This is a genomic window from Lacticaseibacillus manihotivorans DSM 13343 = JCM 12514 (assembly GCF_001435035.1).
In the GTDB taxonomy this organism is placed as follows: domain Bacteria; phylum Bacillota; class Bacilli; order Lactobacillales; family Lactobacillaceae; genus Lacticaseibacillus; species Lacticaseibacillus manihotivorans.
This window is the reverse complement of record NZ_AZEU01000100.1, coordinates 1-48,299: the sequence shown is the minus strand read 5'-3', so window position 1 is coordinate 48,299 and position 48,299 is coordinate 1. Positions and strand designations below refer to the sequence as shown.

The following is a 48,299-nucleotide window of genomic DNA, read 5'->3' as shown; positions in this document are numbered from 1 at the left end:
CCGTGTGAATCGTGGGATTGCGCTGCTTTTTTGAAATTCTATGAATAATCCAGGTTGATAAACATGCGCGTCACTTCTTGTTCACTACTCATGGGTTGCCCTCCTGTAAATTTGTAATTGATTACACATATACAGACAACTTTTGAGTGCCGAAATGAAAGCGATTCCCAGCTTTATTTGTTGAAGCTACATTGGGTGAAAAGGAGACAAAAAAATCGACGGTATTATGCATACTCGTCGATTCGTTATTTTTTAGTTCCTTTCGAAATTTTTTATCGGTAGGAGCATTGTACTATAATTGGTATATGTGAAAAGGCGTTATGCAGAATGCTGCCTGAATAACGAGAACAAACCGAAACTTGAGTTTTCAAGTTTTAGGCGCGATTGGTCATTCCCCACTTACTGTTGACGTGTACCTTTCTCTTTTTCACTCGCAAATTGCATGAATATTCACGTCCTGAAATAAAATAGCCTTCAATATACTCTTAGTATGCACGTAGTAAACGTGTGCATAAAGTATATCGAAGGCTATTTTTATAGCGACTTAGTATGGCAGGATTCTGGAGTATGAACAGGGAACAACGTAAGCACAAAGCCAAATGACGTACTGCAATTCAGATCCTTGACAGTTCTTTTCAATCTCAATTCAATCAATTATCTAAGTGCTCACTGACAAGTCAGTTTAGTGATCGGCATGCCAGTATCCCCATCCCGCCCCGTTCGAATATGACCACGCATGAATGAATGCATTGTTTCCAGTACCATACCATTCGACTAACATGTTGTACATGTTATACGTTGTATTCGCATGTACCTGATACGTGTGACCATCAGAAACGTCAGTGTTTCCAGTGCCCCCGGCTAAATAGGAGTGTCCCCATGCATTCGCTGAATACCATGGAACTGTTACTGTATTCGACTTGAGAGCATAGCCACTCTTCGTATTCTTAACTTGATTCCAACTCCAATCAGTTGGATTGTTCCATCGGAATTCGAAGTGTACACGTGTAACATCCTCTGCAAAGACAGTCTGCGTTCCAACCCATCCCATCAATCCAAGCGCAAGCAGTATTGCCGTCAAACCCTTCGAAAATCTTTGCCCCGTTAGCATTAACATCGTCCTCCTATTTCGGCCCGAAAATTATTATCAAGCCTATCGTCAACGACCTTCCCAACAAGGATATAATACAATATGTTTTGACTTTTCACAAAAATTTGTTAAATTAAGCTTATGAAGGGAGACGGCTGTGCCATATGTATATACCGTGCCGGTCATAAAACTGGTCTATATCGTTGGCAAAGGCTTTTGTACATTGATATGCATCAATATTGGTATGCAAGAATCAAACAATTACATTACTTTTGGGGCATGTTAATCGGTGTCAGTTTAGTGTTGGCGCATTTGGCAACGATCCTCCCACGACTGGTCGCACATCTGGACGGTAATCAATACCTATTCACGCCCTACACACAATGGATCAGCTTCAACACCAATCCTTGGACGATCGCATTGTTTCTCAGTTTACCGTTGTTGAGCACGTTGTCTGTCGCTCAGATCATCGGTGAAGACGCACGCAGTGGCTTTATCGCCCATATCGTGCAATACCGGTGCTTGAAGCATTACCTACTGACCAACTTAGGCGTCAGTTTCATTGGTGGGGCGTTGACCATCGTCGTTCCGCTGTTGATCGACTTCATCGGGGTGTGGTGTTTCCTTCCTCATATCACGCCGAATCCGATCCTCAATGCTAACATGCCGCTGCTACCGGACACGACTTACTTCGCCTCACTGTATTACACCAACCCTTTGGCCTTGGTAGGCTTCTACATTTTGCTAGCCGGTGCGGTCGCAGGCATGTTCGGCCTCCTCAGTGCGGTGGTGTCGTTGTTTGTCGACAATCGCTTCATCGCATTGGGCCTTGGGTTCACCTTAACGATGATGCTCAACGTGTTGTCCAACGCAATGCCACATGTTGCTTTTTCTCCTGTGTTGCTTTGCATCGGGTGCAGTCCCGCCTATATCCCTACTTTTTCGGCAACAATCACAGGCTTTGTGATAGCAATTGGCGGTTTATCAGCGCTCGGGTCGATTGCAGGAAGGCGGCGGGTGTATGTATAATTTCGTTCGGCTACGCCGACAACGCAATTACCACGGCTTACAGGTCCTGTTCGTCTTGTTGATCGGCAGTATTGTCTATGCGACAGTGGTGCAAATGCGGGCACCAGATCGACCCGCCGCGGGCATCATTCAAATGGCGCTCATGGCCTTGCAGAGTCCGCACAATCAACTGTATTTCTTCTTGCCTGCGCTCACGATTTTCGTCTTGATCTTATTCCAGCAGCCGACCGCCCAAGAGTTATATCGGTTAGCCAACACCCACCGCTTGAATCGCTTCGTTTTCGCAGGCCTCTTCGAACCCTTGATTGGATTTATGCTCGTCTTCGTCGCTGCCAGCACCCTCGTACTACTCACCAACCCACGATTTTTCGTCTTTGACGGATCTAATATAGTGCTTGGTGGGTTGTTGCTCATTCGCCATTTGCTCGGCCTGTTGTGGATTTGGAGCGTCCTCGCCTACCTCACCATCATGTTTAATAAACTCATTGCCGCGGCTGTGTTTACCGTGATGGTCGGAATCGATTACAGCCTGTGGCAGTGGTGCGGCAATTCAATTTTTTTGACCCATGGCATTGCCTTGGCCAGTCCACATTACGGATTCGATCTGGTCTTAGATAGTTGTCTCTATCTCGGCTATCTGCTGTTGCTTTATCAATTACAACCCCGTTTGATGAAAGCGTGGTTATCATGATCGCGCGCTTGTGGCCACTATTTAGGCGCAACGTCAGGCTGTACAGTGATGCGGTCAAAATCCGAGGCACCATGCTCTTGACGACCACTGTTGTCTTCCTCTTGGCTCGACGGCAATCCTTCACTGATTTGTTCTCCGGAGTGATTCAGTGTGGGGCCTTCACGATGCCGTTGACTTGGCTGTTTCTGGTCATGTCACCACTTATGGTGGTCGGTGATGCCGCCACGCGCCTCTTCAAAGTCGAGTACCCCTTGGTTAGCCACGTCTCCTTGCGTGTCTACTTGGCAACCATCCAAGTCCTCGTGGCTGCAAGCGACTTGGCTTTTTGGGGAGTTTGGTTCGTCTTGGCTTCCGGCTGGCAGGCTCTCGGCTTTAGCCTTACGGTCTTGTTGCTCACTATTGTCATCACCGAGGCATACAGCCTCGCCCAACTTTTCGCCGGTCCGATTGCCGCACTCTTAGGCAGTTTGGGCCTGTTGATCATCACCGTCGCCTGCAACCACTTCCCACTTTTATCGGCGTTGATGGCCAGCCGCTATCCTCAAGTTTCGTGGCCACAGACCCTGCTGGCACTCGTGCTGGTAGCCGTGGCGGCTTTCTTCTCCACGACACAGTTGTATCAACTCGATTTCATGCGCACTGATGCGCGATGAGGTGTCTTATGTCCAATCCATTGATCGAATTACGTCATGTTTCCAAGCAATTTCATCACCGCGTCGTCTTACACGACATCAACTTGACCATCTACGCCCACCGCATCTACGGTTTCAGCGGGCCTAACGGTTCTGGGAAGACCCTGACCTTCAAAACGATTCTGGGATTTGCCAAGGCTTCCAGTGGTCAAGTTCAAGTCAACGGCGCGATTATTCGCAAAGATACACTGTTCGCTCCAGGCATCGGTTTCGCATTGTCTGAGTACAATGTATTGCCCAACAAAAATGGTCGCGAAAATCTCGCGCTGTTAGCACTGCTTGCTGGCAATGATCAGGCGACCAGCATCGATGAATTGCTGACGCTGGTTGGTCTGTCGCCCACTGATCCGCGTAAAGTCAAAGACTATTCACTGGGCATGCGCCAACGCCTGCTTGTCGCCGTTGCACTCATCGGTGACCATCCGATAGTGATCTTCGATGAACCCACCAACGCCTTAGATGAGGACGGACAACAGTTCATGATCACCTTGATCAAAGACTTGCAAGCGCGCGGCAAGACCGTCTTGGTGTCTAGCCACGATGCCGCCTTCCTCAAAGCCGTCAGTGATGAGATCTTCTACTTCAGCGACGGGCAAATCGTCCGCACGGAGGCGTGTCATGCCGACTAAACGTTCGCTGGTAATAATCTGCGCAATCATCGGTGTAAGCGCCGCATTGTGTTGGCATCAGCATCAAGTCACGGTGTTGTATCAAGGCTTTGCTATCCACACCCGCAACGTGGCGTTGCACCAATCGATTGCCTTGAACGACCAACAGACCCTCACCCTCCACCACCAAGGCCTCACCCACGGCCACTTTCGGGCAACTTTAACGCTTCACACTCGCGCTGCCAGCCGCTTATCGCTGGCGCATTGGTATCTGTATGAAGGCCCGAACAATCAGCCCAATCAATTTCTGGATCCGACAATCAACGGGAAAGTCACGCATGACTTAACCCCAGGCACCAACCGGATTACCGTCGCCACCAATATCGCCCCGCATCGGCCAACCTATCAGCTGGCGATTGCCATAAATGATAAGCACGGCCGATATCGAATCTTATACTTTCAAGAGTGATCGACTTTAACCAAAGCCAAAACATGATGCATACCGACATCGATGATTAGAACATCAAAATTATCGACGAAGCGTCTGGGTCACATCGCGCAGCAGTCTATGAGAGGTGAGCTGATGGAATTCGTTGATCCAAACCACCCTTGATCAACCTCGTAGCCATCGTCATGAAAAGTTTCATCAATAAAAGGTCCGAATTTATGGTGATAAAGTCTTCGGGCCTCGCTGTTGTGAATTCTGTTAATATTTGCATTGATTGATAACAAACAACAAACACCTAGACGCAACGCAAAAAGCTGAAAATTCAATCCGCAAACAATCGGGATTGAATTTTCAGCTTATTTTTGTCTATATACCTTTGGTAATAATCCAGTTGTTGCTTTGCTTGGAAAGAATCAGAGTGTATTGCGAGACTTGGCTCATATCGTTGTCAGTGTCGAGGTACTTCACAGACAAGGTAACGGTCAGGCTACTCTTAGTCTGCTTGAAGACAGGATCGAGGAGTTCCACGAACTTGAGGTTCCGTTCGATTGGGTGCGTCCCGTCCTTGACGTAATATTTGAGTTCGTTGCGATCACTTTTCGGGTACAAAGCGAAGAAAGTTTTGAGGAACTTAGTTACGTCGTCTGCGGTGCTGCTGGCTACCGAGTTGTCCGACTGCGTATCTGGCAGTTTGATTCGTGCTGTCGCCGGTTCAGCCGCAATCGTGGGGTTCTTGGTGACCACCATATCGCCGTTGCCATTTTGCATGACGTTGATGGTGTAGGTGCTGGTCACGGACTTCTTGGCTTTGCCCTTGGTGAGATCTTGCGTCACCGTGAATAGCACGCAGAATGTGTCTTTGGCTGTCTTGCTCACGTCCCAGACCTTAACTTCACTAACCTTGGCCGTGGTGGGAATGTCGCCAAGGCATGCGTGTCGATCACCTTGGTCTTAATTACTTGGACTTCATGCACCGTGTGGGTGTCGATGGCGGTCATGTTCTTGTAGACGCCGAAGCTGGTGCTACCGATCAAGACTGCCCAGCAAAGCAGTGTGACCGGACGGCGCAAGCCACGGTGCTTAATTTTAGGTGGCTTTGGCGCGGCTGGCTTCTTTTTGAACCAGCCGTTCTCTTGGGTTTTGTCTTTACTCAAGGTTCGTTCACCTTGTCCTTTCTAATTTCGTAGCAGCGATAAAAGTCATCGTAAATATCGAGAAAACGCACGAACAGGCGTTGCAGCGAGATTCGCTTGTAGCCTTCATAGTCGGTTTCGATATACTGACCGAGTTCACGGTCGTTGTTGAAATATTCTTCGGCCAAGTAGCGTTCGCGGTCGAGGATATACTTGCGGTCTTCTGGGGCGAACACTTTGCCTTTGAGCCATTGATCAACGGCTACTTCATGCGCGACAGCGAGGCGATACTCGCGCCGGTGCCCGTACTTCATTTCCGGCATCCGGTCAACGAAGCGGTCGAGAACGTGGCACAGGTCGTCAGTATTGGGTAGGCGTTGTTTGAAGAACTTGATGCGTTCCCATTCGCCTGACGCAAAGTCTAGTTCCTTATTGCGTAATGCACGGTTGTCACCGAATTTGAGATCGACGTGCGCTTTTTGTAGTGCATCGTCATAGGTGTTGGTGATGAGATCCATCCAGTCAAAATAACCGATACCGTTTTGATCCATTATCTTCACCTACTTCTTCACACGCCCGGCGCCGATCAGGTGGGCTTGCCAGTAACTTGAGTTCAAGTCGGCATAGCCAAGCGGGTCGCCCGCATTGTACATTTTCATGCCGCCGACATAGATTCCAACGTGGGTCACATAGTCGGCGGTATCGTAGGTTGAGTGGAAGAACACGAGGTCGCCGGGCTTGGCGTCTTTGATATTCAGGTGTGCCGTGGCGTCGTATTGTGCTTGTGCGGTGCGGGGGAGTTTGATCCCAGCTTTGCCGTAGCACCAACTGGTCAGCCCGGAACAGTCAAAGCCCGTTGTTGGCGTTGAGCCACCGAAGACATAGCGAGTGCCTTGATATTTGAGCGCCTCATCCATGATCGCTTGCACCGTTTTGTCGTCGAATTTCGCACCACCTGTGACAAGGTATTGCGAGATGACCGACACGTAGTACATGTTCCCATAGGCATAGCGCCAACCATCCTTAGCAACCGCGTTGGTGTAGGTGACTTTCTTACCACCAGATTTTTCTTTAGCAAAAGATGTTGCCAGCTCAAGCGTGTACTTTTTGCCGTGCTTAGCAACGTAGTCAATAAAGCTGCCACCATAGTTGTAGCTTTGAATTGCAGTGTTGAGATCCACGCCCGCAGCTTTCATGCTTTTTAACAGCGAAGCGAAATATTTCACGCCTTGCTTGATGGATGCTTCGGTATCTAGCGTATTGACCGGCAGTCCCAGCGATTCACTAGCTTGCATCACGTCGCCACCCTTGCCGCCAGATTCGACCTGCATGATGGCGAGTATCACCATCATTTGGTCTGAAATGCCGAACTCTTTACAATACTTTTCGACCGTCAGCTTATGCTTGTAAACTTCAGCGGATAAGTTCATCGCGTCGGCTGTGATCGCAGAGGCAGGCTGGTCTTCGTCGTCATCAGAGGCAATGACCGCAAAAAACAGACCGCCGATCAACAGTATCGGGAGTGCGGCAAGCGCTAACCAGCGCCAGAGTTTCATCGCTTCTTATGCCCCTTAGCCTTTTTGATCCGCTGTGGCTTGGGGTTGCGTGGCTTGGCTGGCTTTTCGGAAACGAGGGTCAGTGGCTTCTTGGGTCTATCCGTTGGTGGAGCTGGTTCTTGGTGCGGTTTGATGGTGGGTTCTGCCTGCGGTTTCGTGGCTGGACGTGGAGGCCGAGTTGATGTTGGATTCGTGGCAGCACGCTTAGGTTGCCCACTGGTATCAGCTTGTTCGGGCTTTGGCTTGGGAGGGGTGGCAGTTGTCGGCTTACGGGTTGGCTCAACCGGTGGCTTGGCGGCCGTTGGTTTTGGCTTTTCAGGATCTGACTTAGGCTTGATCGCGAGCTTGCGTTCCTGCATTTGCTTACGCCGTTGCTCAAGCTGCTTGTCACGTTCCTGCTGATTGGCCTCACGCCGCCCCTTGAAGCTGTCCTTCGCGGTTTCGGCGGCCTCCTTAGTCAGTTGCTTACCACGATGCAGACCATATAAAACGTTGGTTGGTGCGTCCTTCACCTGATCAAGGCCGCGCTTGGTCTTGTCCTTGAGCTTGTTGCCGACATCAGATACATCGGCGAGTTTCTCACCCAGTCGTTGGCTGCGTGGCTTCTTAGGTTGTTGCGGCTTGGCAGCGTCCGTAGTTTGCTCGCGTTGCGTACCAGCGGAGAGCTGTGGTGTTTGCGGCATTCCGCGACCTTTACCATAGCCTCGCGACAGGAAACGTTCTGCCATTGCGCCGCCCATTGCACTGCCAACAAACTGCCGAAGCATTCGATTCCCTCGGCGCGAGAAAAGTTGTGCGCCTTGTTGGGCGTCAGAGCTGTGGAGCTGCATCATGCCCATCAGGTCGCCGAGCTTCATCCATATACCTGCGAAGATAGTGACTTGTAGGAAGGCCACGAGGAAGAACGGTGAGGTGGCCGATAATCCGTAGACCATTGCCGATAGTGAGAACGCCATCGTGATCACCAGCGTCACGCCAACTCGCGTCATGATCGTGTTGAAAAGTTTCATGATGTTTTGCTTCATCAGGCCGTTAAATGAGGGCAGCATCGCAAGCAAGAATGACACCGGCAGGAACGTCGCGTAGATGATAAAGAGTATCTGGCTGAACAGCATCATCGCGGTCAGGAAGAAGACAAACAAGGTGATTGCTACGTTGAACAGGACAACGAATGTGGAAGTACCCAGCCGATTGATGGTCATAGTCGGTGAGAGGTTCTCGTTGTCGTTGTCTTCAATTTCAGCCTTCACCACGTCGGTACGGGTTTTGCCTTTGTCGCCAAACGGGTCGGTCTTCATCAACGTGTTCACACGGTCTTTGCCAACGGTATTAGCATCGCTGTCGCCAAACTGCAAAAGTGTCCACGGCTGCTTCACCTGAATTTCAAAAAGGGTGTCACGGATCGCGTCGACGCCTGATTTATCGGTGGCTGTATCAGTCCCCATAATCATCTTGGAGCCAGTGTTGAGTGCGCTGGTGCTGATGTCGCTACTGAACTCGTTGATTTTGCTGACGTAATCTGGTGCGTAGGCGATAAAGCTGGCTGACGTGATGAAGATCACCACGAAGTTGACGATCGCCGAAATGGCTTTCGAGGTTTCGCGCTTGATGATGCCGGTGTAGGCCACGTAGATACCGACGACCAGCGTAATCATCAGGAGCAATCCGGGATAAAAACCGTCAGTGGTGAAGCCATCTTTTGACACCCCGGCCAAGAGCTGCATGTTCTTCCCAATCGCGTCAGACGTATCTTTGATGAAGTCCAGCGAGTAGGCTTGCTGAATCAGATAGCCCGCAGCGTTTGAGAGGTAGACAGAAAGTGTCCACAAGAAGTTGGTGATGGCGTACAGACCATAGCTTACGGACTTGCCGATGCCGTCCCCCCAATTCCAAGGCAACCAGTCCCAACTCGTATCTACAAAGTAGTCGAGCTGGTAGTGCGACAACGGGTACTTGGAATACTCGTTAGAGCCGCCAGACTGATCGTCTACCAGTCCCGCTGCGTGTACCGGCTGACCGCCAGCAAGTACCAACACCAACATGAATGCCGCGACAACACCGAGGAACAGCAGTAGCCGCCGACGGTTAGCTTTCGTCATCAGCAATCACCTCCACGGGTTTCGGTGGCCGAGTGTCGAAGGCGTGGTGTAGGTGCTCAAAGATATAGTCGAAGTGCAGCACGCCGACGTGTCCCCAGATGTCTTGGAACAAACACTCCCCGTTGTCTAGTGAACGGAGCCGGTTCTGATTACCTTCGTCTTCGGCATCAAGGCCAAAGAAGTTCAGCGTGTTCTTGATTTCCGTAATATCGGTACTACGGAAGGCAAACTTCTGGGCTATATTGTTCTTCATCTTTTCGTCGAGTAAGTCGTCCGCATTTTGAGTGACGAGGTAAACCCCGGCATTCATCGAGCGACCTTCACGAATCAGCTTCATCGACAGGGCTTTGCCTTGTGCCACGTTGAGAAATGCCCAGGCTTCGTCCAAGTCCACGATCTTGAACTGGGCGCGGTCTTGGTGAATGAAGTCGATGGCAAAGGTACTGATAATCATGAGCATGGCGACGGACAGCATTTCCGCAGTGATGTATTCTTCCTGCGTCTTGTCGGCGTCCGGCAGCACTAAGTCTGCGATTTGCACGATGTTGATCTTGCGGTCAAGCGCGATTGTCCGACGCGCCGTTCCGTCAGAGAACAGCAATGCCGCAAAGTCGTAGTCCGTAAAGGATTCGATATGATCGGCGATGTTGCGTGCGATTGGCGTGTCTTCGCGGCGTAGTTCATCAATGACTTTCAACAGTCCCGGTTCGGGCGCTTGTGTTACCGCGCGAATCGCTTTGCGCAGCGTCGGGAAGCGGTCGGCATCACGGCTTGAGATCCCCGTGAGGAAAGTCAGGGTATCAACGGCCAGCGATTCCGAATCTTTCAAGTTGGACAAGATGATATAAGGGTCAAGTAGCCCGCGGTTTTGTTCTTCACTGGTCAGGTTGACGATGTTGATTTGATCTTCCATAAAGTCGAGGTTCTCCGCCCAGCCGGTACGTTCTGACTTCGGGTCAAGAATCAATGCCTGCGCCCCGTAAAGAACAGCGTAGTAGACAAGCAAGTTGTTGGAGAAGGACTTCCCACCGCCTAGTGAGCCAAGAAAGGCTGCGGATAAGGCATTGGTGACAGTCCCCTTGATACCTTGCGCGGCAATGTCGGGTTGCAAGTAGACGTTCCTCCCGGTGTCCACGTTGTACCCGATGTAGATACCTTCCTTTTCACCAAGTGATTGCGTCGCACCAAAACCTAGTGAGGCGATGAAGTCGCTGGTCACATATTGGATATAGTCGTTGATATAACGCTTGGAAGCTGGGATAAACTCACTGTGTAGCCCCAGCATGTCGCCGAATGGTCGCACGAGTTTGACGTTGAGGCTGTCGTAGAAGTCGAGTAGCTGATCAGCGCGACGCTTCATTTCGTCTTCACTGCGACCAGCAACGCGAATGACGTAGCTGATCTTGTACATCGCGTCCTTAGTCTGATCGAGGTTGCTTTCAAGCTCATCGACGGAATCCAAGGCATCGCTGACGCCGCGTGTGGTTTCGTTGCCGGACTGGTAGGCGTGTTCGTCCAAGTCCTTAAGTTCCTTCTTCTTGTTTCGGACCTTGGTCAGCGCCTTCTTGTTGGTCACAATCTCAACGTTCAAGCTGGTGTCGATGGGAAAGTCGAACTGGCTTTGCTGGAAGTAGAAGATTTCACTACCGGGAAATTCGAGTTCCCCAACAATATCGGAAAGCGTCAGGTATGTCACGTAACTGGCATCCAGTCCGTGAGTAATTTTGATGGAGCGCTGGTGCTGTTCAATCAGTGACCGAGTTGGCTTGATCAAGTCATAGCGCTTGATGATCGTGTCACGCTTAGACTTCTTGCGGGGCAAGTGGTACTCATAGTCGTCGTAGTCCTGACCCGTCATGCCGTAGAGGTGTTCTAGCAGGTAGCCGAAGTCGTTCTTATCCAGTGGGCGGACCTTGAAGCGGCGCCCAATTTTTTCGGCGAGGAACTTAGCAGACTTGGCGTAGCGTTCCACCTCGGCGTTGTCCATGGTGAAGAAGTCACCGGCGAACGTTGTGTTGAACTCGGCGAAGAAGTCCCGAATGCCCAAGGACATATCCTTGAAGATGGACTTGGCGGTGACCTCTGCATCGTTCAGCAACAGCTTAAAGCCGATGAAGAAGCGGTAGTCCACTTGGTTGTCACCGACGTTCTCGGTCAACGCTTCGGCTTGGCCGTCGATATGCTGGAAGGCAATGTCTTTAAGCGACCCCTTGACCAACTTCTTTGAGCGGTCGAGGGTGTCCCGGACACTGGCTTCTGTGGCAAGTTGCAAGAGGTGTAGTTTGCCGTCGCGGTTCTGGGAAATCAACTGGCGGAAGTTCTCATGGACTTGTTGCTTTTGTTCAGGGCTTAGAAACGAGTAGTTGTACGGAATCAATTCAAAATAGGCAAAGCACTCGCCGTCAGTGTTCCAGACGAGGTTGTCTTCGATATACTTAATTGGAAATTTCATTGTGGCACCTCCAGACGTAGGTCACAGCAGCGGATTGTTTCTCTTTCTGCGACTTCACAGGCTTACCAGCATAGGTGAGCTTCGGGGTGATGGCGTAGTTGATCACCGACCGCAAGAATCCCATCGGCTTCTTGTTGTCGAAGGTCTTCTGGCTCATGAACCACGTTAGCCCGGCAGGAATGCCGACATATTTGAGAAACGCGCCGTCAATGAATGACAGTGGCGGCAAGTCGCCCAGCAGCATGACCGCAAACAAACTGACGATGAACCACGTCATTTGCGTAAACGTAATTGGAAACGGCAGTTGCAGGTCATTGATGGCATACAGCACCTTTTCCACTGACCAAATACTGGTGTAGGATCTGACTTTCTTCATGTGATCTCCTTTCGTAGTAAGATAAAAGGACTGACGCCTTTTGTAGCGCCAGCCCCAGTGACTAGTTCAGATATTCGTAAATGCCGTCGTGAGTGGTGACATAGATACCATCGGCTTCGAGGTCGTTAGCCAGCTTTTCGTAGTCGATGTACGACTGAATCTGTTCAGGTACTTCGCCGCAGAAGTCGCCGTTTTGTACCAACATGATAGCAAGATCTTCCATCGAATCAGCATCATAGTGTACGAAATCATCGATATGCTCGGCCAACTCGATCACGTCATCAAAGCGTGCATCCAGCAGTTCCTCTACAACATCGCCCAGTTCGGAATTGTTGAGTTGGTCCAAGGCGTCACCCAGCGCATTGATATGGTCGATGCTGTCGTATTCGGAAATTGGGAATGGTGCATCGTAATCGTGGATCGCGTATTCTTCGTACTGTTCGTTCAGGCTGATTTGTTCGGCCATGTCGTCCCAGTTGATCGGCAGTTCAAACCATGCGCCGACAGATTCGCCTTCGTTGTACTTACCAAGATTGGCAATCCAAACGCGAAATTTAGCGGCCATATTAAGCCCCCCATGACGCGGTTGAACAGATTCAGCAGTACGTCTTTGACCCCAGCGGTATTGAACACCAGCCCCACTGCGATGATCGCGATGACCAAGAAGCCGATCAGCTTGGAGAACTCACGCTTGAAGCCAAGGTAGACCCCGATAATGGCAATCGCCATCAGCACCAAGCTCTGGGCATTGGAAGTGAACCAGTTAAACAAGTTTTGTCCGAAATTCATAATAATCATCCTTTTGTTTTTAAGTTTTGTGACCAATGCTCCTTTCATGAATGCCGCTATTTTGTCGTGGTCAGCGGCGACCTATGACTAATCAAGAAACGATGCTTCTACCGGTGACCTGAAAACCGGCCACCCAGATTCTTCGGCAGTTTGGTAAAGCAGTCGGCGCAGTTCACTGTAATTGAGGGCGCGACCATCGCGGCCTATCAGAGCCGCCGGGTGTTCTTGTTGCTGGTGTCGCCAAGCGATGTAGTCTTGAGCTGTGAAGCCGAAACTGTTCATATCGCAGATGCGCCGGTACTGCGTGTGTTCGACCACGCCGACTAGCGCGGCCTCGTAGACGTAAACGTTCAGCACGCAGTCTTTGAATGTCTTGCCTCGCAGCGGGTGAGAAGCAAGCACGTCATTGATCAAACATGTCACCCCCTAGTTCCTCGCTACCGATCGTCTGTTGCTCAATCAGCTTGAGGTGCTTGTCGTTCAGCTCGGCGTCCTTGATCATGAGCTGTAAGTCAGTAGTGCCGAAGTAGTTGTCGATTTCCTTGATGACCTTGAGCGTGGGCATGACTTGTTTTTGGAGCCATGCCTTGGTCTTGTTCAGGTCAAAGGGCTGGGGTGCGGTGGTCAGGCGTATCGGTTGACGACCTTTACCGAGGAAGTATGCCCAGCGGTCGTTGAGCGGCCACTTCAAGCGGCTTTTGTCCGGGACTTCATCAACGAACCGCATGTAGCGCGTGATGATACCGAACGCGACTTTTTCGGCGTCACGGGTAATCAGCATGTTCTCAATCGCCTTGACTGCCCGTTCGTTCTTTAATCGAATCTCAAAACGGTTGATGATCGATGTGTCGGCAATGGCGATGCCGCGCTTGGCAGCTTGTTCGGCGGCCTTTTCGTAGATGCAGAAATACACATCGCTTTTCATCGTGCCGACGTATAGCGTGTTGCCCCGGCCAGCCTCGTCGAGATCCACGAGCTTGCCTGATTGCAACCCTTGAAATGACCGCATGACGGAGATGCACTCGTTGTTCAGACACTTATCGACCAGTTCGGGGATATTCAGCAGGCCAATCATGTCGTTGATTGCAATATCAACTCGTTTGAAGATGCCGCCTGCTTCATCGACGCAGAGGAAGTAGTCATACCAAGTTTCGCCGTGGCTTAACAGAATGCCTTCAAACTCGCGGCAACCTTGGCCCTTCATTTCGACCAGCGTGCCGAGGTTGGAGCCAATCGGCGCGACCATGACTTGAATGTTGGAGAAGATATACATGGCCGAATAACCGTAGAAGCCGTGTTCCTCAAATATCAGGTGTTCTGGGGTCAGACCGAGAATTTTGGTGATTACGGCCTTGGCGTCAGTTGTCGGGAACCGCACGCGCATGTAGTCAAACATCAGCGTCAGTTCCGGTTCATCGTTCCAGTTCTTGAGCAACCGGTCGATTTCGGCTTGAAGCGCGGGGCTTGGGTTTGTCTTGCCGTTCTCCACTTGGACGTAATGCATCCGCGTGACACCTAAGCGCCGGGCGACTTGAGCTTGAGTTAGCTTGAGCTGCTTGCGTTTGGTTTTAATCTTTTCATGCCATGAGTACATGGCAACGCTCCTTTCAAAAAATGATGGATTGGGGGTGCCATCCATCATTTTGCTTTTTGCTATTCAAACGCCGTCATATCAACCTTTCCACCCCGTGTTCAGGCACAGACTTTGTATTTAATACCCCCCTGTTAGAGTACTGGGGGTAAGCGGTCGGCTGGCGCCGACCGCTGCCACTCACGCTTGCGGCTTTCGCGTTGCACGCCGCGCGTGGCGGCAGGGTGCAGCCTTGCTGAACAGATTGGGTAGTCATAGTCTTGCTCCTTTCAACGGGTTTGTCTTGATGACGGCGTGAATCTGATTAGTAATGGTGGGCCCAGCTATGGTAAGTGAGCTGCATGCCAGTTTGCATCATGGTAGCCGTGAACCAGAAGTAGACGGGCTTACCTGAGATGGTGCGGTCGCCGACCAGTTCGAGCCAGTGATTGCCGTCTTCCCACGGCTCGATGTAGTCGCAAAGCTCCATCAAGGCGTCTTCAGCGTCATCAAAGGTGGCATTTTTGATCTGGGCGGCGTAGTCCTCCGCAAATTGCATTTTGTTTTGGAATTTTGGTGTGGTCATTCTTCATCACCTTCATCTGCGACGTTGGTGTAAGTCATGGTTAAGCCACCGTCGTCGCCAGTGGTGACGTTGAACCAAAAGCGCTTCGGAAAACGATCGGCGGTCAGTCCGCCGGGAGCACCCATCCAGATTCGTGAATCTGGGTACTCGTGAGCATGCATTGCCATCCATTGCAGCTGGTCATCTGCGTCTTCGTCAGACTGGAAGGGCACGTTCTCGTGAAAGTCGTTGAGGAATTGCGTACGGTTTTCGATTTTGACATCAGTGCTCATGCGGCACCTCCTTTTCTGTTGTGGTTGCGGGAACGGTATTGGCTGCGGCGCCGATTTCGGTAAGGAAGTCATAGCCGCGCGGTACTAGCGGCGTGTAAAATTCAGAGGTGACGCTACCGCCGGTGTCCACATAGCCCCGTCCCTTGATTGGTTTCTGGAAAAAGTCTTTATTGGTTTCGCCGAACATCATGGAATAGCCGAGCTCACTCATGCGCCCAAGAGCAACCCGGAACATGAACTGGTCGCGAATCCCGTCACCGAGATACTTAGCGTCAGGCCGTTGGCAAGCCAACACGAGAAAGAAGCCAGCTTGACGCCCTAGCATAACGATCTGCTTGAGTTTGGACATCACCTGCATGGCATCGCGGCCAAGCATATCCATGAAGGCCACGTATTCATCAAAAATCAGAAAATGGGCGGGTAGTCCAAGATAGGCGTAGTTCTCGCCGGTCTTGTAACCGTCCATTTGTTTCATCTTGTCGTTTCGCGCCATCATGTCCTGATAGAAAGTTTCAAGCGCACCAAGCATAGCCTCCTTCTTCGAGTAGACCCCTGGCATCACGTCGGCCAGATCGGCGAGGTCAGCGTTTTTCGGGTCAAGAATTGTGAGCTGGGCACCGTCTTTCAGCAACGCTTCGATCAACGTCAAAATGAAGTAGGTCTTCCCACCGCCAGTCCCACCAGCGATCAACATGTGCGGTAGCGCATCATAGCGCCAAGCGACAGTTTCCATTAGCTGCATAGAGCCGTGTTCACAGGTCACGTCAGCGATGGTAATACGCTTGCCGATGGTGTCGTAAAGCAACGTGTACTCGACATAGGAATCGTGTAGAATCTTATCGACCAGCTCACAGTAAAGACCAGACTCTAGCTTCTTTTCCAAGTGCAGGAGCTGGTCTTGATAAGAAGACATGACGATTTCAACAGAGACGTGGATCAGTCCGTCCTTGAGCCGGTAGTAGATTTTGGGGAAGTGCGAGATCCTCTCTTTGGTGCGCGTTGAGCCTAAGTCCTTGAAGAAACTCTCACTGTTGGACTGGTCAGTCTGGTACCACTTATTCTCGATGATCATGCGGGCAAGCTTCTGGCGGTGTTCCATCTGCTTGTAGGAATCCGCAAACCAAGTTCGGTAAACCCACAGGCCAGCACTAAAGAGTAGTGCTGTGCATAAACTGTTGATAATCAGCGGCAACCACGACCAAGGCAGCGCCACCACGTCCGGCCAACTAAAGAATTTCCAGTTGATTTGTTTTAGCAGCGGCCAATAGGCGATAGCTGCGCCAGTTACCCACAGGAAAATCACGGCCGTCATAGCGGTGTTGTAGAGCAGGTTGCGTTGACGCGGATAGACCCGCGTACCGCGATAGGTCCAAATGTTCTTAAACATAAACATTTACAAACTGAAAAGCTACGCCGTTGATTATCGGCTCAAGCGAAAAGTAAAAGCGGGCGTCATCTCGGTGATGACGGACATCTTCGGCAGACATTGTGAGAACGAATCCATCTTCACGATATAGCTGACACTCGGCGATTTCATGTAGCAGATACCCCAATGGCCCGCCCTTTGTAAGCTTAGTGCAAGCTTTTTGGAGAATAACAGAGTTGTAGGCATTCAAGAAGACGTCTACATTTTCAAAGCGAATCCCTTGTAACGGACGCCTTGGAGCAACCCACGGTTCGTATTTGACCGTTACTCGATGCCGGTCTTCATGTAGTGAAAATATGAAGACTTCATCATTGCCGTGAGTTGTGAACTCTGTGCCGCGAGTTTGTTTGATAAATGGCTGCCCTGTACGTCGTGCACGCTTGGCGCGACAGAAAAGGCCCGTAATAAGATAGTCTGCTTGTGGAGTGTAACGAGTGGAAGTGCCGTAGTATTGGTTCAGAAATTCATAAAGACCAATAATCTCTAATTGTTGCATCGTACTCTCCTTTTATTCGTCATCTGCTTCGTCAGGAAATTCGGTTTGGCAACCAGCATAAATGACGGTTAGGTTGTGTGTATTGTCAGCATAGATTTCAAAGTTAAAACAGTGAGGTGGCGTTTGCACACCATACATATCAATATTGAAGCCCACTCCAACGTTGTAAGTGTCAAAATCATGTTCTAATGCTTCCGCGGCACCCTCAATAACCGGCTCAAGCAAACTACCGAGAGTTTCCTCGTGCTCGGGTAAGGCTAGTAGCCCGAAGTAGTCCTTGTAATACTGCTTCATGTTGACTAAGCGGATATCGCGTAAAAGCTCGTAATCTGGGTCTTTCATCTATTTCACTCCTAAATATTTGATAGAGGGTTGTCGATCTTCGGTGTCGATATTGAAGCTGAACTCCTTGGATTCGTGATCGCGGGTACATTCGCCGTCTACCCAGATGGAGAACGGCTTATCGGGATTGGCCTGTTCGGCGGCCATCAGTACCATGTCGATCAAAGCGTCCGGGCTGGGGGTCGTGATAATCAGGATCAACCAAAGCTGGATAATCTTCAAAGAAGCCTTCAATTCTAAGTGTTAGTGCCATGTCATCAGTCCTTTCTATTCATCGCTGACACCCAGATACGAGAGCCGCAAGCCATCTTCACCCTCGTATGAAGTGAACGAGAACAGCTTATTCATGCCGTCATTGGTCTGTTCACTGTCGATATGCAGGTGCTGGTAGGATTCAGGGCTTTCTTCCATGAGTTCCACCATGTCTTGAAGGATCTCGTCTGGGTCAAGGCGGTAGTCGTTGTCGATTTCTTCGTTATAGTCGTCAATTAATACTTCACGACCAACTACGGTCAGGGTGGAAGTCATCATCTGTGATCAACTCCTTTCGTTAGTGGTAAGCAACCGCCGCAGCGGGTGGCGCACGTGAGGAGTGGGGCAGTGAGCTATTTCTTGTCATTGTTGTTTGGCTTCTCCTGTGGCTTGACCGGTGCGGTGGCAATCACGAGATCCTTGGCCTTCATGTACCACGAAGTTTCAACGCGGTTGAAGTTCGCGTTCGCCACAGTGTCGATCACTGGGTCAACCAAGGTCACAATCTGGTTGTATTTGAAGTCTTTGACCCCAGCCTCTGCTGGAATTGAAACTTGGATCATCATCCCTTGCTTCATGGATTTCAAATCGTAGGTGCGTTCCTTTACGTCGTCGGTACGGTTGCCGTCTTCGTCTTGGACGAAGCGTTCACGGCGTTGGCCGGAGAATTTCAAGACGCCAAAGGTTTCTTCTAAGTCGATCACGATGCCTTCTGCTAATCGCATGTGGGGGTCCTCTTTTCTTTTATTTGACTGGGATAATATCGTCGGCATTGCAGATGTAGCGCACAAAGGCTTGTTCACCGATCCGGTAGCCAACAGTCGCAATTCGCGGTTTGATGATGGTGACTGGTGCATCAACTTCAATGCTTTCGGCCTTGTCACCTTTCTTTGCCGGAATGGTAATTTCAATGTTGTCGGTGCGCTGCAAGTCGGAGAACAACTCGTAAGTGCGGGAGACAACCTTACGATTGTCGCGATCACCTTCTGACAGTTCGCGCTTGAGCGAACCGAAGTACAGGTGGCCGAACGTCTTTTCAATGTTTGGTGCAACAAATTTGAGTTCCATGTTGTAGCCTTCCTTTCGTATTCAAAAAGCCGGGTAATTGGGCTACTCGGCTGTGGCTTGCTGATAGTATTCGGTTATTTGTTGAAGTAGGTAGTCGTAAAATGATTTGGAGATTGGGTGAACCGTGCGACCATCAGCGTATCGTGGAAACTGGATATACCAGCGATACTGACCTTCGATGAGCTTCACGTTTTTCAAGATGAGTACATGATCCAGTACGATGTCACCTTGGAGCAGCACGTCGCCGTCGGAATCCGGGTACATATTGATAGAAGAAATGCGCATGCTACTTGCCGTCTTTCTTCTTGGCACCACCGATCACAACCATTGCAGCGAGAACGCCGAGCAGCAGTACCACACCGATGACGATGAGCCAGCCGGACGTCGCGTTACCGGTTTGTGGGAGGCCAGGCTTAGGCGTCTGCTTGTCAGTCATGACGGCCTTCACGATTTCACCATCCTTAGTGATCTCGAATGGTACGAGGGCTTCGCTAATTTCGTAGCCCTTGGGTGCATCGTATTCTTGGAAGCTGTACTTACCAGCAGGCAGATTGCCAAAGGAAAATACCCCGTTCTTGTCTGTGCGACCAGATACGACCGTCTTGCCGTTTTCGTCCAGAATGCGGATGCCGGTGTTTGGCAGCCGCTTCCCAGTAGAAACGTCGGTCTTGGTCAGTTCGCCTGTGCCCTTGATCAAGTCGTTGGTCAGTTCAAAGGCAATTGTGGTTTCCTTGGCGTCAGCCTTGGTCTCACCAATCTGCTTGTCCTTACTATCAAAGACCGTCACGCCGTCCTTAGTGGATACGAGCTTGAGAGTTTCCTTCGATAAGACAAGGTTAGTGGTAGAAGGCTTGGATTCACGGAGATAGAAGGTGCCCACGGGCAGGTGCTTAATGGAACTGGTGGAATCCTTACCGACAGTGATCGTCTGAATGATCTTCTTATCAGCGTCGAGCAGTTCAAAGACTGCGCCAGCAGCGTTACCGGTCATCGCGTAGGAGTAACCCTTACCTGAAACCAGCGTGGCAACTTCATTGATCTTCTTGAATGACAGTTCGTTTTCGTGGAGCTTGTTGTCGATCACCTTACCGTCATTGAGGTCAATGTGTTTGATCTTCTCATTGTCGGTGGTGTGGAAATGGAAGCCGTACATAGTCGTGTTCAAGTCGTGCTTCTCACCAGCATTGAGCTCCTTGACGTAGTAGTAGCCGAATGGTAGCTGAATCGCATCGAATGCAGCCTTCCCATCCTTGACAGTGGTTGTTGCGAGCAGTGATTGTGCGGGAACCTCGGTGTCACCGATCTTAGTAGCGGCCATGGAGAACAGCCCAAAGACCTGTCCATTACCAGCGACGTTCTTAATTTCTGGTAGGTTGTTCTTCCAGCCGGTGATGCTTTCTTCTTGCTTGTTGAGTGTGATGTCAAGCTGCTGGAAGTCGTTCTTGGCTTCAAGTGAGGTTGAGGTCACCGTCACTTCTTGACCAGCGTACTTGAGTTCAAATGCAATCGGATCGGTGTTCAAAATGAACCCGTTTGGCGCAGAAACTTCGGTAGCCGTGTACTTGCCAAGATAGAGTTCTGGGGTTTGAATCTGGCCTTGAGCATCAGTAGTGCCAGTGGCAACCACGTCACCCTTGTGGGCACGAATGGTGCCGTCAGCAGTCGTAATGTCTTCGGCAGCACGGAATTCAAACGTCGCACCAGCGAGAGCGGTGTAGTCGTACTTGAACTTGTACTGGTCACCGTATTCAGTTTCAACCTTTTCGACAGCGACTGGGGTAGCCCCGGTCTTGGTCAAGGTGGCGACACCCTTTTGGGAGAGGTCAGCAAATTTGATGACCACGATGCCGTCCTTATGGCTGCCGTCGATGGTGAACTTGGCTGGTTCCTTAGCCAGTACATAGCCTTCTGGAGCTTGAACTTCTTCGAGTTGGTACTTGCCGTAGCCAAGCGCTTCGGCGGTAATCAGCTCGCCAGAGTTGTCGGTCACAAACTTATCAGTCGTACCGGTCTTGTCGGAAGTTGGCTGAATTTCGTACTTGTTGGTTTGCAGGTTCTTGATGCGGAAGATTGCGCCAGCGCGCAGCACGGTCTTCCCGGTTTCGGTATCAACCTTGACTACCCGCAGCTTTTCTTCGATCACCTTGTTTTCGATGCTATAATGTTGGGACTTCTGGGTGCCGTCAACAACAACTGTGAACGGCTTAATGCCGTTATAGCCTGTTGGGGTCTTGGTTTCAGTTACGGTGTAGGTGTCATAAGGTAGATCCGCGAACTTCACGTAGCCTTGGGCATCGGTGAGGCCAGTGCGAACAACTTTACCAGTAGTTTTGCTGGTGACGGTGAACTGGGTGTCCTTGAGCATGACCGGCTTAGTGCCTTTGCCTTGCGTTGACCAGTCGTAGTTCCCGTACTTGAGCAAATCGAGGTCACCGGTGATGACTTGTTCCTTAACCGTCGTGCTGGCAGTTGCAGTGGTGACGTTTTGACCAGCGTAACCCAGCTTGAAGGCGTGCTTTTGTGGGTCAAGCACGTAGCCAGTCGGCGCCTTGACCTCTTGCCAGTAGTAATCGTCCAGCTCCAAGCCAGAAACGGACGCTGTATTGTTGGCAATCGTCACTGACTTCACGAGCTTGTCATCGGCCGCACGATGGAGTTCGTAGACAGCACCGTTAAGGCTGGCAGCGCCTTGTGGCTGCTTACCGGTAACGGCATCTTCCTTGATAATTGTGGCAGTGCCGCGCTGTTCTTGATCAGTCGTATCGACGTGCGCAGTGGTGACCGAAACGGTTTGACCAGCGTACTTCAATTCAAATGGCAGCTTAGCCGAGTTTAGAACGTAGCCAGCAGGGGCTTTTTCTTCAAGCGCGTAGTAGCTACCGAGCTTGAGACTCTGCAAGGTTCCCTTGCCGCTGCCATCGGTCGTGATTGCGCCAACCCGTGTGCCGGTGCTGGTGTAGATTCCATAAACTGCACCGTTCAGGGAGTAGTAGGCGTTGAACATATCGCTACCGAACTCTTTACCAATCTTGGCAAGGGTCACGTTACCGAGCTGTTCCTTGTTACCGAGAACGACTTCGATGGTCTTGTTGGGTTCAATGGTGACTTCCTTGAGTTCGCCCTTATTCACATAGCCGTTCGGTGCAGTCACTTCGGAGACGGTGACTTTGGTGCCAGCTTTCAAGTCATTCAAGGCAGCATAGCCATCAGCACTAGTCGTCACTTCTTTGGTAGTGCCGTTGTACGCGAACTTGAGCTTTGCCCCGGGCAAGGCCTTATTGGTGTCGGCGTCGACTTTCTTGGCTTTCAGATTTCCGTTCAGGTTGACCTTGATCGGCAGGCTGAATTCGCCGTTGCTGGAAAGCTTGAAGTTGACCAGCTTTTGTTGGGAACCCTTTGTATAAACAAAAGAGGTACCAACGTCAGCGGCCTTGGCGATTGCATAGGCCACCTTACCGGAAGCCTTAGACTGGGCGGTAGCCGTCAGCGTAAGCTTGTTGCCGGACTTCGTAATCTTGAGATTTGCGGTGTTCGCTGTTTGCTGGGCAAAAGCGGCTAGTCGCCCATTAGTGTCCGTCAAGGTGATGGAATCCCCAATGGCAAGTGTGACTTGTTGGCCGTTGAAAGATGGCTTCTTGTCGTGAGCCGAGACCTTAGCGAGAATCGCCTTCTTCTCGGCGACATAGGCGCTGTATGGATTCGAGACCAGTGTGTCGCCCAGTTCTTCCCAAACCATCATCTGCGTGACGGCATAATTCTTGGCGCTAGGCTGTGAGTAGTACCCATAGTAGGCAATCTCAGCTAAGCGCTCTTTCTTGGCATTGGAGTAACTACTTGGCGTATATTCAGATCCACTCATGTCGAGGTCAACACCGTGCTCGACACAAAAGGCAATCTGTTTACCGCCGTCGATCTGTTTCATCCAAATGCCATTGTCCGTCCATGAGGAATTGTTGAACGCTTTCAGTTTCCAGCCTGTAACCCAATTTGTTGCTAATACGTTGGTCATGCTAGCGGCAAGAGCCATTGAGGCAGGAACGAGAAGCTGGACGAGCATTACAATTAATGCGGCGAGGATTGAAGTTCGCCGTGCTGTTTTTATCAATATTGTGTCCTCCAATTTTTCCGACAAAAAAAGACAATCGTAGTTAAACAATTGCCTTTTCAGAAATATTAAATTTCTCCTTGCATCGGTCAGCGAGTGCGTACTTCACAACTAGACCAATAAAATGCCCGTCGCTTGGGGTGGCGGCGGGCAAGGAGTAAGGGTTGAGCCAGACGTGGCACATAAGCGGCACATCTGACTGACTATTTCGTCCTTCAACGCTTTTCCATGAAGCCAGAAAGCCCGGGGTAGGGCGTTTCCTGCTCCAAACGTTTAAGGACTATCACTTTGGAGGAGTGAAATACCAAGCGCGTCAGGGAACGCGCTTGATGATGGAAAATTGGGGTTGGGGTGTGAAACAAGCGGGAACTCATTTCACAACCTTATGCTAACAAGTGGTTGTGAAGAAAGTGTGACGAAGTGTTTAAGGATTTCTTGGCGATAGCGCCCGACTGGCTTGTGTGGAAAAAATCGTATTCATCGCGACTAACATTACGATCACGCTGATGAACAAGACGTGATAATTCGTGGCATCGATCAATAATGCTCCCATCACTGGTCCGACTGCCCGCCCGGCACTGGCCAACATTTGCACAAAGCCTTGATACCGTCCGCGTGCATCGTTTGGTGAAAACAAATCGACATAAGTGGAAACCGCTGGTAACGCCAAAATTTCGCCGATCGTCAACACTGCCATCGCGCCTAAGAATTGCCAATATTGCCGCGCCACCAGCAGAATCACAAAACTGACCGCAAACAGCGCAAAGCCCGTGGTCAAGCGTGCGCGAATATGTTTAGACAACCATTCATCAAATACTGTGAGCACTGGTTGGAATAAGACGATTTCAACCGCATTTAACGTCCAGACTAAGGAGTAGTCGCGCACATTCATCCCCAAGCTCAACATGAACGCTGACACGTTAGATTGCCACTGCTCATAGGCGACCCATGTGACAAATAACAATACCATCAGCCACAACACGTGCTTGGCAATTGGCTGGCGTGTAGCTTTCACAGACGCATTTTTGGCGCGTTGCGGTTTTTGCACTTTGAAATGGAGAAACGCGACGATCCAAAACAAAACAAACAGCGCACAAGCCAAAATAAAAATATACGTGATCCCAAACGGCAGCACGAAGCCGACGATCAAGGTCCCGATGACCAAGCCTAAGTTCGACATGAAATACAAGACGTTAAACACATAAGACGGTTTGCGGCTGGTGACCAAGGTGGCATAAGCGTTGACGCCAGTGGCCACCACCCCGTTACCGAGCCCTAATAAAATCAATAATAGTGGATAAGCTGGCCACCCATGAAAGAAAATCAAACTTAGCGTGGCCACAATATTGATCGTGATCCCACCTAAAATCGTCGGATAAGGTTTCCACCGATCAAACAACCTGCCGCCCACATAATTTCCACCCATGGTCGCCAAGGAATTGATCAACAACACCAACCCAGACACGGTCAACGATTCGTGCAAATATTCATGCATGTAGATTGTCGTCAACGGCCAAATAAAACTGATCCCAGTATTGGTGATCAAACTGCCCAGAAATAGCCATGGCAATTTCAGTTCTTTGCGATGCATCGTACCCCTCCAAAAATAAAAAATTGTTTCATTAAATATCTGTTGTGGCTCACCCAGACATATTCTGACCTGTGTTCGGAAACGAGCCGCCGGATCAAAAAGCGGAGGATGGGTGGTCACCAGCCGTAGAATCGCTGTTAGCAGTTTACTGCTTACAGCGACGCTGAATCAAAGATCCACTCGCGGTTTGTGCGAGTTAGCTTTGATTCAGCGGATTGCGTTCCGTGACCACCCAGCTGGAGCTTTTTGATCCGGCGGCATTCCTTTTCAGAAAGCGCTCGGTCAGACATATTGTATCGGAATCACTGGGGTGAAAACACGATAATGGGCAATTTCTCATCTTTGCTCATTTAAAGAAACATTGTTTTTCACGAGAATCCCTCGGTAAGCGTTCCCCAACGCGCTATCATGCGGTAAACTAAAGGTATCAGTAAAATTTGTGAGGTAATTTCGATGACAGTAGAAGCTAGCTTGACCTATCAACAAACTTTTTTCAACGATTTCGCCAAGGCTTGGCAGGACCAGTCGACGTATCGCTTGTATCAAGGCATCGACAAAACCGCCTCTAGCCTGCGTTTGGAAGTAACTGAAACTCCAGGCTATATCTTAGCCTACGACAAAGGAGCGCAAGATGAGCTCCATGACTTCTTGCAAAAAGCGTTTGTCGCCTTCTTACGTGAACATGTGCCATTTTTTGAAGTGTCCGACGACGGACAAGTTTATTTTGGCGATTGGTACCACCGCCGGCAGTTCGGTCAATTAAGTGTGTTCACCCGCACCATCGACCAAGCCACACCACAAGAACGCAACATTTTGCCGCAACTGGTGGCTTTTGCCCAAGATCCTGAACATTATCTGGATAATCAATTAGAAGCTTTACGCAAAAATATTTATCAAACCGTCAATGATCTGCATAACCAACTGGAAGCTGCCAGCGTGGAAGAAACCGTACAACCAACCCGCACTACCAACTCAGCTTCTGGTTCCTTCCGCGGTTTGTTGAAGAATTTCATCGACCCTGACGATGATGACGAAGAAACCCCAGCACCAGCCCAAACTACCCGCCGTCGCGTGCAAGCGCCAGCTGACTTACAACAACGCTTCAACGAGGCCAAGGCGCAAGCCGACAGCGAATTTGACGCTAAAAAGCGCGCGATGCAAGTCAGTGCTGCGATCACGCGTTATGAATACCAAGCCGTGGTTTCCAGTTACAGTTCCATTTCTCAATTTGAAAACATTTTGGCCAATTTGAAAGCTGACTTCATGAAGGCATTAGCCAAAAAGGAGGATGCTCATGCTTAATTACGCCGATAAACATATCCAAGCCATCGCCACGACCCATTTGTCTGCCAAAGACGCCCGAATCAAAATCACGGAAAGTTACGCCGATGCGTTTGCTAAGCTGACCAATTCCCCGATTTTTGGCACCAATGAAGAAGCCTTAGCGCAGTTGACTTTGAGCTATACCAGCTTGTTAGCCGACAAGTTACTGGAAGCTTTGACTGCTTTGCCTGACTTGCATCCGGCTTTTGCCGAACGCTTGTGGCTCGCCCCGGAAATCCGCACGTCGGGGCATTCTCAAATCACGATTTACTTGGCGACGGATTCTGACAATCTGCCACTGTTGGTGATTGACTCCCCATTGTTGGACAACGCAACGATGTTGGCCCGCAACTTGCCAACTTTACTGCAAGTCACAGCCAAAGATGATCAAACCAGTCCATTTGATGACAATCAACTGACCGCTCTGAGCACTTTGGTTCGCGGGTTGTATGCCGCGGACTACGGCTTTAAAACCGTTGACGAAACGGTCTTACAACCAGTGGACGGCTTGACCTTCAAGACCAAGTACAACAACTTGACCACCTTGTCCTCCAGCACCCATGTGGATAATGCCGGGGACATCACTTTAAGCCTCGACTTAAATGGTGCGGCAGTGGATTCTTTCCATGTGCAAGATGATGCTGGCCATGATTGGATGGATCTGGGGACGGATAACATTGATGGCAATACCTTCTCTTGGAGTTCCACGACGATTCCAGACGAACTCGTCGGCCACGCGTTGTCTTTGCAGGTGATTGTCCATGCTGGTGAAATCGCGCCAGCACTTGATGAGCTCTTTGTCATCGCCTCCAACCACGCGATCTTAATGCGCCAAGGTAAAGCCCAAGGCAGTTATGAATTGGCCTTACCAAACCATGAAGCCTTAAGTGTGGTGTCCAACGCTGACAGCGATACGATCACCTTGCATTATCCGCAACCGACCGTACAAGTGTTGGAACTCAATGCCAAATATCCGTTTTTAGGCGAATGGTTGAAAGCAATTTTGCCACAACGTCGTGCTTTTAATTGATTTTCCGATTATTTGCTAGTATGATGGTGTCACTCCACTAGAAAAACGAGGTATCATCCCATGGCAAATGAATTTCCGCAAGTTTTAACCATTGCAGGCGTCGACTCAGACGGCTCTGCAGGCGCACAAGCTGATTTACACAGCTTTTTCATGCGCGGCACTTATGGCACGTTAGTTTTAACCGCTGCTGTTGCTGGCAATTCGTATGGCATCCACGATTCAATGGTCATGCCTGGGGCGTTCATCGATCACCAATTTGACGACTTAGCCGCAGACCTCCACATTCGCGCCGCTAAAACTGGCATGTTGGCAGACTCTGCGATCATCAACACCGTCGTCAAGAACTTGAAAAAGTATGACTTCGGCCCATTAGTTTTAGATCCCGTGATTTCCACCAAGCATGGCAACATGTTGCTGGAAACTGAAGCCTTTGAAACGTTAAAGTCAGAACTGATCCCGTTAGCCTTCGTGATCACGCCGAACTTCTATGAAGCTGAACACTTGACTGGCTTGAAGCTCGATGATGACGCCACGATCAAGCAAGCCGCTCACATGATCCACGACATGGGCGCTCAAAACGTCATGATCAAAGGTCGCCATGATTCCGACGATCAAAAAGTGGTCCGCGATTACATTTTGTTGGCAGATGGCAAAGAATTCTGGTTGGAAGGTCCTTACTTCCCAACCACCCGCAAAAACGGGACTGGCGATTCCTTGTCTGCTGTGATCACTTCAGAACTTGCTAAAGGCCAAGATATCGAATCCGCGATTCGCATCGCCAAAGCCTTTGTCGACAAAGCCATTGAAAACGAAATTCCTGTCGGCCACAAGTTCGGTCCGATCAATCATTGGGCCAACGACTTGCAAAAGCCTGAATACTAAAAGAAATTCCCTTGCTGATTCCTGTTAGCAAGGGATTTTTTTATGAACGAGAAGTTATTTTGAGATCGGTAACAAAAAGTACTTGACTTTAATTTAATTGTAAGCGTATACTAAAAATCAGGAGGAGTGTTCGACTTAGCGCAGGTCGATCGTACCACTTCGCGACGGGCGGAAGTGCCCGCTAAACTGCAGAGACGATCCCACAGCGTCTGAGCTTAACGGTTCAGCTCCGCTGGATCTCTGGTTTCAGAGTGCCGGCATAGAAGGGTCCGGATTGGACTCATACCAAGTAACTGCTGGGAGCACCATCCTCATGGCAACATGAGAAGCAAGGGCAAGCCTGTTTGCGAAAGGCAATGCAGAGCTGTTTAGCGATCAAAGTGGTTAAGGCCCAAGAAGCCAAGGCCCGCAGAAACGTCCTTGATACATCAAGAACCGCAAGCACGTAATTGAATCGACGTTAAAGTCGCAGATCCACGAAATGGACAACTGTTTCGTGGATTTGTTGTGCCTTTGAAGCACATATCAAAAAAGTCAGCCCAGATTTTTTTCTGAGCTGGCTTGATTTTGGTTTAATTGCGTTTGGCGCGAATCGCTGTGACAACTTCCATCACCGCCATCACCAACATCAAAGCGCCGGTGACTTGAAACAATACCAAGACGGCGTGGAATGGGTTGAACAACAACACCGCACCGGCAATGATCACCACGATGCCGTAAATGATCTGTGGCAACGGTGATACGTTGATGAAGCGTTGATCTTTTTTAGCGGAGGACACTTTGTTGATCCCAAATAAAATCACCATGATCCCGATCAATGCTGGCAACATACTGATCACCGGCTTCAACAAGGCCGCCACTAACACAGCCGCGATCAGTAATGTCACCCCGCGGGTCAACTCCCAGCCGCCGTTTCCTGTCGCATGACGCTGCTTTAACCCAGTAATCAAACCAGGAATCGCTGCGGCTAACAATGCGGCGACGATCACCCACTTGAGCACGGTATAAACAGTGTCTGGCAGAATTAAGAACCACACCCCGACGACTGCTAAAGCCGCCACCCGGGCAAAGGTTGATTTAAATAGTTGGTTGATTTTCGTTAACATGATGAGACTCCTTTTGGTCTTCGATACTTTAATCTTACCAAATTGAAGCGCTCATGCCTCGGTCTAATGACTGAACTTTTTACCAGCCTTCGTGATTCCAAAGCATCCCATCAAGTTCACCTTGCGCTTGGTCGATGCGACGATCTTGCACTTCGATGAAATGCGCCAGTTCCGTGTAAAACGCCACGTCTTCATAAGTCTGACTTTCATTCGCCAAGCGTTCAGCCTCTTGTAATAACCACTCGCCTTCACTCATCGCCTTGTGCCTCCTTCACCGATTGCCGCAAACTGGCCAAATGTGCTTGGCGCTCTTTCAACGTTTCTGCAATTTGGGTTGCTTCTGGGCGCTTACTGAGTTGGTCCACCCACCACTGGCTAATAGTTTGAAAATGCGTATCAGGTAAGCTCAAAAATTGCTGATACCGGATCAATAGACTTTGCCGCTGAGCTTCAGTCATCCTCGCAAACTGCGCCACGATCAATGGCGGCACCCAAGTCATGTTACAAGTATTCGCCAAGGCGACATAAGGCGATAACAAATCAGACAAGGTCACGCCCACTGCCGCACCTGGTTGATAATCTTGCAGTTGCCGGCCAAGCGTTAACACCACCGCCAGTTGTTTGCCTTGCAAGTGGCTGGCAAAGTCGACAGACCACACCTCATTCAACCATTTGGGCAAGCTGCTCGGTGCTTGGTACCAGTACAATGGGAATTGTAAGATGATCCGATCTGCTTCCATCAACAGTGCGCGTTCTTCAAGCACGTCAAATGGTTCAACTAATGGATGCCAAGTCGCATCTTCAACTAACTTTGCCCCAGCTTTGAAAAAGGCTTGCGAGCTGGAATCATCGATTTTGGGATGCGCCACCACGATTAAAGTTTTCATCAGGCTAGAGCCTCCTTGAGTAATTTCTTTTGCACGGTTGGGATCGCCAAATCATTGATTTTGGTCCGCGGCACCCACTGACCATTGAGCTGGGTAACATCAAACGGCTGGCATTCAGCCACTAACAATGTCATTTGCCACTGGCGATGAGTAAAGGTATGTTTGACTAACGGCTTTTGCGGATCCGTAAAGATTAATGTTTGCCCGCTCAGCTGTTCAAACGCCTGCCCTGCCGCTTCCACGTCTGATGCTTCGACCAATGGGAACATCCACAAGTTAGCCAACATCCCCGTTTTTGGCCGCTGAATAAATAAGTAGCCTGCTGGGCTTTGTACGACTAAAGCATAATAAGGCACCACCACTGGCGGCTTCTTCTTCGTTTTGACTGGGAACTCCAACACGCGACCAGTTTTGAAAGATTCATCAAAGTCCGCAACTGGTGAGTGTTCAGGATCTGGGTCTTTGGCACTCATGTAAGAAGACCCCAGATCCATAATCGCTTGATTGAAATCCCCTGGTCGCTTGGGATCGATCACTTGGCGAATGACATCATCGAACACTTTGCGCGTTTGAGGTTGCGCGATATCCTCTTCGATACAAAACAGGCGCGCAAACACGCGAAAGGCATTGCCATCGATGGCCGGCTCGACTTGATTGAATGCAATGCTTGAAATTGCGCCTGCCGTATAAGGGCCAATGCCAGCTAGTTTCGTGAGCTCACTGGCAGTTTCTGGCCACACCCCTGCATGGTCATAGGCAATTTGGTTCGCTGCTTTTTGCAAGTTGCGAGCGCGCGAATAATAGCCTAATCCTTCCCAAGCCTTCAATACTTGGTCTTCTGGTGCATCTGCCAAATCCTGAACCGTTGGAAATTGCGCCATAAAGCGTTGATAATACGGGATCACGGTGTTGACTTGGGTTTGTTGCAACATGATCTCAGACACCATCACATGATAAGGATCATGGTCTTTGCGCCAAGGCAAGTCGCGTTTATTTTGGTCGTACCAGCTTAATAGCGTTTGACGAAACGCTTGAATTTTGTCTTTATTCCACATAACTTCATCCTACGAAAACGTGAGATACTTTGCAACCGTAAGTAAATAGGTGATGTGAAAACAAAAAATCAGCCTGAGGTTTCAGACTGACAATTAACGTTTATTGCACTTTCACGGCAACAATAATGCTGACGCCGATCATCACGGTACCAAGTACAAACCCGATGCCTAAATTTTCGCCTAAAAATACTGAACCAAGCAGTGCCCCGACGATCGGCTGAAACAAGAAGAACAACCCAGATAAGTTGCTGGCCATTTTCCGAAAGCCGACATTCCACATCACGAATGCCGATGCTGTGGAAATCGCGCCAAGATATAACAAGCTCAAGCCCACATGCAAACTGAAGAAATTCACCCCAGCCAACACTTGTGCGTGCATCAACACCCAAGGCGTCAAGGTGATCAACGCGACCAGCACGCCGACTAAGGTGACTTGCAAGGCATTGACATCAGGCGAAACTTTGCGGATCAACACGGACATCAACGCCCAAGTGAGCGCTGCGATCATCAACATCAGCGCGCCTAACAACACGCCGCGTACTGAAAAACTTAAGCCGACGATGCAAATCACACCAAGCATCGCAAAAATCAAACTCAACCAATCGCCGCGCGTTGGCCGCACCTTCAACAAGCCCCAACTAAACAGCACCATAAATGCAGGAGTCGCCGCAGTGACGACAGAGCCCAGTTGTGCGCTGGACAGCCAAGTCCCAGTTTCTTGCGTCACGATCGACAAGGTATTGCCGATCAAGCCAATCAAAATCATCAACCCAACATCTTGTTTGCGCCAATGCCAATCGATGCGCATCACGAGACAAAACAGCAATAACACTGGTGCCGCGACTAAATACCGCAACCACACCAATTGGATCGGCGAGATCTGGCCAACAATATCTTTGACGATGACAAACATTCCGCCCCAAATGCTGGCAGCAAAACTCAAATACAAGGCACCGATAATTTTATTTTGTTTCAATTGTTTATCCTTTCAACTGTCGTAAATCCATCAACGGCAGGCAAAAGGCACATCGTTTTCAAATAATGGCGCGAACATCAATGTGGCTAACTTCTTTCTGAAAAGAACATTATACACCAAAAACGCCGAGCACATGGGCTCGACGCTATGATTATTTCAATAAGTGTTCAAGATAATTCAACACGCCTTGGCCTTCGTTATCTTCGGCAGTTTCATCATCAGCGATGGCTTTGACGGCTGGGGTGACATTTTGCATCGCGACGCCTAAGCCAACCGCCTTCAACATTTCGATATCATTGCCGCCATCCCCAAAAGCGGCCATGTCTTCAAGGTCGACTTTCAACCAATTGCCTAAACTGGCCAGTGCCGCCGCTTTATGAATGCCCGGATGGATCAAATCGATATCGCCGTGTCCACGAGAGGTCGGTTCGGCGACGCCTTTGAGTGGTTCACGCAACGCTTCAACGATTTGATCGGTTTCATCATCGGGGCAAGTGATGCCGATTTTGAGTATTTCGTCATCAACCTCGTCAAAGCTAGTCACTGTCGCCAACTGATCATAATAAAAATGCCGATCATCGATGAAGGCTTGGTCATTATCAGCTAAGACATAAGCGGAATTCACACCTGATAACAGGACTTTGCACGTTGGAAAATCTTTGAGCACATTAAGCATATGGGTCAACTGCGCTTGGGTGAACACCGCTTTTTGATAGATCTGATGGGCGTCACGAATGTACGCGCCGTTTTCGGCGATATAGATCAAATCTGGGTAATCAGGAAAACTAGCTTTTAAATGGAAGTATTGATTGCCACTAGCCACCACGAAATGCATTTTGCGCTTGGTCATTTCCGCAAAAAGTTGGGCAAAGCGCGCTTCATCATAACTTTGATCCGCACGCAAGAACGTGCCATCCATATCCACTGCAACGAGTTTAATCATTGGCTTTCTCCTTGAGATACTCAGCTTGGGCTTGTTGCCAATCGCGGCGATCATTGTCATTGATTTGCCGCAATGGACATGCAGGGACGCCTGCGACCACCATGTTAGCTGGGACATCGCGCGTTACCACTGCACCAGCGCCGATGATCACATTGGCACCGATGGTCACGCCTGGACAAATCGTGACTGAGCCGCCTGCCCACACATTATTACCGATAGTGATCGGTTTACCAAATTCCAATTCCGCATTGCGCACATCTTTGTCGATCGGATGCCCGGCAGTCAACACGCTGACCCGTGGGCCAAACAAGACGTTATCGCCGATGGTCACTGGCGCGATGTCTAAAATAATGCAATCATAATTGGCGTAAAAGTTATGCCCGAGATGGGTGTTTTTGCCATAATCGACCCGCAGCGGCGCTTCGACATAAGCATCGCCACTGGGCACATCGAAGAGTTCTTGTAACAAGCCTGATTGAAGATCCCGCTGATCTGGTGCCAATTGGTTGAATTGGAAAACCAAGTTACGCGCGCGTTGACGTGCTGCTTGTAATTCTGGGTCGTTGGCGCTGTATAAACGCCCAGCTAACATGCGTTCTTTTTCACTCATTTAAAACCCTCCTGCAATGGTTTACAAGCGGTATCATACCAAGATTGCTGATCAACAGTGGTCATTTTTAAAAGCAAGTGGTGTCAAAATTAGGATGATCGCGTGCCACTTGGCGATAAGCAGTCGGCGTCACTTGCTTCCAAGCTTTGAAATTACGCATTAAACTCTTCACGCTACCAAAACCGGTTTGCGTCGCAATGTAATCGATCGTCGCATCAGATTCTAACAACATGCGGCGCGCGTTGATCAATCGCACTTGGCGAATATATTGATTGACCGGCATTTGTAGGGCTTGATTGAATTGTTGATTTAAAGTGGTTTGCGACACGTGGAAATCTTTGGCCAGTTGCGCGCTAGACAAGGCATCTGCGAAATCACGATTGATCTTCACCATCACGGCATCCACCAAGTTGGCATTCGGGGTGATTTCTTGGGCACTCATGGCTGTGGCAAAATGCTCATCGAGTAGCACCAGCATCGCATAAAAATGGCTCAACACCATCAGCCGCGCATTATCTGATAAACACCCAGCAATTTCTGCGCGGATCGCCAAAAAATGCTTTTTGAATTCGACATAAGCTTCTGGTGCTAAGGCAGCCGATTGCCCACCTTGCAAGTGCAGATACCAATTCGCTGAAGCTGGCAGGCGCGTCTGCAAGAATTTCTCATCGATGATCAAACCAAACTCATCCCATAACTTCGTGGGATCCCCAGTGGCACTGTGGCTAACGCGGCGGTTTACCGCCCACACGTCGCCGGGATGATACACCGTGGTATGCCCATTGGTGACAAAAGTTAAGTCGCCGCCACTGACCAGAAAATTCAATTCGATTTCTGGATGCCAATGCGGCGCCACATCGATGCTGGTCAATGGATCATGCACATAATATTTAAACGGCAAGCGCGGCATTTGCTGCACTTGTTCATAAGCCACGCTCATCAGTTAGCCTCCTTAACGCAATGCGTATTGACGAATCGCTTCAGCCACACCGCCTTCATCATTGGTCGCTACCACATGATCAGCGTGTGCTTTGGCGGCATCAGAACCATTGCCCATGGCTACAGCGCACCCTGCATAGTCAAACATCGGAATATCATTACTTTCGTCGCCGATGGCCATGACTTCATCAGCGGTGAAGTTCAGCGCTTGGGCCAACGCATGCAGCCCTGCACCTTTATTGACGTTGGCATGCATTACTTCTAAAAATGGCTGGCCAGCGCGTACGACATAACAATCAGCAAATTCACGCGCAACGGCTGGTTGAATCGCATCAAGTTGATCAGGATCGCCGACAAACAAGCCTTTGGTAATGGTAAAATCTTCAGGCAATTCATCTGGTGTCCGAATAAACATGCCTGCCGAATTTTCAGCAGCTTGAGCGACGATCACCCAGTTCACATCACGATCAGCAGTATAAATATTGCTTTCATCATCTAACACGTTGAACGGGACATTGTGTAATTTCGCAAATTCAAATAAGCGGCGATAAGTCGCATTATCCAGCAAGTGCTTAGAGATAACTTTTCCGGATACGCTTTGCACAATGCCACCATTATAGGACACGACATATTCATCCGGCCCATCGATCCCTAATTGTTGTAGTCACGGCAATAATCCAGCTAGCGGTCGTCCCGAACACAACACCACCTTGATTCCTTGGGCGTGCGCATCATGAATTGCTTGAACCGTCGTGGGGTGCAGTTGTTGTTGGCTCGTTAATAATGTGTCGTCAATGTCGATAGCAATGATTTTGATCATATGTGTTCACCTCTTGGTCAGGATATCACACCCAGTCGCTTCGATCGGACAAATTTCGAAGCAAAGGGTCACAGTTTTGTCCAAATCGTATAGCGAATATTGTAGTGATGCATCGGCCAAACGACGGTGAAGGAATGCGACTTGGTCAGATAATTGGGCAACAGTGCCACCCCTCGGCCTTGTTCTACGAGTTGCATGATGCTCGACCAGGAATCGATTTCTTGCACTTTGATGCCACGACTTGCTGCAAACTTCAAACTCCGCTGTCTAAAGGGACACCGATGATCGGCATTCACCAAAATCGGCAAATCTTCCGCGTCAGCGTGGGCGCCTTTCAAGAAACCAGCACTGAGCTGACTGGACTGGTGAATTTGATAACCTTTTACATGAAATGGCGCATAGCTGATCACTTGACGCGCATCACAATAAGTCAAACTGGCCATTTCAGTGGAACTGGTCAATTCAAAGTCCGCTTGATCTAACCCATATGCTTGCTGCTCCACCACTAAGTAATCAAACAGCAAACTGAAAATTAAAATCTTCGGTTTGACCGCCCGCGCATTCAATTGGTCGCGAATTGTTTGCGTTGCGTGAATCACCTGATCAGCATATTCCGCAAACTGCACCCCAGCAGGCGTCGGCACAATGCCTTGTGGCGTCCGGTCAAACAATTGCACGCCAAATTCTGATTCGATCACTTTCAAGCGTGCCGAGATATTCGACTGGGCAAACCCTAACGCCGCCGCAGTTTGATTGATTGAACGCAATTGGTACAACTTTTGAAACACGGTCAGATCTTGTAATTGCATAGCGCACCCCTTATCACAATTTGCGATAAGCATAGCATGATTTGATCATTCCGCAAAGTCTGCCAAACGCTTATATTAAAGTCATTCAGGAGGAACAATCATATGCCATATTTAAGAGTACGTATCGCCACTGCTGACCAACACGTGTCAGCACAACAAATTGTTTCAATGTTAACCGATCTCGCCGTGACCAAATTAGGGAAAAATGCCGGTGTCGCTGCCGTCGACGTTCAATTTCAAGATCCTAAACAATGGTTTATCGGCGGCCACGCTTTAAAACCTGATCAATCCAGTTTCTTCATTGAAATCAAAATCACCAGCTCAACCAACTCACGCGATGACAAAGCTGCCTTCGTTAAAGCCGCCTATCAACAAATGGCCGCATTATTGCCCAACGTACAACCGACTAGCTATATCGTATTACAAGATGTCGCCTCAGATTCTTGGGGATATGGTGGTTTAACCCAAGAGTTTCGTTACATTCACGGCTGATATGCGCTAAAATACGTTTAACAAAACGTATTGGAGGCGCTAACAAATGTCTAAAATCTTATTAATGTGCGCCGGTGGCATGTCCACTTCAATTTTAGCCAAGCGGATGCAACAAGCCTCAAAAGATTTAGGCCGAGAAGACGTGATCGTCGCCCGCCCTGCTGCAGATACTCGCAACCGCCTCCTCAACGAAAAACCAGATGTGTTATTGATCGGCCCGCAGATTCGCTTTATGCTCAGCCAAATTCAATCTGCTGCGGAAGGCTTTGATTTGCCGATAACGGTGATGCCGAATCACGACTACGGCACGATGAACGGCGAAGCGATCATGGCTTTAGCGATCAAATTAATGACAGAACCCAAAAACGCCTGAAAAATAATTTCAGACGTTTTTTCGTGTGATTTAGTTAGTGGTACTGGTACCAGTCGCATAATCAATGTTGTAACCAGATTCCACATTGAAGATATAGACGTTAAAGTGAATCGAGTTATCTCCGAGGCTTTGCGCCCGCATTTGCACACCACGCGCCACGAGTTCATTCCCGCGATACCAAGGTTTGACTTCATAGCGCACGTAATGGCTGCTAGAGGCTTTCAAATAAGTGGCAATATCCATTTCATGAGCTAACATCAACGGATTGTTCAACGACATGGTCCCAGTAATCAAGTTTTTGGGGTTATTGTTTTCCCCGCTTAACTGAAACCCGATCAAGTGACTGCGGTTATACAACCAACCATGAGCCGTGCGACGATTGTGCCAACCAGTCGGATCCCAAGTTAAGCCTTCACGCTTGGCGGTTGGCATCAAACTTTGATTCAACAACGCATTGGCATCGACTGCTCGATTTAAGTTATCGAGATCGGTGTAGCGTTCCCAAGCGCCACTAGCCGTTGATAAGTCGGCTTGAGAAAAACCTGGGTTGTCTGAGTTGATGACGACTTCTTGTTGGCCAGCGAAGTTACGGTTGGCCAGGTTTTCGTTATTTTGCGTCGCTTGGGCTTTGGCTTGAGCGGCAGCTTTTCTGGCTTCAGAAACAGACTTTGCTGAAACTTCGCTGTTCTCTTTGGCCGCAGACGATTTTAATTCAGATTCATCTTCTGAAGCTGACTTCGCCTTTTCATGATCGCGATTCAAACGCTTTTGTAAACTGGAAATATCAGCTTCCAGACTCGCATTCTTTTCAGTTTTCTTAGCAACTGCGCGCGATTCAGATTTGTTGACTTTAGATAAATGGCTGATCGAGCTGACTTGCGCGTCACTGGCGGTTTTTTGACCACACCCAGTGAGCACGGCGGCAGTCATTAACAATGCAGTAAGTAATTTTTTCATGCTTCCCCCTAGCGCTTCGACTTGCGGTAACCCGCAGCGATGGCTTGTTGCTCAGTGTCAAAGTAAACCGCGTTGGCTGAATTCATCCGATAGCCCGCTTGGCCTGGCACATGATAAATATGGGAATTGATATTGCCGACGATTTTTTGCGAGTTGCCCGTATTCATATCGCCGTTGTTTACCGGTGCCGTGTGATTCGTATTGGTGTTGGCTCTTGCAGCAGCGGCTCGTGAGGCAGCTTGACTTGATGAAACCGCGGCTTGGCTGGCAGCGGCTGCGGCTTGACTGGAAGCACTGGCAGCTTGTCGACTAGATTCCTCCGCACGAGAAGAAGCTGCTGCATAACTTGAAGACGACGCACGGCTTTCAGACTCAGACTGCTTATATTCAGCTGTGACGATTGACGTGCTCGTGGCATCGCGTTTGTCTTCCGCTTTGGTTTTGGCAAGTTCGGCTTTTTTAACCTGGGCTAACAACAACCGCTTTTGTTTGCTTAACTTCGTACGGCGTTTGTCGGCAGCTTCAGCCTTAGCATCAAGCGTATGATCTAACTTCAGCGCTTGGCGGATTTTGGTAGTCGCTTGCGTTGGTGTTAAATCAGTGGCTGGCGCACTGATTCCAAATCCAATCGCACTGATCACCAACACGCCTAAGCTGATCAACCCATTCCGTCCAAAATGGTGGCCAGCCTGTTTTTGAAACTTTGTGATCCCAAAGCGCACGCCAAAATAAAGGGCGGCAAAAAAACTGGCGAGCACCAGGATCATAAACACATTATTCATTTCTTCACTCCTCCATCAGGGTTACCTTTATCATACCTAATATTCAAAGATGCGAATAGCTATGCGGCGCGCTTTTCATCAGATTATTTTAAAACTGACCACCAGCTCAGTTTTAGGAACGGCTAACTTTCCCTTGAATCCCATTTTTTCTGCGCTTATACTGAAACCCGTGAAAGTAGGGATAACATGAATTACTGGGTATTAGCACTGACCTTTCTCAGCGTGAATTTGGATTTTTTCTTCATCTTAATTTTTTTACTGAAGCAATATCGTTTTAAGCAAGTGTTGCTGGGCTATTGGATCGGCATTTTGATCCTGATGACCGCCAGTTTTCTGGTTGGCAAGACTTTAGCCGCGTTTCTGCCTGAATGGGCGTTGGGCATTTTGGGCATCTTGCCGATTTATATGGCCTTGCATGATGACGACGATGACGCTACCCAGAAACAAACCAGCCACTCCTCAGTGCTGACCGTGTTGATCACTTATTTATCCGTGTGTGCCGGGTGTAACCTCGCGATTTTCTTGCCGGTGTTGGCGGGTGAATCATGGATGCAGTTCGCACTCACATTGATTTTCATCACCATTTTGACCGTGCTCATCGTTTGGGTGATCAATGCGATCGCTGAATTACCTGTGGTCACCCGCGTCATGAATCGCTTCGGCGAGCCTTTAATGAAAGTGATCTACGTTGCCATCGGCGGTTACGTGTTTTGGGATAGCGGGCTGATCCATCAGTTGATCAGCTGGATTTGAGCTCTCATATTGCGCCACTGAAAGCGTTTGTGGTATTCTGCACGTAAATAGAAACGAAGGATAATTGGCCGCGAAATCTATTCGAGGCTTTTTTTATGGAATGAACATGCTCAAGTATTTATTTCGTCACCCTTGGCGTTTGACTTTTGCCGCCTTGGTCAGTGTTTTGGCTGCGGCAGTGTTAGTGGCTTATTCTTACGTCTTACAGTTGATCACCGATATTGCCACTGGGACCAGTCGGCTCAGTTTCACCTTGGCTGTGCCTGCAGTGATCATTTATTTGGTCATTCAAGCCTTAACTGATGGGGCTGCCGAATATATGAATGAATCACTGCCGGCTAGAATTGGACGTGAACTGCGCGCAGACTTGTTTGCCCATTACCACAAATTGCGCCCATTGCATTTCCATCAAAAACAAGTTGGCCAATACGTCGCGCAACTCACTAAACAAGTCGATGTGGTCACGCAAAGTTATTTCCATGTGATTTTACGGGCGATTTATTTGGTCAGTTTGCTGATAATGGCCGTGTTAGGGACTTTTTTGATCAACCCAGTGATCACGATTGGCGTCGCATTATTAAGTGTGCCAGCTTTGATTTTTCCATTTTTAGTGAAACATTGGCTCGAATCCGCGAAATCCGAAGTCGTCAACGCCATCGAACACTATACCAGTACCGTGACGGACATGCTTTCAGGCTTTACCACCATTCAATACGCCTTATCGACCCCACCATTTGCGCGCCTTCACGATAGGCAAAGCTTGGCAGTTCAAAAAGCTGCGATTCATGATCAACGCGTGCAAAAAATCACGAGTGGCATCTCAGATTTCTTAGGTGATGTGATGTATCTCGGCGCATGGCTACTAGGGGCATATTTCGTCCGCCAAGGGACGATCACGTTAGGCCAATTAGTAGCATTTTCACAATTAGCCAGCTTATTTAATTGGCCCATGGCGATGCTGACGGAATTGCTGGCAGAGTTCTATGGGGGCCGCAAACAAGCCCAAGCGCTTGAAGTTGAATTGAACAGTCCTGATGATGGCGCATTGACGCTTGTCCATATCCCTCACTTGCCAGCTAGCACGGCGTTTCTGACCCTTGATCACGTCAATTATGAAGTGGATGAGCAACACCTGCTCAAAGATGTGAGTCTTCATTTTGCGCCTGATCAAAAATATCTGGTGGTGGGCGCTAGTGGTAGCGGCAAAACCACGTTAATGCGCATTTTGTTAGGGGAGCTCATACCCATCAGTGGCACCGCACGGCTATATGGTCAACCACTCACCCAATTCAATCGCGGAATCGTCTACCATACTTTAGGCATGATGACGCAAAAGCCTGATATCTTTGCCGGAAGCGTTCGAGATAATGTCACCTTGTTCGATCCAACACCATCTGATGTCGCAGTCACGCAAGCTTTACGCCAAGCGGGTTTGGGGGCGTGGTTAAGCCATCATGACCTCAACGATCAACTTACATCAGAAACGCCACTGTTATCCGGCGGTGAAAAACAACGACTGGCGTTATCAAGACTGTTATTGAGCGATTACCAGTTCATGCTTTTCGATGAATTGACTACCGGCCTTGATCCGCACATTGCGGCACAACTACAAGCTGACCTGTTCAGCATGGCGCAAGGATTCATCTTGATCACGCATCAATATGATGCGGCTACCTTTGCCAAAGCTGATGAGATCATCGTGTTAGCAAATGGCAAAGTCATCGCACAAGGCCGCCTTCACGATGACACCGTGATGCAAGCCTTACGCACATTAAACTTGAGATAATGCAAAAACGTCACGTTCAGATTTCACTGAGCGTGGCGTTTTCTAGTCTTTGATGCCTAACAAATCATATGGGCTTAAAAAACGGGTCTTCATCATAATATCCGCGATCGCTTCAGGATTTTGCGGATCATCTTCGCGCAGCCAAGTTTTAATAATGGTAAACATCCCCGAAATGATCAGCTCCCAAGCATAGTCTTCTGGAATACAGCGCGTTACTGAAATATCACCTTTAACGCGATCTAAGCCATTGCTGATGGCTTGTTTCATGATGCGTTTAAGCTTCAGCTCAAATCGCGGATCACCATTAAGTCCCAACAACACTTGCCACAACGCAAATTCTTGATGGATGAAACCGACTGTTTTTTGCACGACTGGGTAAGTGTAGACCCCATTTTCTTTAACCGATTGATAGGTCATCGTCCCTTCAAAGTCATTGGTGAAATAGTCTTGAATCTGATCGATCAAATGATTTTCATAATGGTCAAGCAAGGCGTACTTATCAACGTAATGGAGATAAAAAGTGCCCCGATTGATATGTGCAAGCTTGGTGATGTCGCTGACAGAGATTTTTTCAAAGGCTTTGGTTTGCAGTAATGCGATGAAAGCTGCTTGAATTGCCGCTTCGGTTTCGACAACTTTTTGATGCATGACGACACGCTCCTATTATTTTTCGCCTTTAGTATGCCGGATTGAAAAAATTAAATCAACAACGTGTTGAGCTAAAATTCCGACGCCATCAGGCTTTCAACGTTACATGACATTTAACTCAACAGTTCTGAAAATTTTGATTATTGTTCCCTCAGGTTGCTGGTCGTACGCTAGAACTCGTAATCAACAGCGTGTTCATTTTAAAAAAAGAGGGATTTATCATGTCAGACATTATCGACGTTCATACGCACTACTTACCTAAAATTTATACCGATACATTAAACCGCCACATTCCAGGTGATCCAGATGGTTGGCCAACGCCTGCTTGGAAGCCAGCTACCACATTGAATTTCATGGCCAAAAACCACATCAGCTACTCACTGCTTTCGTTATCCTCCCCACATTTCAACTTCGGCGATAAAGCGGAAACTTTAGAAATTGCGCGGCAATCAAACGTTGAAGGCGAACAACTTAGTATCGCCCATCCAGACAAACTCGGTTACTTAGCCTCCCTTCCGTTGCCTTACACCAACGAATCGGTTGAAGAAATTGATTGGGCATTGAAACACCGCGCTCGCGGCTTCACGGTGCCGACCAACACCCGTGGCATTTACTTTGGGCCGCCGATTTTTGATGAAGTGTACCAACGCCTCAATGACGCGCATGCCGTCGTCGCCTTGCATCCCAATCAACCCGCTGCCTTGCCAATGAACGTCAATATCGACATGCCGACGCCGTTAATGGGCTTTTTCATCGACACCACGATGACGTTCATGAATTTATTGAAGTATCACTTCTTCGACCGCTTCCCTGACATTCAACTGATCGTGCCTCACGCCGGTGCCTTCTTAGGCATCCTCGCTGATCGCGACGCCACCTTTGTCAAAGAACAATATCAATCGGATATGTTTGCCGCAATGAAACATGTGTACTTTGATACTGCCGGTGCCGTCTTCCCGCGCCAGTTGCCGATGCTGATGACGCTGACTGATGAAAAACATATCTTATATGGCAGCGACATTCCTTATACCAGCGCGACATTATCGACGCAACTGCTCAGTGTGATCACCAATGCTGAAGATCCCAAAGCGGATAAAAAGCGGCAACTCGTCGCCACCGCTCATAAATTCGATCATTTCTATGAGCATTTCAAAAAGCTCCAACAAGTGCCGATGATGCTAGACATGATCGTGCAAATGATGAATGGCGCAGACATTTTGACCCCAGAATTGAAGCGCGAGATCTTGACTGACAACGCCACGCAACTTTTCCACCTTTAGGAGGCCATCCCCAATATGCAAAAGTTCTTCAAACACCATGGCGCCGCCTTGATCGTTTGGGTCGTGGTGTGCTTAGCCGCGATGATCGGCATGCCCAACATCACCACTTTGGTGCGCGATCACGGCAACACCACGATCCCGGCCAACATGCAAAGCCAAGTGGCCACTGCCATTCAAAATAAATGGGGCAAGGGTCAAAGTAATGCACGCCAAGTCGCCGTGGTTTTCAGCAATGGTGATCACAAGCTGACCAAAGCCCAACAAACCAGCATCAATGCCACCATTGAAAAACTGCAAAACAACCAGTCGCACTATCACATCACCAGCATCATGGCCCCAAGCGACAACGCTGAAACCAAAAAGCAGCTGGTTTCAAAAGATGGCACCACCCAAATCGTGCAGCTGATGGTCAGCAAGCATACCACCGTTCAAGCGATGACCACGCAATTGACCAAAGCCGTCAAAACCCACAATGTGACCACTTCCGTCACCGGTGGGGATATTTTAAACGAATCTTTCAATGAAGCCACGGAAGCCGGCGTTCAAAAAACAGAAGTGATCGCGGCGATTTTCATTTTCGTGGTGTTGATCATCGTCTTCCGCTCGCCGATCGTCCCAGTGATTTCCTTGACGGCTGTCGGCGTGGCGATGTTGACGAGTTTAAGTGTCGTAATGAACTTGGTCAAACACTTCGGCTTTCCGCTGTCAGCTTTCACGCAAGCCTTTATGGTCGTGATCTTGTTTGGGATCGGGACTGACTACAACATTTTATTGTATGACCAGTTTAAAGAAGAGCTCGCCCAAGGCCTTGATAAACTTGAAGCCACAAAGCAGGCAGTGAAAGTCGCCGGCCACACGATTTTATATAGTGGCTCATCGGTTTTGATCGGCTTTTCTGTCTTAGGCTTAGCCAAGTTCTCAATTTATCGCTCCGCAGTCGGCGTCGCAGTCGGGATCGCGATTTTGCTTTTGGTGTTGTTGACCTTGAATCCTTTCTTCATGGCGACTTTAGGTGACAAAATGTTTTGGCCAGTGAAAAACCTCTCTGGTGCAAGCCACTCCAAACTTTGGGAATGGTTATCTGCTAAATCAATCTTACATCCGCTCATCGCCATTTTATTGATGCTCGGGTGCGCGGTACCAGTCGCCTTACTTTACAACAACGATCTCAATTACGACACCGTGGTGGAATTAAGCGATAACGCCCCTGCCAAACAAGGCTTTGAACTGATTCAAAAGCATTTTTCCAAAGGGACTGCCGAACCATCCACGATTTATATTCAAGCCGATCACAAACTCAACAACAATGAAACGCTGAAAGTGATCGATCAACTGACGCGCAAACTCAAACAAGATCCTGACATTAAAACCGTGACCTCAGTGACCCAACCAGGCGGCAGTGAAATCTCAGATCTTTATGTCAAAAAGCAACTGAACACTGTCACAACTGGTATGGATCAAGCCCACTCAGGCATTTCGCAAATCAACAGCGGTTTAAAGTCCGCCCAATCACAATTAGCGTCTGCTGACATGCAAAGCGGACTAAATGGCGTCAAGCAACTGATTTCAGGAACTGACCAATTGATTTCTGGTTCAAACCAATTGCACAGCGGCACCACGCAATTGGCCACTGGTGCCAACACCTTGCAAAATGGTTTAGGCCAATACACCAACGCCGTGGCGCAAATCAATGCTGGCACCACGCAGTTAGCTGACAAATCCGGTGAATTAACCGCTGGCATTTCAACGTTGACGCAACAAACGTCACAACTGCCGATGGCGGTGGCCGGCTTAACGGCATATACCACTGGTATCAACGGCGGGATCAACCAAATCAACTCGGCTTTATCTAGCCAAGCAGGTTCTTTAAATCAGCTCAACAGCGCCCAATGTCAATTGACCACCTTGGCATCAGAATCACAAACGATGCGCACCCAACTGGCCTCAGCTAAAAAGCTAGAACCTCAATTGGACGCCGCCATCAAATTACTCGATCAACTGCAAAGTGCCAAGGCGAACTTAAGCAGTTTACAAACTAAGGCAACTGCCTTGCAAAGCACCTTAAATACCGTCAAGTCTTCAATGACGCAAGTGATGACGCGCAATGTCGCCGCAATCAGTGCTGAACGGGCGATCATCACCGCAGCGCAGGCGATCATTGATGATGACACTGCCTCAACTGCATCAAAACAAGCGGCACAAACCATTTTGACCAAAGCGAATGCCAACTTAGCGAATAATTTACAAAAGAACAACACGGCGATGACCGGGATGGCTAACCAAACCAGCAATTTGGCAATGCCAGATCTCACGCAATTGGACAAGTTGGCGCAAGTTTTGCCAACTGACGCGCAAATCAATGAATTAAAATCAGAATTGACCAATGCCAAAGCCTTGATGAATTCGGCTGAAAACATGCTCGATCAAGCTGACGACTTATCCACGCAAGCCGATCAGCTCGGCCAAGTCGCTACCGCTTTTGCCCAATTGCAAACGGGTTTAAAAACCTTGCAAACCAATTCCAATGAAGCCGTCTCGATCGCCCAACAACTCAACAGTGGCGTTAATGGGTCAGGCGTTGACTTGACCGATCAAACCACGATCGCTCAAACCATCGGCAATTCCAGCATGACCCAACAACTTTCAACGCTTTCTAGCGGGGTCAGTCAATATGTCACCGGCGTTAACACCGTCGCCAACGGAGTAAACCAAGTGAACGCCAACTCTGGCAGCTTAACTAGTGGCGCGCAACAATTGACCACCGGTGCTGATCAACTCAACGCCAGTGTCCCATCTCTAACTGCTGGTTTAGTCCAAGTCCGCAACGGCCAACAAACCATGTACACCACGCTTTCTGGGTTGACCACGCAAATGAAGGCCTTGCAAACTGGTTTAGGCTCAGCCACTGATGGGCTGACTCAGATCAACACTGGCGTCACCCAAGCCAACAGCTATCTAACCGGTTTGAAGCAATCGACCTCGGCGAAAGAATTCTACATTCCAAAATCGACGCTTAAGAGTAAGGCCTTCAAGCCAGCCCTTGATCAATACTTGTCCAAGGATCAAACCGCGACCCAATTAACGGTGGTATTAAAAGCTGATCCATCTTCGACAGAAGCGTTAACTAAAGTAAACAGCTTGCAAAAAGAAGTCAAAAACCAACTCAAAGGCACCAGCTTGAAAAATGCCAAAGTTGCCGTTGGTGGCCAAACAGCCTTTACCTCTGACACCAAAACGGTTGCGACAAGTGACTTTATGCGCACCGCTGCGATCATGGTGATCGGGATCGCCATTGCGTTGATCTTCGTCACCCGCTCTTTGCTACAACCGGTTTATATTTTGTTAAGCTTGTTGTTTGCTTACTTTGCCTCGTTGACCATCACGCGCGGGCTCAGTACCGTGATCTTAGACCAATCCCAGTTAACTTGGACCACCCCATTCTTCGCCTTCATCATGTTGATCGCATTAGGCGTCGACTACAGCATTTTCTTAATGATGAAGTACCGCGAGTTTGGCGTTGAGTCCAGACCACGCATCGCCATCACGCAAGCCGCCGGTGTCATTGGCGCGGTCGTGATCTCAGCGGCGATCATTTTAGGTGGGACCTTTGCTGCCTTGATGCCATCTGGTGTGCTTACTTTGATTCAAGTGGCTATCGCGGTAATGATCGGGTTAACGATCCTAGTGTTTGTGTTACCAATCACCATGTCTGCTGGCATCACCTTGACTTATGATCGGAAAAACGAATAGTTGAACGAAAAAATCCGTCGCAGGCTTGCGGCGGATTTTTTACATCTACCTTTAACGATTTCAGACGAAACACGTTTTGGGTTAACTATCTTGGCGGGTCGCTGCGATATCAATTTCGCGCACGTTCACACTTTGTGGCATTTGATAAATAAAGTTCACCGCTTCGGCCACATGTTTGGGATCAAGCGTCACACCACCCATGGTTTGCTTCCAGCCATCATAATCTTTAATGGCTTGAGTATCGGTCGTGTGGCCTAACAATTCAGTTTCCGCTGCACCTGGCGCGACCATTGCCACGCGGACGTTATGGCCAGACACTTCTTCACGAATGGTTTCAGACAACCCATGGACACCAAACTTTGAAGCGACATAAGCGGCGTGGTTAACGAAAGTCTTCTTGCCAGCCAACGATGAAATATTGATGATGGTCCCACTTTCACGGACAATCATGTCTGGTAACACAATTTGCATCCCGTTTAATACGCCCATCACATTGACGTTGAGCATTTGTTGCCACTGAGCCGGGTCTTGCAAGGTGACATTGCCCAACAACATGACGCCGGCGTTGTTCACTAATAAATCAACGGGCCCAAACTCAGCGACAGCTTGATCGATAGCAGCTTTTAACGCCACGCGATCGGTCACATCCGCACTCGCCACGCGCACGTTAGTAAAGTCTAGCGGTAACGCTTTGATCTTATCGACACGCCGCGCGATCAACAACAATGCGTGATTTTGTGCATTAAACATTTTGGCCATTTCGGCCCCAAAGCCCGAACTCGCACCAGTGATCACAATTAATGGTTTCATTTTAAAATTATTCTCCTTGATTATTTCTTCGACAAAATTCATAATAAGTGCTCAAGTATACTTGAGGTCAAGGAGAACTATGAAAAATTATTCAATTGGCGATATGGCTAAAAAATATGGCGTCACTGTGGCGACGTTGCGGTATTACGATGAATCGGGACTGCTCCCCTTCGTGAAGCGCAATGCCCAAGGCCAGCGAATTTTTACCGACGATGACCTCGGCTATTTAGAAGTGATCGACTGTTTGAAACGCTCTGCCATTCCGCTAAAAGCGATCCGCCAGTTCATGGCGTGGTGTGTGGCTGGTGACGACACCTTGCCAAAGCGCCACGCGTTCATGATCGAACAAGAGGCGGCCCTAGAGGCTAAGATCAAAGTCTTACAAGCTAACCTCGCCTTCTTGCGCTGGAAGAAATGGTACTATGCCCATGCCAACGAGGCCGGAACGGAACAAATCTTCTTTAAGCCTGGCACCACTCAAGTTGACCCAAAGTGGCGAAAAAAATATCTCGCTGAACATTCAGAAGTTTAACTGCAAAAGCATTCAACCTGTTTATTAGGTAGTGGCTGTTCAAAAACGCGTAGTGACTGATACTAGTGATTTTAAGACGTTACTG

50 protein-coding genes and 3 pseudogenes are annotated in these 48,299 nt (G+C 49.1%); 16 read left to right on the top strand and 37 right to left on the bottom strand.

Features of this window, described 5'->3' with window-relative positions; all coding sequences use genetic code 11:
• Positions 1–1,318 precede the first annotated feature (1,318 nt).
• The 5 genes from FD01_RS05180 to FD01_RS05160 all read left to right on the top strand — a co-directional run bounded on the left by FD01_RS05180 (position 1,319) and on the right by FD01_RS05160 (position 4,579).
• Positions 1,319–2,119, top strand: coding sequence for a hypothetical protein (locus FD01_RS05180; protein ID WP_056962994.1), 801 nt, complete (start codon positions 1,319–1,321; stop codon positions 2,117–2,119).
• Positions 2,112–2,810: a hypothetical protein gene (locus FD01_RS05175; protein WP_056962992.1), complete on the top strand. Its 699-nt coding sequence runs from the start codon at positions 2,112–2,114 to the stop codon at positions 2,808–2,810. The genes FD01_RS05180 and FD01_RS05175 overlap by 8 nt, the downstream gene beginning before the upstream one ends.
• Positions 2,811–2,887: 77 nt before the next feature.
• Positions 2,888–3,463 (top strand): hypothetical protein, encoded by a 576-nt coding sequence (locus FD01_RS05170; RefSeq protein ID WP_152164644.1) that lies wholly within the window; start codon positions 2,888–2,890, stop codon positions 3,461–3,463.
• An 8-nt stretch (positions 3,464–3,471) separates the two neighbouring features.
• Entirely contained in the window at positions 3,472–4,131 is a 660-nt protein-coding gene (locus tag FD01_RS05165) for an ABC transporter ATP-binding protein (protein ID WP_056962989.1), read from the top strand.
• Positions 4,121–4,579, top strand: coding sequence for a hypothetical protein (locus FD01_RS05160; protein ID WP_056962987.1), 459 nt, complete (start codon positions 4,121–4,123; stop codon positions 4,577–4,579). The genes FD01_RS05165 and FD01_RS05160 overlap by 11 nt, the downstream gene beginning before the upstream one ends.
• Before the next feature lie 345 nt (positions 4,580–4,924).
• Here the strand turns inward: FD01_RS05160 and FD01_RS16545 are convergent, their stop codons facing one another.
• From FD01_RS16545 to FD01_RS15645, 9 genes and pseudogenes are all read right to left on the bottom strand, one after another.
• Positions 4,925–5,434 (bottom strand): conjugal transfer protein, encoded by a 510-nt coding sequence (locus FD01_RS16545; RefSeq protein WP_235802931.1) that lies wholly within the window; start codon positions 5,432–5,434, stop codon positions 4,925–4,927.
• Positions 5,431–5,712, bottom strand: a complete 282-nt coding sequence (locus FD01_RS16540; RefSeq protein ID WP_225436209.1) for a hypothetical protein — start codon at positions 5,710–5,712, stop codon at positions 5,431–5,433. The genes FD01_RS16545 and FD01_RS16540 overlap by 4 nt, the downstream gene beginning before the upstream one ends.
• Positions 5,709–6,242: a hypothetical protein gene (locus FD01_RS05150; protein WP_054714498.1), complete on the bottom strand. Its 534-nt coding sequence runs from the start codon at positions 6,240–6,242 to the stop codon at positions 5,709–5,711. Before FD01_RS05150 ends, FD01_RS16540 begins: the two co-directional genes overlap by 4 nt.
• Before the next feature lie 9 nt (positions 6,243–6,251).
• A complete protein-coding gene (locus FD01_RS05145) occupies positions 6,252–7,247 on the bottom strand; it encodes a bifunctional lytic transglycosylase/C40 family peptidase (protein ID WP_056962985.1) in 996 nt (331 codons plus the stop codon).
• On the bottom strand, positions 7,244–9,346 hold the full coding sequence (locus FD01_RS05140; RefSeq protein WP_054714502.1) for a CD3337/EF1877 family mobilome membrane protein: 2,103 nt from the start codon (positions 9,344–9,346) through the stop codon (positions 7,244–7,246). The genes FD01_RS05145 and FD01_RS05140 overlap by 4 nt, the downstream gene beginning before the upstream one ends.
• Positions 9,333–11,798: a conjugal transfer ATPase TcpF gene (gene tcpF / locus FD01_RS05135; protein ID WP_056962983.1), complete on the bottom strand. Its 2,466-nt coding sequence runs from the start codon at positions 11,796–11,798 to the stop codon at positions 9,333–9,335. The genes FD01_RS05140 and tcpF overlap by 14 nt, the downstream gene beginning before the upstream one ends.
• Positions 11,782–12,174, bottom strand: coding sequence for a conjugal transfer protein (locus FD01_RS05130; RefSeq protein ID WP_056962982.1), 393 nt, complete (start codon positions 12,172–12,174; stop codon positions 11,782–11,784). The genes tcpF and FD01_RS05130 overlap by 17 nt, the downstream gene beginning before the upstream one ends.
• A 61-nt stretch (positions 12,175–12,235) precedes the next feature.
• Positions 12,236–12,739: an antirestriction protein ArdA gene (locus tag FD01_RS05125; protein ID WP_054714506.1), complete on the bottom strand. Its 504-nt coding sequence runs from the start codon at positions 12,737–12,739 to the stop codon at positions 12,236–12,238.
• 8 nt (positions 12,740–12,747) lie between these two features.
• Positions 12,748–12,963, bottom strand: a pseudogene (locus FD01_RS15645) (hypothetical protein); the annotation flags it as partial.
• On the opposite strand from FD01_RS15645, the gene FD01_RS16280 reads away from it, so the two are divergent.
• Positions 12,890–13,054, top strand: coding sequence for a hypothetical protein (locus FD01_RS16280; protein ID WP_162257338.1), 165 nt, complete (start codon positions 12,890–12,892; stop codon positions 13,052–13,054). The pseudogene FD01_RS15645 and the gene FD01_RS16280 sit on opposite strands and share 74 nt — an antisense overlap.
• Here the strand turns inward: FD01_RS16280 and FD01_RS05120 are convergent.
• From FD01_RS05120 to FD01_RS05055, 14 genes and pseudogenes are all read right to left on the bottom strand, one after another.
• On the bottom strand, positions 13,051–13,386 hold the full coding sequence (locus tag FD01_RS05120) for a hypothetical protein (RefSeq protein ID WP_225436208.1): 336 nt from the start codon (positions 13,384–13,386) through the stop codon (positions 13,051–13,053). The genes FD01_RS16280 and FD01_RS05120 overlap by 4 nt on opposite strands.
• Positions 13,367–14,557, bottom strand: coding sequence for an XRE family transcriptional regulator (locus FD01_RS05115; RefSeq protein ID WP_054714513.1), 1,191 nt, complete (start codon positions 14,555–14,557; stop codon positions 13,367–13,369). The genes FD01_RS05120 and FD01_RS05115 overlap by 20 nt, the downstream gene beginning before the upstream one ends.
• 301 nt (positions 14,558–14,858) lie before the next feature.
• Positions 14,859–15,119, bottom strand: coding sequence for a hypothetical protein (locus FD01_RS05110; RefSeq protein WP_056962980.1), 261 nt, complete (start codon positions 15,117–15,119; stop codon positions 14,859–14,861).
• A complete protein-coding gene (locus tag FD01_RS05105) occupies positions 15,116–15,391 on the bottom strand; it encodes a hypothetical protein (RefSeq protein WP_054714520.1) in 276 nt (91 codons plus the stop codon). Before FD01_RS05105 ends, FD01_RS05110 begins: the two co-directional genes overlap by 4 nt.
• Positions 15,381–16,778: an FtsK/SpoIIIE domain-containing protein gene (locus FD01_RS05100; RefSeq protein WP_056962996.1), complete on the bottom strand. Its 1,398-nt coding sequence runs from the start codon at positions 16,776–16,778 to the stop codon at positions 15,381–15,383. Before FD01_RS05100 ends, FD01_RS05105 begins: the two co-directional genes overlap by 11 nt.
• Complete coding sequence (locus FD01_RS05095; RefSeq protein WP_054714523.1) at positions 16,771–17,313, bottom strand: hypothetical protein; 543 nt, start codon at positions 17,311–17,313, stop codon at positions 16,771–16,773. Before FD01_RS05095 ends, FD01_RS05100 begins: the two co-directional genes overlap by 8 nt.
• 12 nt (positions 17,314–17,325) lie before the next feature.
• Positions 17,326–17,655: a hypothetical protein gene (locus tag FD01_RS05090; protein WP_054714527.1), complete on the bottom strand. Its 330-nt coding sequence runs from the start codon at positions 17,653–17,655 to the stop codon at positions 17,326–17,328.
• Positions 17,656–17,908 (bottom strand): annotated as a pseudogene (locus FD01_RS05085) (hypothetical protein).
• Between the two features lie 14 nt (positions 17,909–17,922).
• A complete protein-coding gene (locus FD01_RS05080; protein ID WP_054714530.1) occupies positions 17,923–18,186 on the bottom strand; it encodes a hypothetical protein in 264 nt (87 codons plus the stop codon).
• A gap of 74 nt (positions 18,187–18,260) precedes the next feature.
• Positions 18,261–18,632 carry a YdcP family protein gene (locus FD01_RS05075; protein ID WP_003606403.1) on the bottom strand — a complete coding sequence of 124 codons (372 nt, stop codon included), beginning with the start codon at positions 18,630–18,632 and terminating at the stop codon, positions 18,261–18,263.
• A gap of 19 nt (positions 18,633–18,651) precedes the next feature.
• The gene (locus tag FD01_RS05070; protein WP_054714533.1) at positions 18,652–18,975 is read right to left on the bottom strand and encodes a DUF961 family protein; all 324 of its coding nucleotides are present in this window, start codon (positions 18,973–18,975) and stop codon (positions 18,652–18,654) included.
• Between the two features lie 42 nt (positions 18,976–19,017).
• Entirely contained in the window at positions 19,018–19,260 is a 243-nt protein-coding gene (locus tag FD01_RS16890) for a septation protein SpoVG family protein (RefSeq protein ID WP_054714536.1), read from the bottom strand.
• Position 19,261: 1 nt separating this feature from the next.
• Positions 19,262–23,077, bottom strand: coding sequence for a SpaA isopeptide-forming pilin-related protein (locus tag FD01_RS05060; protein ID WP_191981520.1), 3,816 nt, complete (start codon positions 23,075–23,077; stop codon positions 19,262–19,264).
• A 427-nt stretch (positions 23,078–23,504) separates the two neighbouring features.
• Complete coding sequence (locus tag FD01_RS05055) at positions 23,505–24,671, bottom strand: MDR family MFS transporter (protein ID WP_056962976.1); 1,167 nt, start codon at positions 24,669–24,671, stop codon at positions 23,505–23,507.
• 453 nt (positions 24,672–25,124) lie between these two features.
• Here FD01_RS05055 and FD01_RS05050 point away from each other — a divergent pair, with 453 nt between their 5' ends.
• Genes FD01_RS05050 through thiD form a run of 3 tightly spaced genes read left to right on the top strand, consistent with a single transcriptional unit; the run spans position 25,125 to position 27,906 of the window.
• Positions 25,125–25,973, top strand: coding sequence for a hypothetical protein (locus FD01_RS05050; RefSeq protein WP_056962974.1), 849 nt, complete (start codon positions 25,125–25,127; stop codon positions 25,971–25,973).
• Positions 25,966–27,024 carry a hypothetical protein gene (locus FD01_RS05045; protein WP_054714540.1) on the top strand — a complete coding sequence of 353 codons (1,059 nt, stop codon included), beginning with the start codon at positions 25,966–25,968 and terminating at the stop codon, positions 27,022–27,024. Before FD01_RS05050 ends, FD01_RS05045 begins: the two co-directional genes overlap by 8 nt.
• A 60-nt stretch (positions 27,025–27,084) precedes the next feature.
• Positions 27,085–27,906 (top strand): bifunctional hydroxymethylpyrimidine kinase/phosphomethylpyrimidine kinase, encoded by an 822-nt coding sequence (gene thiD / locus FD01_RS05040; RefSeq protein ID WP_056962972.1) that lies wholly within the window; start codon positions 27,085–27,087, stop codon positions 27,904–27,906.
• A 572-nt stretch (positions 27,907–28,478) separates the two neighbouring features.
• On the opposite strand, the gene FD01_RS05035 is transcribed toward thiD, so the two are convergent.
• The 10 genes and pseudogenes from FD01_RS05035 to FD01_RS04995 all read right to left on the bottom strand — a co-directional run bounded on the left by FD01_RS05035 (position 28,479) and on the right by FD01_RS04995 (position 36,051).
• Positions 28,479–29,012: a DUF308 domain-containing protein gene (locus FD01_RS05035; protein ID WP_056962970.1), complete on the bottom strand. Its 534-nt coding sequence runs from the start codon at positions 29,010–29,012 to the stop codon at positions 28,479–28,481.
• A gap of 79 nt (positions 29,013–29,091) precedes the next feature.
• Positions 29,092–29,268, bottom strand: coding sequence for a hypothetical protein (locus tag FD01_RS16365; protein ID WP_164480461.1), 177 nt, complete (start codon positions 29,266–29,268; stop codon positions 29,092–29,094).
• Complete coding sequence (locus FD01_RS05030) at positions 29,261–29,899, bottom strand: NAD(P)H-dependent oxidoreductase (RefSeq protein WP_054714546.1); 639 nt, start codon at positions 29,897–29,899, stop codon at positions 29,261–29,263. The genes FD01_RS16365 and FD01_RS05030 overlap by 8 nt, the downstream gene beginning before the upstream one ends.
• Positions 29,899–30,954: an A/G-specific adenine glycosylase gene (gene mutY, locus FD01_RS05025; RefSeq protein WP_056962967.1), complete on the bottom strand. Its 1,056-nt coding sequence runs from the start codon at positions 30,952–30,954 to the stop codon at positions 29,899–29,901. Before mutY ends, FD01_RS05030 begins: the two co-directional genes overlap by 1 nt.
• Before the next feature lie 100 nt (positions 30,955–31,054).
• Complete coding sequence (locus tag FD01_RS05020; RefSeq protein ID WP_056962965.1) at positions 31,055–31,930, bottom strand: DMT family transporter; 876 nt, start codon at positions 31,928–31,930, stop codon at positions 31,055–31,057.
• 151 nt (positions 31,931–32,081) lie between these two features.
• A complete protein-coding gene (locus FD01_RS05015; RefSeq protein WP_054714549.1) occupies positions 32,082–32,873 on the bottom strand; it encodes a Cof-type HAD-IIB family hydrolase in 792 nt (263 codons plus the stop codon).
• A complete protein-coding gene (locus tag FD01_RS05010; RefSeq protein WP_054714552.1) occupies positions 32,866–33,483 on the bottom strand; it encodes a sugar O-acetyltransferase in 618 nt (205 codons plus the stop codon). The genes FD01_RS05015 and FD01_RS05010 overlap by 8 nt, the downstream gene beginning before the upstream one ends.
• A gap of 67 nt (positions 33,484–33,550) precedes the next feature.
• Positions 33,551–34,423, bottom strand: coding sequence for an AraC family transcriptional regulator (locus tag FD01_RS05005; protein ID WP_056962963.1), 873 nt, complete (start codon positions 34,421–34,423; stop codon positions 33,551–33,553).
• Positions 34,424–34,435: 12 nt separating this feature from the next.
• Positions 34,436–35,242: pseudogene (locus FD01_RS05000) on the bottom strand (Cof-type HAD-IIB family hydrolase).
• Between the two features lie 68 nt (positions 35,243–35,310).
• Entirely contained in the window at positions 35,311–36,051 is a 741-nt protein-coding gene (locus FD01_RS04995; protein WP_056962961.1) for a LysR family transcriptional regulator, read from the bottom strand.
• 102 nt (positions 36,052–36,153) lie between these two features.
• On the opposite strand from FD01_RS04995, the gene FD01_RS04990 reads away from it, so the two are divergent.
• Positions 36,154–36,543, top strand: a complete 390-nt coding sequence (locus FD01_RS04990) for a tautomerase family protein (RefSeq protein ID WP_054714558.1) — start codon at positions 36,154–36,156, stop codon at positions 36,541–36,543.
• 46 nt (positions 36,544–36,589) lie between these two features.
• Entirely contained in the window at positions 36,590–36,916 is a 327-nt protein-coding gene (locus tag FD01_RS04985) for a PTS sugar transporter subunit IIB (RefSeq protein WP_054714560.1), read from the top strand.
• A gap of 30 nt (positions 36,917–36,946) precedes the next feature.
• Here FD01_RS04985 and FD01_RS04980 read toward each other — a convergent pair whose 3' ends face one another.
• The gene (locus tag FD01_RS04980) at positions 36,947–37,873 is read right to left on the bottom strand and encodes a DNA/RNA non-specific endonuclease (protein ID WP_056962959.1); all 927 of its coding nucleotides are present in this window, start codon (positions 37,871–37,873) and stop codon (positions 36,947–36,949) included.
• Between the two features lie 8 nt (positions 37,874–37,881).
• The gene (locus FD01_RS04975) at positions 37,882–38,655 is read right to left on the bottom strand and encodes a sunset domain-containing protein (protein ID WP_056962957.1); all 774 of its coding nucleotides are present in this window, start codon (positions 38,653–38,655) and stop codon (positions 37,882–37,884) included.
• A gap of 186 nt (positions 38,656–38,841) precedes the next feature.
• Here FD01_RS04975 and FD01_RS04970 point away from each other — a divergent pair, with 186 nt between their 5' ends.
• Together FD01_RS04970 and FD01_RS04965 are read left to right on the top strand one after the other, a co-directional pair.
• On the top strand, positions 38,842–39,408 hold the full coding sequence (locus tag FD01_RS04970) for a cadmium resistance transporter (RefSeq protein ID WP_056962955.1): 567 nt from the start codon (positions 38,842–38,844) through the stop codon (positions 39,406–39,408).
• Between the two features lie 106 nt (positions 39,409–39,514).
• On the top strand, positions 39,515–41,194 hold the full coding sequence (locus FD01_RS04965; protein ID WP_162257339.1) for an ABC transporter transmembrane domain-containing protein: 1,680 nt from the start codon (positions 39,515–39,517) through the stop codon (positions 41,192–41,194).
• 42 nt (positions 41,195–41,236) lie between these two features.
• On the opposite strand, the gene FD01_RS04960 is transcribed toward FD01_RS04965, so the two are convergent.
• Positions 41,237–41,842, bottom strand: a complete 606-nt coding sequence (locus FD01_RS04960; RefSeq protein ID WP_056962951.1) for a TetR/AcrR family transcriptional regulator C-terminal domain-containing protein — start codon at positions 41,840–41,842, stop codon at positions 41,237–41,239.
• 221 nt (positions 41,843–42,063) lie between these two features.
• On the opposite strand from FD01_RS04960, the gene FD01_RS04955 reads away from it, so the two are divergent.
• Together FD01_RS04955 and FD01_RS04950 are read left to right on the top strand one after the other, a co-directional pair.
• A complete protein-coding gene (locus FD01_RS04955; RefSeq protein WP_054714579.1) occupies positions 42,064–43,122 on the top strand; it encodes an amidohydrolase family protein in 1,059 nt (352 codons plus the stop codon).
• Positions 43,123–43,137: 15 nt separating this feature from the next.
• Positions 43,138–46,872 carry an MMPL family transporter gene (locus tag FD01_RS04950; RefSeq protein ID WP_056962949.1) on the top strand — a complete coding sequence of 1,245 codons (3,735 nt, stop codon included), beginning with the start codon at positions 43,138–43,140 and terminating at the stop codon, positions 46,870–46,872.
• Positions 46,873–46,953: 81 nt separating this feature from the next.
• Here the strand turns inward: FD01_RS04950 and FD01_RS04945 are convergent, their stop codons facing one another.
• A complete protein-coding gene (locus FD01_RS04945) occupies positions 46,954–47,682 on the bottom strand; it encodes an SDR family oxidoreductase (protein WP_054714581.1) in 729 nt (242 codons plus the stop codon).
• A 79-nt stretch (positions 47,683–47,761) separates the two neighbouring features.
• Between FD01_RS04945 and FD01_RS04940 the strand changes: the two genes are divergently transcribed.
• Complete coding sequence (locus FD01_RS04940) at positions 47,762–48,214, top strand: MerR family transcriptional regulator (RefSeq protein ID WP_056962947.1); 453 nt, start codon at positions 47,762–47,764, stop codon at positions 48,212–48,214.
• Positions 48,215–48,299: the final 85 nt, after the last annotated feature.

Bases quoted from the DNA above. Each gene is read 5' to 3' on its own strand.
- FD01_RS05180 (WP_056962994.1), top strand. From the start codon at position 1,319: ATGCATCAATATTGGTATGCAAGAATCAAACAATTACATTACTTTTGG.
- FD01_RS05175 (WP_056962992.1), top strand. From the start codon at position 2,112: ATGTATAATTTCGTTCGGCTACGCCGACAACGCAATTACCACGGCTTA.
- FD01_RS05165 (WP_056962989.1), top strand. From the start codon at position 3,472: ATGTCCAATCCATTGATCGAATTACGTCATGTTTCCAAGCAATTTCAT.
- FD01_RS05160 (WP_056962987.1), top strand. From the start codon at position 4,121: ATGCCGACTAAACGTTCGCTGGTAATAATCTGCGCAATCATCGGTGTA.
- FD01_RS05150 (WP_054714498.1), bottom strand. From the start codon at position 6,242: ATGGATCAAAACGGTATCGGTTATTTTGACTGGATGGATCTCATCACC.
- FD01_RS05145 (WP_056962985.1), bottom strand. From the start codon at position 7,247: ATGAAACTCTGGCGCTGGTTAGCGCTTGCCGCACTCCCGATACTGTTG.
- FD01_RS05140 (WP_054714502.1), bottom strand. From the start codon at position 9,346: ATGACGAAAGCTAACCGTCGGCGGCTACTGCTGTTCCTCGGTGTTGTC.
- tcpF (WP_056962983.1), bottom strand. From the start codon at position 11,798: ATGAAATTTCCAATTAAGTATATCGAAGACAACCTCGTCTGGAACACT.
- FD01_RS05130 (WP_056962982.1), bottom strand. From the start codon at position 12,174: ATGAAGAAAGTCAGATCCTACACCAGTATTTGGTCAGTGGAAAAGGTG.
- FD01_RS05125 (WP_054714506.1), bottom strand. From the start codon at position 12,739: ATGGCCGCTAAATTTCGCGTTTGGATTGCCAATCTTGGTAAGTACAAC.
- FD01_RS16280 (WP_162257338.1), top strand. From the start codon at position 12,890: ATGGCAATCGCCATCAGCACCAAGCTCTGGGCATTGGAAGTGAACCAG.
- FD01_RS05115 (WP_054714513.1), bottom strand. From the start codon at position 14,557: ATGTACTCATGGCATGAAAAGATTAAAACCAAACGCAAGCAGCTCAAG.
- FD01_RS05110 (WP_056962980.1), bottom strand. From the start codon at position 15,119: ATGACCACACCAAAATTCCAAAACAAAATGCAATTTGCGGAGGACTAC.
- FD01_RS05105 (WP_054714520.1), bottom strand. From the start codon at position 15,391: ATGAGCACTGATGTCAAAATCGAAAACCGTACGCAATTCCTCAACGAC.
- FD01_RS05100 (WP_056962996.1), bottom strand. From the start codon at position 16,778: ATGTTTAAGAACATTTGGACCTATCGCGGTACGCGGGTCTATCCGCGT.
- FD01_RS05095 (WP_054714523.1), bottom strand. From the start codon at position 17,313: ATGCAACAATTAGAGATTATTGGTCTTTATGAATTTCTGAACCAATAC.
- FD01_RS05090 (WP_054714527.1), bottom strand. From the start codon at position 17,655: ATGAAAGACCCAGATTACGAGCTTTTACGCGATATCCGCTTAGTCAAC.
- FD01_RS05080 (WP_054714530.1), bottom strand. From the start codon at position 18,186: ATGATGACTTCCACCCTGACCGTAGTTGGTCGTGAAGTATTAATTGAC.
- FD01_RS05075 (WP_003606403.1), bottom strand. From the start codon at position 18,632: ATGCGATTAGCAGAAGGCATCGTGATCGACTTAGAAGAAACCTTTGGC.
- FD01_RS05070 (WP_054714533.1), bottom strand. From the start codon at position 18,975: ATGGAACTCAAATTTGTTGCACCAAACATTGAAAAGACGTTCGGCCAC.
- FD01_RS16890 (WP_054714536.1), bottom strand. From the start codon at position 19,260: ATGCGCATTTCTTCTATCAATATGTACCCGGATTCCGACGGCGACGTG.
- FD01_RS05055 (WP_056962976.1), bottom strand. From the start codon at position 24,671: ATGCATCGCAAAGAACTGAAATTGCCATGGCTATTTCTGGGCAGTTTG.
- FD01_RS05050 (WP_056962974.1), top strand. From the start codon at position 25,125: ATGACAGTAGAAGCTAGCTTGACCTATCAACAAACTTTTTTCAACGAT.
- FD01_RS05045 (WP_054714540.1), top strand. From the start codon at position 25,966: ATGCTTAATTACGCCGATAAACATATCCAAGCCATCGCCACGACCCAT.
- thiD (WP_056962972.1), top strand. From the start codon at position 27,085: ATGGCAAATGAATTTCCGCAAGTTTTAACCATTGCAGGCGTCGACTCA.
- FD01_RS05035 (WP_056962970.1), bottom strand. From the start codon at position 29,012: ATGTTAACGAAAATCAACCAACTATTTAAATCAACCTTTGCCCGGGTG.
- FD01_RS16365 (WP_164480461.1), bottom strand. From the start codon at position 29,268: ATGAGTGAAGGCGAGTGGTTATTACAAGAGGCTGAACGCTTGGCGAAT.
- FD01_RS05030 (WP_054714546.1), bottom strand. From the start codon at position 29,899: ATGAAAACTTTAATCGTGGTGGCGCATCCCAAAATCGATGATTCCAGC.
- mutY (WP_056962967.1), bottom strand. From the start codon at position 30,954: ATGTGGAATAAAGACAAAATTCAAGCGTTTCGTCAAACGCTATTAAGC.
- FD01_RS05015 (WP_054714549.1), bottom strand. From the start codon at position 32,873: ATGATTAAACTCGTTGCAGTGGATATGGATGGCACGTTCTTGCGTGCG.
- FD01_RS05010 (WP_054714552.1), bottom strand. From the start codon at position 33,483: ATGAGTGAAAAAGAACGCATGTTAGCTGGGCGTTTATACAGCGCCAAC.
- FD01_RS05005 (WP_056962963.1), bottom strand. From the start codon at position 34,423: ATGAGCGTGGCTTATGAACAAGTGCAGCAAATGCCGCGCTTGCCGTTT.
- FD01_RS04995 (WP_056962961.1), bottom strand. From the start codon at position 36,051: ATGCAATTACAAGATCTGACCGTGTTTCAAAAGTTGTACCAATTGCGT.
- FD01_RS04990 (WP_054714558.1), top strand. From the start codon at position 36,154: ATGCCATATTTAAGAGTACGTATCGCCACTGCTGACCAACACGTGTCA.
- FD01_RS04985 (WP_054714560.1), top strand. From the start codon at position 36,590: ATGTCTAAAATCTTATTAATGTGCGCCGGTGGCATGTCCACTTCAATT.
- FD01_RS04980 (WP_056962959.1), bottom strand. From the start codon at position 37,873: ATGAAAAAATTACTTACTGCATTGTTAATGACTGCCGCCGTGCTCACT.
- FD01_RS04975 (WP_056962957.1), bottom strand. From the start codon at position 38,655: ATGAATAATGTGTTTATGATCCTGGTGCTCGCCAGTTTTTTTGCCGCC.
- FD01_RS04970 (WP_056962955.1), top strand. From the start codon at position 38,842: ATGAATTACTGGGTATTAGCACTGACCTTTCTCAGCGTGAATTTGGAT.
- FD01_RS04965 (WP_162257339.1), top strand. From the start codon at position 39,515: ATGCTCAAGTATTTATTTCGTCACCCTTGGCGTTTGACTTTTGCCGCC.
- FD01_RS04960 (WP_056962951.1), bottom strand. From the start codon at position 41,842: ATGCATCAAAAAGTTGTCGAAACCGAAGCGGCAATTCAAGCAGCTTTC.
- FD01_RS04955 (WP_054714579.1), top strand. From the start codon at position 42,064: ATGTCAGACATTATCGACGTTCATACGCACTACTTACCTAAAATTTAT.
- FD01_RS04950 (WP_056962949.1), top strand. From the start codon at position 43,138: ATGCAAAAGTTCTTCAAACACCATGGCGCCGCCTTGATCGTTTGGGTC.
- FD01_RS04945 (WP_054714581.1), bottom strand. From the start codon at position 47,682: ATGAAACCATTAATTGTGATCACTGGTGCGAGTTCGGGCTTTGGGGCC.
- FD01_RS04940 (WP_056962947.1), top strand. From the start codon at position 47,762: ATGAAAAATTATTCAATTGGCGATATGGCTAAAAAATATGGCGTCACT.